Source organism: Streptomyces sp. NPDC101225, from assembly GCF_044767585.1.
Classification (GTDB): domain Bacteria; phylum Actinomycetota; class Actinomycetes; order Streptomycetales; family Streptomycetaceae; genus Streptomyces.
Map to the genome: position 1 here is coordinate 1 of NZ_JBIWOE010000021.1, position 57264 is coordinate 57264.

Annotated in this window: 50 protein-coding genes and 1 pseudogene (1 of these 51 only partly in view); 31 read left to right on the forward strand and 20 right to left on the reverse strand. The window is 71.9% G+C overall.

From position 1 onward, the window contains the following. Positions 1-828 precede the first annotated feature (828 nt). Complete coding sequence (locus ACIRPX_RS26620; protein ID WP_404199413.1) at positions 829-3111, reverse strand: (Fe-S)-binding protein; 2283 nt, start codon at positions 3109-3111, stop codon at positions 829-831. A gap of 216 nt (positions 3112-3327) precedes the next feature. Between ACIRPX_RS26620 and ACIRPX_RS26625 the strand changes: the two genes are divergently transcribed. The 7 genes from ACIRPX_RS26625 (at position 3328) to ACIRPX_RS26655 (ending at position 11469) form a co-directional block, all read left to right on the forward strand. Further along, complete coding sequence (locus ACIRPX_RS26625) at positions 3328-4488, forward strand: MraY family glycosyltransferase (RefSeq protein ID WP_404199416.1); 1161 nt, start codon at positions 3328-3330, stop codon at positions 4486-4488. Between the two features lie 95 nt (positions 4489-4583). Then, entirely contained in the window at positions 4584-6431 is a 1848-nt protein-coding gene (gene dnaK, locus ACIRPX_RS26630; protein WP_404199419.1) for a molecular chaperone DnaK, read from the forward strand. Further along, on the forward strand, positions 6428-7093 hold the full coding sequence (gene grpE / locus ACIRPX_RS26635) for a nucleotide exchange factor GrpE (protein WP_404199422.1): 666 nt from the start codon (positions 6428-6430) through the stop codon (positions 7091-7093). The genes dnaK and grpE overlap by 4 nt, the downstream gene beginning before the upstream one ends. Positions 7094-7126: 33 nt before the next feature. After that, positions 7127-8305, forward strand: a complete 1179-nt coding sequence (gene dnaJ, locus ACIRPX_RS26640; RefSeq protein WP_404199424.1) for a molecular chaperone DnaJ — start codon at positions 7127-7129, stop codon at positions 8303-8305. 5 nt (positions 8306-8310) lie between these two features. After that, positions 8311-8760 (forward strand): heat shock protein transcriptional repressor HspR, encoded by a 450-nt coding sequence (locus ACIRPX_RS26645; protein ID WP_123970539.1) that lies wholly within the window; start codon positions 8311-8313, stop codon positions 8758-8760. 218 nt (positions 8761-8978) lie between these two features. Then, entirely contained in the window at positions 8979-10097 is a 1119-nt protein-coding gene (locus ACIRPX_RS26650) for a sugar ABC transporter substrate-binding protein (RefSeq protein WP_404199427.1), read from the forward strand. Between the two features lie 322 nt (positions 10098-10419). Next, positions 10420-11469: a LuxR C-terminal-related transcriptional regulator gene (locus tag ACIRPX_RS26655; protein ID WP_404199430.1), complete on the forward strand. Its 1050-nt coding sequence runs from the start codon at positions 10420-10422 to the stop codon at positions 11467-11469. Here the strand turns inward: ACIRPX_RS26655 and ACIRPX_RS26660 are convergent. Then, positions 11432-12418 carry a LuxR C-terminal-related transcriptional regulator gene (locus tag ACIRPX_RS26660; RefSeq protein ID WP_404199433.1) on the reverse strand — a complete coding sequence of 329 codons (987 nt, stop codon included), beginning with the start codon at positions 12416-12418 and terminating at the stop codon, positions 11432-11434. The two genes, ACIRPX_RS26655 and ACIRPX_RS26660, sit on opposite strands and share 38 nt — an antisense overlap. Before the next feature lie 20 nt (positions 12419-12438). Continuing rightward, positions 12439-13383, reverse strand: a complete 945-nt coding sequence (locus ACIRPX_RS26665; protein WP_404199435.1) for a helix-turn-helix transcriptional regulator — start codon at positions 13381-13383, stop codon at positions 12439-12441. Positions 13384-13777: 394 nt separating this feature from the next. On the opposite strand from ACIRPX_RS26665, the gene ACIRPX_RS26670 reads away from it, so the two are divergent. Next, positions 13778-14113 (forward strand): hypothetical protein, encoded by a 336-nt coding sequence (locus tag ACIRPX_RS26670; RefSeq protein ID WP_016437222.1) that lies wholly within the window; start codon positions 13778-13780, stop codon positions 14111-14113. A gap of 148 nt (positions 14114-14261) precedes the next feature. Here the strand turns inward: ACIRPX_RS26670 and ACIRPX_RS26675 are convergent, their stop codons facing one another. After that, positions 14262-14675, reverse strand: a complete 414-nt coding sequence (locus ACIRPX_RS26675; RefSeq protein WP_404199438.1) for a pyridoxamine 5'-phosphate oxidase family protein — start codon at positions 14673-14675, stop codon at positions 14262-14264. Positions 14676-14805: 130 nt separating this feature from the next. Here ACIRPX_RS26675 and clpB point away from each other — a divergent pair, with 130 nt between their 5' ends. Both clpB and ACIRPX_RS26685 read left to right on the forward strand, forming a co-directional pair. Then, complete coding sequence (gene clpB, locus ACIRPX_RS26680; protein WP_404199441.1) at positions 14806-17403, forward strand: ATP-dependent chaperone ClpB; 2598 nt, start codon at positions 14806-14808, stop codon at positions 17401-17403. A 75-nt stretch (positions 17404-17478) separates the two neighbouring features. Beyond that, positions 17479-18009, forward strand: coding sequence for a YbjN domain-containing protein (locus ACIRPX_RS26685; protein ID WP_404199444.1), 531 nt, complete (start codon positions 17479-17481; stop codon positions 18007-18009). A gap of 8 nt (positions 18010-18017) precedes the next feature. Here the strand turns inward: ACIRPX_RS26685 and ACIRPX_RS26690 are convergent, their stop codons facing one another. The 4 genes from ACIRPX_RS26690 to ACIRPX_RS26705 all read right to left on the reverse strand — a co-directional run bounded on the left by ACIRPX_RS26690 (position 18018) and on the right by ACIRPX_RS26705 (position 23593). After that, positions 18018-19127 (reverse strand): hypothetical protein, encoded by a 1110-nt coding sequence (locus ACIRPX_RS26690; protein ID WP_404199746.1) that lies wholly within the window; start codon positions 19125-19127, stop codon positions 18018-18020. Between the two features lie 262 nt (positions 19128-19389). Next, complete coding sequence (madM, locus tag ACIRPX_RS26695; protein ID WP_404199447.1) at positions 19390-20154, reverse strand: malonate transporter subunit MadM; 765 nt, start codon at positions 20152-20154, stop codon at positions 19390-19392. A gap of 1 nt (position 20155) precedes the next feature. After that, positions 20156-20590, reverse strand: a complete 435-nt coding sequence (gene madL, locus ACIRPX_RS26700) for a malonate transporter subunit MadL (protein ID WP_404199449.1) — start codon at positions 20588-20590, stop codon at positions 20156-20158. 81 nt (positions 20591-20671) lie between these two features. Continuing rightward, positions 20672-23593 carry an AMP-binding protein gene (locus tag ACIRPX_RS26705; RefSeq protein WP_404199452.1) on the reverse strand — a complete coding sequence of 974 codons (2922 nt, stop codon included), beginning with the start codon at positions 23591-23593 and terminating at the stop codon, positions 20672-20674. Positions 23594-23727: 134 nt separating this feature from the next. Here ACIRPX_RS26705 and ACIRPX_RS26710 point away from each other — a divergent pair, with 134 nt between their 5' ends. Next, positions 23728-24402: a GntR family transcriptional regulator gene (locus ACIRPX_RS26710; protein WP_404199454.1), complete on the forward strand. Its 675-nt coding sequence runs from the start codon at positions 23728-23730 to the stop codon at positions 24400-24402. Between the two features lie 36 nt (positions 24403-24438). Here the strand turns inward: ACIRPX_RS26710 and ACIRPX_RS26715 are convergent, their stop codons facing one another. Next, positions 24439-27258 carry a LuxR C-terminal-related transcriptional regulator gene (locus tag ACIRPX_RS26715; protein WP_404199457.1) on the reverse strand — a complete coding sequence of 940 codons (2820 nt, stop codon included), beginning with the start codon at positions 27256-27258 and terminating at the stop codon, positions 24439-24441. 234 nt (positions 27259-27492) lie between these two features. Here ACIRPX_RS26715 and ACIRPX_RS26720 point away from each other — a divergent pair, with 234 nt between their 5' ends. Continuing rightward, positions 27493-29265: a hypothetical protein gene (locus ACIRPX_RS26720; protein ID WP_404199459.1), complete on the forward strand. Its 1773-nt coding sequence runs from the start codon at positions 27493-27495 to the stop codon at positions 29263-29265. Positions 29266-29341: 76 nt separating this feature from the next. Here ACIRPX_RS26720 and ACIRPX_RS26725 read toward each other — a convergent pair whose 3' ends face one another. The 4 genes and pseudogenes from ACIRPX_RS26725 to ACIRPX_RS26740 form a co-directional block, all read right to left on the reverse strand. After that, positions 29342-29584: a hypothetical protein gene (locus ACIRPX_RS26725; protein WP_404199462.1), complete on the reverse strand. Its 243-nt coding sequence runs from the start codon at positions 29582-29584 to the stop codon at positions 29342-29344. 215 nt (positions 29585-29799) lie between these two features. After that, positions 29800-30237, reverse strand: a pseudogene (locus ACIRPX_RS26730) (aminotransferase class I/II-fold pyridoxal phosphate-dependent enzyme); the annotation flags it as partial. A gap of 139 nt (positions 30238-30376) precedes the next feature. After that, on the reverse strand, positions 30377-30637 hold the full coding sequence (locus tag ACIRPX_RS26735; RefSeq protein WP_404199465.1) for a Txe/YoeB family addiction module toxin: 261 nt from the start codon (positions 30635-30637) through the stop codon (positions 30377-30379). A gap of 10 nt (positions 30638-30647) precedes the next feature. Beyond that, positions 30648-30905 (reverse strand): type II toxin-antitoxin system Phd/YefM family antitoxin, encoded by a 258-nt coding sequence (locus ACIRPX_RS26740; RefSeq protein ID WP_037676836.1) that lies wholly within the window; start codon positions 30903-30905, stop codon positions 30648-30650. Positions 30906-31410: 505 nt separating this feature from the next. On the opposite strand from ACIRPX_RS26740, the gene ACIRPX_RS26745 reads away from it, so the two are divergent. From ACIRPX_RS26745 to ACIRPX_RS26755, 3 genes are all read left to right on the forward strand, one after another. Continuing rightward, positions 31411-33498 (forward strand): hypothetical protein, encoded by a 2088-nt coding sequence (locus ACIRPX_RS26745; protein ID WP_404199468.1) that lies wholly within the window; start codon positions 31411-31413, stop codon positions 33496-33498. Between the two features lie 263 nt (positions 33499-33761). Then, entirely contained in the window at positions 33762-34247 is a 486-nt protein-coding gene (locus ACIRPX_RS26750) for a hypothetical protein (protein ID WP_061927666.1), read from the forward strand. After that, positions 34244-34594, forward strand: coding sequence for a hypothetical protein (locus ACIRPX_RS26755; RefSeq protein ID WP_404199471.1), 351 nt, complete (start codon positions 34244-34246; stop codon positions 34592-34594). Before ACIRPX_RS26750 ends, ACIRPX_RS26755 begins: the two co-directional genes overlap by 4 nt. Before the next feature lie 136 nt (positions 34595-34730). On the opposite strand, the gene ACIRPX_RS26760 is transcribed toward ACIRPX_RS26755, so the two are convergent. Together ACIRPX_RS26760 and ACIRPX_RS26765 are read right to left on the reverse strand one after the other, a co-directional pair. After that, entirely contained in the window at positions 34731-35921 is a 1191-nt protein-coding gene (locus ACIRPX_RS26760) for a pyridoxal phosphate-dependent aminotransferase (RefSeq protein WP_404199474.1), read from the reverse strand. Between the two features lie 24 nt (positions 35922-35945). Continuing rightward, positions 35946-36455 carry a hypothetical protein gene (locus ACIRPX_RS26765; protein ID WP_404199477.1) on the reverse strand — a complete coding sequence of 170 codons (510 nt, stop codon included), beginning with the start codon at positions 36453-36455 and terminating at the stop codon, positions 35946-35948. Between the two features lie 934 nt (positions 36456-37389). Here ACIRPX_RS26765 and ACIRPX_RS26770 point away from each other — a divergent pair. The 14 genes from ACIRPX_RS26770 (at position 37390) to ACIRPX_RS26835 (ending at position 52104) form a co-directional block, all read left to right on the forward strand. Beyond that, entirely contained in the window at positions 37390-37926 is a 537-nt protein-coding gene (locus ACIRPX_RS26770) for a DUF2617 family protein (RefSeq protein WP_404199480.1), read from the forward strand. 99 nt (positions 37927-38025) lie between these two features. After that, positions 38026-39657, forward strand: coding sequence for a polyamine aminopropyltransferase (locus ACIRPX_RS26775; RefSeq protein WP_404199482.1), 1632 nt, complete (start codon positions 38026-38028; stop codon positions 39655-39657). Between the two features lie 102 nt (positions 39658-39759). Further along, positions 39760-40722 (forward strand): SRPBCC domain-containing protein, encoded by a 963-nt coding sequence (locus ACIRPX_RS26780; RefSeq protein WP_404199485.1) that lies wholly within the window; start codon positions 39760-39762, stop codon positions 40720-40722. A gap of 62 nt (positions 40723-40784) precedes the next feature. Next, positions 40785-41591, forward strand: coding sequence for an aldose 1-epimerase (locus ACIRPX_RS26785; protein WP_404199488.1), 807 nt, complete (start codon positions 40785-40787; stop codon positions 41589-41591). A gap of 10 nt (positions 41592-41601) precedes the next feature. Beyond that, the gene (gene pyrE, locus ACIRPX_RS26790; RefSeq protein WP_404199491.1) at positions 41602-42174 is read left to right on the forward strand and encodes an orotate phosphoribosyltransferase; all 573 of its coding nucleotides are present in this window, start codon (positions 41602-41604) and stop codon (positions 42172-42174) included. A 173-nt stretch (positions 42175-42347) separates the two neighbouring features. Continuing rightward, positions 42348-43370: a class II fructose-bisphosphate aldolase gene (fbaA, locus tag ACIRPX_RS26795; RefSeq protein WP_404199494.1), complete on the forward strand. Its 1023-nt coding sequence runs from the start codon at positions 42348-42350 to the stop codon at positions 43368-43370. Positions 43371-43445: 75 nt separating this feature from the next. Next, positions 43446-44936 (forward strand): MFS transporter, encoded by a 1491-nt coding sequence (locus ACIRPX_RS26800; RefSeq protein WP_404199497.1) that lies wholly within the window; start codon positions 43446-43448, stop codon positions 44934-44936. Positions 44937-44954: 18 nt separating this feature from the next. Next, a complete protein-coding gene (locus tag ACIRPX_RS26805) occupies positions 44955-45368 on the forward strand; it encodes a DUF3151 domain-containing protein (protein ID WP_404199499.1) in 414 nt (137 codons plus the stop codon). A 153-nt stretch (positions 45369-45521) separates the two neighbouring features. Continuing rightward, a complete protein-coding gene (locus ACIRPX_RS26810) occupies positions 45522-46352 on the forward strand; it encodes a tryptophan 2,3-dioxygenase family protein (protein ID WP_404199502.1) in 831 nt (276 codons plus the stop codon). Continuing rightward, the gene (kynU, locus tag ACIRPX_RS26815; protein WP_404199505.1) at positions 46345-47586 is read left to right on the forward strand and encodes a kynureninase; all 1242 of its coding nucleotides are present in this window, start codon (positions 46345-46347) and stop codon (positions 47584-47586) included. The genes ACIRPX_RS26810 and kynU overlap by 8 nt, the downstream gene beginning before the upstream one ends. Before the next feature lie 189 nt (positions 47587-47775). Next, on the forward strand, positions 47776-48660 hold the full coding sequence (locus tag ACIRPX_RS26820; RefSeq protein ID WP_404199508.1) for an alpha/beta hydrolase family protein: 885 nt from the start codon (positions 47776-47778) through the stop codon (positions 48658-48660). A 106-nt stretch (positions 48661-48766) separates the two neighbouring features. Further along, positions 48767-50152, forward strand: coding sequence for a sensor histidine kinase (locus ACIRPX_RS26825; protein ID WP_404199511.1), 1386 nt, complete (start codon positions 48767-48769; stop codon positions 50150-50152). Beyond that, on the forward strand, positions 50149-50814 hold the full coding sequence (locus ACIRPX_RS26830) for a response regulator (RefSeq protein ID WP_404199514.1): 666 nt from the start codon (positions 50149-50151) through the stop codon (positions 50812-50814). The genes ACIRPX_RS26825 and ACIRPX_RS26830 overlap by 4 nt, the downstream gene beginning before the upstream one ends. An 87-nt stretch (positions 50815-50901) precedes the next feature. Next, complete coding sequence (locus ACIRPX_RS26835) at positions 50902-52104, forward strand: cytochrome P450 (RefSeq protein WP_404199517.1); 1203 nt, start codon at positions 50902-50904, stop codon at positions 52102-52104. 5 nt (positions 52105-52109) lie between these two features. On the opposite strand, the gene ACIRPX_RS26840 is transcribed toward ACIRPX_RS26835, so the two are convergent. The 4 genes from ACIRPX_RS26840 to ACIRPX_RS26855 all read right to left on the reverse strand — a co-directional run bounded on the left by ACIRPX_RS26840 (position 52110) and on the right by ACIRPX_RS26855 (position 55522). Next, positions 52110-52658 (reverse strand): hypothetical protein, encoded by a 549-nt coding sequence (locus ACIRPX_RS26840; RefSeq protein ID WP_404199519.1) that lies wholly within the window; start codon positions 52656-52658, stop codon positions 52110-52112. Between the two features lie 92 nt (positions 52659-52750). Next, positions 52751-52969 carry a hypothetical protein gene (locus ACIRPX_RS26845; protein ID WP_404199521.1) on the reverse strand — a complete coding sequence of 73 codons (219 nt, stop codon included), beginning with the start codon at positions 52967-52969 and terminating at the stop codon, positions 52751-52753. Between the two features lie 46 nt (positions 52970-53015). Continuing rightward, positions 53016-54620: an ABC transporter permease gene (locus tag ACIRPX_RS26850; protein WP_404199523.1), complete on the reverse strand. Its 1605-nt coding sequence runs from the start codon at positions 54618-54620 to the stop codon at positions 53016-53018. Continuing rightward, the gene (locus tag ACIRPX_RS26855; protein WP_404199525.1) at positions 54617-55522 is read right to left on the reverse strand and encodes an ATP-binding cassette domain-containing protein; all 906 of its coding nucleotides are present in this window, start codon (positions 55520-55522) and stop codon (positions 54617-54619) included. Before ACIRPX_RS26855 ends, ACIRPX_RS26850 begins: the two co-directional genes overlap by 4 nt. A gap of 74 nt (positions 55523-55596) precedes the next feature. On the opposite strand from ACIRPX_RS26855, the gene ACIRPX_RS26860 reads away from it, so the two are divergent. Then, a complete protein-coding gene (locus tag ACIRPX_RS26860) occupies positions 55597-56085 on the forward strand; it encodes a GbsR/MarR family transcriptional regulator (RefSeq protein ID WP_404199527.1) in 489 nt (162 codons plus the stop codon). A 32-nt stretch (positions 56086-56117) separates the two neighbouring features. On the opposite strand, the gene ACIRPX_RS26865 is transcribed toward ACIRPX_RS26860, so the two are convergent. Continuing rightward, the gene (locus ACIRPX_RS26865) at positions 56118-56948 is read right to left on the reverse strand and encodes a diacylglycerol kinase family protein (protein WP_404199529.1); all 831 of its coding nucleotides are present in this window, start codon (positions 56946-56948) and stop codon (positions 56118-56120) included. 195 nt (positions 56949-57143) lie between these two features. On the opposite strand from ACIRPX_RS26865, the gene ACIRPX_RS26870 reads away from it, so the two are divergent. Then, positions 57144-57264 carry the start of an adenylosuccinate synthase gene (locus ACIRPX_RS26870; RefSeq protein WP_404199531.1) on the forward strand. The gene runs 1163 nt beyond the window's last position, so 121 of the gene's 1284 nt are visible here — the first part of the coding sequence; it begins with the start codon at positions 57144-57146; its stop codon lies beyond the right edge, outside the window.

Sequence of the window (57264 nt, forward strand, 5' to 3'; positions counted from 1 at the left end):
CAGCTGGCAAATCACCCCGGCCACCGCATAGCGAACAGGGGCTGCCCGGCCTACGGCCGGACAGCCCCTCACCAAGATCTTCATGAGCCTTCTAGATCATGGTTCCGTCGACTGCGGCGTCATCTGTCGGCGTCTCCTCGTACGCCGCTGCCAAGCTCTGGAGGCGTTCCGAGGGTCGCCTCAGAGCTGATGTGGGTCCGACTGGGTCCGACCTTGTCCTCGGCCGAGGAGGGAGCGCGTGCGGCCGGGCCCCGTCCTCGTCGAGGGAGGGGCTCAGCCGCGTCGGGTCTGCAAGGCCGCAGGCTACGGCCGGTTTCCACGTCTTGAGGGCATGTCCGCGGGTGCCGTTCCCTGGTGGTACATGCGGGCCTCGGTCGCGGACAGCCTCCGCTCGATGTGCGGTCTGCGGCGCCGTACGGCCAGGAAGATCGCCCCGGCCAGGAAGAACAGGGACGGCCGAGCTTGAGGCCGCGGTGGGGCATCCGATGCCACCGCTCCTCAAGCGGATCTATCTCGAAGTCGCCGACGGTGGGTTCGGCCGCTGGGGGCAGGCTTTGTCCCGATTGCTGAGACTGCGGCACTGCCGTCGCCGAGAGTCGCCGCGTTCGAGGTGACGGCGACGTCCGTGTCGGAATGGTTGACCTTGATGGCGTAGGCGACACCGCCGATGGTCACCGGCGGTTGCACAGCCGTTGGTGCTCAGCCGAAGGGTGGGCCCCGCCGGGCAGGCGGGGCTTTTCGCAACAGGCCCCAGGGGCCTTGGCGGTGTTACGGCGGTGCCCCCGCCCGGAGCGGGCGGGGGCACCGTGTCGGGTGGGGCCGGGGTGGCTACTTCACCGGCTCCGGCTCGGGCTCGGTCTCCTGCTCGGCCTCGCCCGCGGGGTCGAGGGGCGTCCTGACCGATTCCAGGAGGAGCTGGGCGACGTCGACGACCTGGATGGACTCCTTGGCCTTGCCGTCGTTCTTCTTGCCGTTGACCGAGTCGGTCAGCATGACGAGGCAGAACGGGCAGGCGGTGGAGACGATGTCGGGGTTGAGCGACAGTGCCTCGTCGACGCGCTCGTTGTTGATGCGCTTGCCGATCCGCTCCTCCATCCACATGCGCGCGCCGCCGGCGCCGCAGCAGAAGCCGCGCTCCTTGTGGCGGTGCATCTCCTCGTTCCTGAGGCCCGGGACACCCGCGATGATCTCGCGCGGCGGCGTGTAGATCTTGTTGTGGCGGCCCAGGTAGCACGGGTCGTGGTAGGTGATGATGCCCTCGACCGGGGTGACCGGGGTGAGCCTGCCCTCGTCCACCAGGTGCTGGAGCAGCTGGGTGTGGTGGACGACCTCGTAGTCGCCGCCGAGCTGCGGGTACTCGTTGCCGATCGTGTTGAGGCAGTGCGGGCAGGTGGCGACGATCTTCTTGGCCGACTTCGGCTTGCGGGACTCCTCGGTCACCTTGCCGTCGTCGTCCAGTTCCTCGCCGAACGCCATGTTCAGCGCCATGACGTTCTCCATGCCGAGCTCCTGGAAGAGGGGCTCGTTGCCGAGGCGGCGGGCGGAGTCACCGGTGCACTTCTCGTCGCCGCCCATGATCGCGAACTTGACGCCCGCGATGTGGAGGAGTTCGGCGAAGGCCTTCGTCGTCTTCTTGGCGCGGTCTTCGAGGGAGCCGGCGCAGCCGACCCAGTACAGGTACTCGACCTCGGTGAGGTCCTCGATGTCCTGGCCGACGACCGGGACCTCGAAGTCGACCTCCTTGAGCCACTCCAGGCGCTGCTTCTTGGCCAGGCCCCAGGGGTTGCCCTTCTTCTCCAGGTTCTTGAGCATCGTGCCCGCCTCGGACGGGAACGCGGACTCGATCATCACCTGGTAGCGGCGCATGTCGACGATGTGGTCGATGTGCTCGATGTCGACCGGGCACTGCTCGACGCAGGCGCCGCAGGTGGTGCAGGACCACAGCACGTCCGGGTCGATGACACCCTGCTCCTCGGCGGTGCCGATCAGCGGGCGCTCGGCCTCGGCCAGCGCGGCGGCCGGCACCTGGGCGAGCTGCTCCTCGGAGGCCTTCTCCGTGCCCTCCATGTCCTTGCCGCCGCCCGCGAGCAGGTAGGGGGCCTTGGCGTGCGCGTGGTCGCGCAGCGACATGATCAGCAGCTTCGGGGACAGCGGCTTGCCGGTGTTCCAGGCGGGGCACTGGGACTGGCAGCGGCCGCACTCGGTGCAGGTGGAGAAGTCCAGCAGGCCCTTCCAGGAGAACTGCTCGACCTGGGAGACGCCGAAGACGTCGTCCTCGCCCGGGTCGGTGAAGTCGATCGGCTGCCCGCCGGAGGTCATCGGCTGCAGCGCGCCGAGCGCCGTGGCGCCTTCGGCGTTGCGCTTGAACCAGATGTTGGGGAAGGCCAGGAAGCGGTGCCAGGCCACGCCCATGTTGGTGTTCAGCGACACCACGATCATCCAGATGAACGACGTCCCGATCTTGACCATGGCGACCAGGTAGACGAGGTTCTGCAGCGTGCTGACGCTCAGGCCCTTGAATGCGACGACCAGGGGGTACGAGGCGAAGTAGCCGGCCTCGTAGCCCTCCACGTGGTGCAGCGCGCCCTCCAGGCCGCGCAGCAGGTAGATCGCCAGGCCGATGATGAGGATGACGTACTCGACGAAGTAGGCCTGGCCGGCCTTGGAGCCCGCGAAGCGGGACTTGCGGCCGGGCCGCGAGGGCAGGCTCAGCAGCCGGATCGTGATCAGCACGATGATGCCGATCGTGGTCATCACGCCGATGAACTCGGTGTACATCTCCAGCGGCAGCCAGTCGCCGACGATCGGCAGCGTCCAGTCGGCCTGGAAGAGCTGGCCGAAGGCCTGCGCCAGGGTCGGCGGCAGCGTCAGGAAGCCGATGGCCACGAACCAGTGGGCGAAGCCCACGATGCCCCAGCGGTTCATCCGGGTGTGGCCGAGGAACTCACGCACCAGCGTCACGCTGCGCGCATAGGGGTTGTCGGTCCTGCTGCCCGCGGGCACGGGCTGGCCCAGTCTGAAGTACCGGACGAACTGGCCGATGGCGCGTGCGAGCAGCGCAACACCGACCACGGTCAGGACCAGCGACACGATGATCGCGGCGAGTTGCATTTGGGGGCTCCTCGGGCCTGCGAGGTTTCGTTCGAGGGAGAGCCTCGACATTACTAAGCGGTAACTTATGCAGTCCGTCTGAGACTACCCCCATCTTCCGTCGCACTGTAGCCAGCGGCCCGGTGATCTGTGTCGCTGAGGGTCGCCTTAAAGGTCTGTGACGATGCGATCGTGTTATTCATGCCAAATTGGTACATTCGCGCCTAACTTAGATCCGTGCTCTACGGGATCGCCGCCGCCACGACCGCCCTGCTGCTCGCAGCCGTGCTCACCGCACTGCTGCGGGCGCCCGCGTTGCGCCTCGGAATCGTCGACCGGAGACGGCGGCAGCGACCGGTGCCGCCGGCCGGGGGCGTCGCCGTGGTGCTCGCCACCGTCGTCGTGGTGGTGGTCGGGGAGCGCACGGGCGTCGCGCCGCTCGGCTCCGGCGTGGGCCGGCTGCTGCTCGCCGGGGCCGCCGTCGCCCTGCTCGGGCTGGTCGCGGACCTGCGGCGGGTGCCGTCGCGGGTCGTCGTCGCCGGTACGGCCGTCGCGGCGGCCTGTGTCGTGCCGTACGAGGAGACGGGGGTGCCCGCGGGCCTGCTCGCCGTGGGCTGGATCGTCTTCGTCGCCGTCGCCTTCAAGGCGCTCGACCACGCCGACGCGCTGGCCGGGACCGTGGGGGTCGTGACCGCCTTCGGGGTGGGCGCCTGCGCCGCGGCCGAGGTGATGGACGGGCTCGCGGTGCTGCTGAGCGTGCTGGCCGCCGCGCTGACCGGCTTCCTCATGCACAACTGGCCCCCCGCGCGCGTGGGGCTCGGTGCGTGCGGGTCGCTGTTCACCGGGTTCGTGCTCGCCGCGGCGGCCGTGTGCACCAGGGCCGGCTACGGGCTCGCGGACAGCGCGGGCGTGCTCTTCCCGATCACCGCGGTGGCGACCGTGGACGTGGTCCTGGTGATCCTGTCGCGGCGGCTGGCCGGACGGCCGTTGCTGCGGGGCGGGCCCGACCATCTCGCCCACCGGCTGCGGCGGTTGGGGCTCACCCCGCAGGGGGCGACCGTCCTGCCGGGCATCGGGGCGTTCGCCGGCGTGCTCGACGGGGTGCTCACCCACATCGGCTGGACCGCCCGGTCCGGGGTGTTCTGGGTGGCGGCCGGCGCGCTCGTCGTCGTCCTGCTGCTGCTTCGGGTGCCGGTGTACGTGCGTCGGCCCGTGCCCACGCAGGCCGGCCGGTCGTTGTCCACGCAGGCCGGCCGGTCGTTGTCCACGCAGGCCGGCCGCTCGTTGTCCACGCAGGCCGGCGGGCCGGTCTCGCGTCAGGTCCGGTCGCCGTCCACTCAGGCCGGCAGATCTGCATCCTCCCAGGTCAGCAGTCACTTGCGTGTAAGGAACGGATAAGAGTTGAGTCCCCCGGACTCAGGTCTGTTGACCCATCGCCGGGTGTCGTGCACACTTGAGTCCGTTCCACTCAAGTCAGCTGGAGGAAGATCACCATGGCACGTGCGGTCGGCATCGACCTGGGCACGACTAACTCCGTCGTCAGCGTTCTGGAGGGCGGCGAGCCCACCGTCATCACCAACGCCGAGGGTGCCAGGACCACGCCGTCCGTCGTCGCCTTCGCGAAGAACGGTGAGGTGCTCGTCGGCGAGGTCGCCAAGCGCCAGGCGGTCACGAACGTGGACCGGACCATCCGCTCCGTGAAGCGCCACATGGGCACGGACTGGAAGATCGAGCTCGACGGGAAGCCCTTCAACCCGCAGCAGATCTCCGCCTTCATCCTGCAGAAGCTGAAGCGCGACGCCGAGTCCTACCTGGGCGAGAAGGTCACGGACGCGGTCATCACCGTGCCGGCCTACTTCAACGACTCCGAGCGCCAGGCGACGAAGGAGGCCGGCGAGATCGCCGGCCTGAACGTCCTGCGCATCGTCAACGAGCCCACCGCGGCCGCGCTCGCCTACGGCCTCGACAAGGACGACCAGACGATCCTCGTCTTCGACCTCGGTGGCGGCACCTTCGACGTGTCCCTCCTGGAGATCGGTGACGGCGTCGTCGAGGTGAAGGCCACCAACGGCGACAACCACCTCGGTGGTGACGACTGGGACCAGCGCATCGTCGACTACCTGGTCAAGCAGTTCCAGTCCGGTCACGGCGTGGACCTCAGCAAGGACAAGATGGCCCTGCAGCGTCTGCGCGAGGCCGCCGAGAAGGCCAAGATCGAGCTGTCCTCGTCCACCGAGACCTCGATCAACCTGCCCTACATCACGGCGTCCGCCGAGGGCCCGCTGCACCTGGACGAGAAGCTCACCCGGGCCCAGTTCCAGCAGCTGACCGCGGACCTGCTGGAGCGCTGCAAGACGCCGTTCCACAACGTCATCAAGGACGCGGGCATCTCCATCAACGAGATCGACCACGTCGTCCTCGTCGGCGGTTCCACCCGTATGCCCGCCGTCGCCGAGCTCGTCCGCGAGCTGACCGGCGGCAAGGACGCCAACAAGGGCGTCAACCCGGACGAGGTCGTCGCCATCGGCGCCGCCCTGCAGGCCGGTGTGCTCAAGGGTGAGGTCAAGGACGTCCTGCTCCTCGACGTGACCCCGCTGTCCCTCGGCATCGAGACCAAGGGCGGCATCATGACCAAGCTCATCGAGCGGAACACGACGATCCCGACCAAGCGGTCCGAGATCTTCACCACCGCCGAGGACAACCAGCCCTCCGTGCAGATCCAGGTCTACCAGGGCGAGCGCGAGATCGCGGCGTACAACAAGAAGCTCGGGATGTTCGAGCTGACCGGTCTGCCGCCGGCCCCGCGCGGTGTCCCCCAGATCGAGGTCGCCTTCGACATCGACGCCAACGGCATCATGCACGTGACCGCGAAGGACCTGGGCACGGGCAAGGAGCAGAAGATGACCGTCACCGGCGGCTCCTCGCTGCCGAAGGACGAGGTCGACCGGATGCGCCAGGAGGCCGAGAAGTACGCGGAGGAGGACCACGCCCGCCGCGAGGCCGCCGAGAGCCGCAACCAGGGCGAGCAGCTCGTCTACCAGACGGAGAAGTTCCTCAAGGACAACGAGGACAAGGTCCCGGGCGAGATCAAGACCGAGGTCGAGGCGTCCGTCGAGGAGCTGAAGTCCGCGCTCAAGGGCGAGGACACCGCCGAGATCCGCACCGCCACCGAGAAGGTCGCGGCCGTCTCGCAGAAGCTGGGCCAGGCCATGTACGCCGACGCCCAGGCCGCCCAGGCCGCCGGTGGCGGCGAGTCCGCCGGCGCCGAGGCCCCGAAGGCCGACGACGACGTCGTGGACGCCGAGATCGTGGACGACGAGCGCAAGGACGGTGCCGCGTGACGGAGGAGACCCCGGGCTTCGAAGAGAAGCCCGACGTCCCCTCCGGCGCCACACCTGACGACGCCGAGCCGAAGGCCGCCTCCCCCTCCACGGGGGAGGGGGCGGCCCCGGCCGGGGACGCAGCAGTACAGATCGCCGGTCTGACGGCCCAGCTGGACCAGGTACGTACGGCGCTCGGTGAGCGCACGGCGGACCTCCAGCGGCTCCAGGCCGAGTTCCAGAACTACCGCCGCCGTGTGGAGCGGGACCGGATCACGGTCAAGGAGATCGCCATCGCGAATCTTCTGACCGAGCTCCTGCCCGTGCTCGACGACATCGGCCGCGCGCGGGAACACGGCGAACTCGTCGGCGGATTCAAGTCCGTGGCGGAGTCGCTGGAGACCGTGGCGGCGAAGATGGGTCTGCAGCAGTTCGGCAAGGAGGGCGAGCCCTTCGACCCGACGATCCACGAGGCCCTGATGCACAGCTACGCACCGGACGTCACCGAGACGACGTGCGTGGCGATTCTGCAGCCCGGGTATCGCATCGGCGAGCGCACCATCCGCCCCGCGCGGGTGGCCGTGGCCGAGCCCCAGCCGGGGGCGCAGACCGTCAAGCCGGAGTCCCAGGACTCCGCCGAGGCGGCCGACGACAAGGAGAGCGGTGGCCCGGACGAGGGCTGAGCTTGAACCGATGAGAAAGGAGGGGCGTCGAGGATGAGCACCAAGGACTTCATCGAGAAGGACTACTACAAGGTCCTCGGCGTCCCCAAGGACGCCACCGAGGCCGAGATCAAGAAGGCGTACCGGAAGCTCGCCCGCGAGTTCCACCCGGACGCCAACAAGGGCAACGCCAAGGCCGAGGAGCGCTTCAAGGAGATCTCCGAGGCGAACGACGTTCTCGGCGATCCCAAGAAGCGCAAGGAGTACGACGAGGCGCGCGCCCTGTTCGGCAACGGCGGCTTCCGCCCGGGGCCGGGCGGCAGCAGCGGCTCGTTCAACTTCGACCTGGGCGACCTCTTCGGAGGCGGCACTCAGGGCGGGAGCGGCTCCGGAGGCTTCGGCGGCGGGATCGGTGACGTCTTCGGGGGCCTGTTCAACCGCGGCAGCTCCGGCACCACCCGGGTGCAGCCGCGGCGCGGCCAGGACATCGACACCGAGGTCAGCCTCAGCTTCACCGAGGCGATCGAGGGGGCGACGGTCCCGCTGCGCATGTCGTCGCAGGCGCCCTGCAAGGCCTGTTCCGGCACCGGCGACGCCAACGGCAACCCCCGGGTCTGCCCGACGTGCGTCGGCACCGGACAGGTGGCGCGGGGCTCCGGCGGCGGCTTCTCCCTCACCGACCCCTGCCCGGACTGCAAGGGCCGCGGTCTGATCGCGGAGAACCCCTGCGAGGTCTGCAAGGGCTCGGGCCGCGCCAAGTCGTCCCGGACCATGCAGGTCCGCATCCCGGCCGGGGTGCAGGACGGCCAGCGCATCCGGCTGCGCGGCAAGGGCGCACCGGGTGAACGGGGCGGACCGGCGGGCGACTTGTACGTCACGGTCCATGTGTCCGCGCACCCCGTGTTCGGCCGCAAGGGCGACAACCTGACCGTGACCGTCCCGGTGACGTTCGCCGAGGCGGGCCTCGGCGGCGAGGTCAGAGTGCCCACCCTGGGCGGCCCGCCCGTCACCCTGAAGCTGCCGCCGGGTACGCCCAACGGCCGCACCATGCGCGCCCGGGGCAAGGGCGCGGTCCGCAAGGACGGCACCCGCGGCGACCTCCTGGTCACCGTCGAGGTGAGTGTCCCGAAGGACGTGACGGGGAAGGCTCGTGACGCGCTCGAGGCGTATCGCGAGGCAACCGCGGGTGAGGACCCGCGGGCGGAGCTGTTCCAGGCCGCGAAGGGAGCTTGACACAGATGGACGGCCGTCGACGCAATCCGTACGAACTGACCGAGGAAACCCCGGTCTACGTCATCTCGGTGGCGGCCCAGCTCTCCGGCCTGCACCCGCAGACCCTGCGCCAGTACGACCGCCTCGGCCTGGTCTCGCCCGACCGCACACCGGGCCGCGGCCGTCGTTACTCGGCCCGCGACATCGAACTGCTGCGCACCGTCCAGCAGTTGTCGCAGGACGAGGGCATCAACCTGGCCGGCATCAAGCGGATCATCGAACTGGAGAACCAGGTCGCCGCGCTCCAGCAGCGTGTCGCCGAACTCCAGACGGCGGTCGAGGGCGCGGCGGCGGCCATGCAGCAGCGCGAGGCGGCGGTGCACGCGTCGTACCGCCGCGACCTGGTGCCGTACCAGGAGGTGCAGCAGACCAGCGCGCTGGTGGTCTGGCGGCCGAAGCGGCAGCAGTCCGACTGAGGCGTTCGGGCGGCGTTCCGTCACGTCGCGGCAGGGGCCCGGAGACATTCCGGGCCCCTGCCGCGTGTGCGGGCACCGGTCGCCTTGCGTCACAAGGCCGAGCGAACTCTAACGTTGACGTCTCATTACCTGGTTATTCCTTGACGATCGTGTGAAGAAAGCGTTGGCTTCCTTCACCTGGGACGCCATATGCACCCTTGTTCGGAAGGTCAACAGAAGTGAACACCCGCATCCGTCGTACCGCCCTCTGCGTGGCAGTAGCCGCGACAAGCCTGTCACTTGCCTCCTGCGGCGTGCTGAACGTCTCGGGCGACAGCAGTTCGGCGAGTCCCACCAAGGGCAACGACGTCACGATCGGGCTGCTGCTGCCGGAGACGGCCAACACCAGGTACGAGAACTTCGACTACCCCATCATCAAGAGGCAGGTCGCCGCCCTGACGAAGGACCAGGGCCGGGTCGCCTACGCCAACGCGGACCAGAAGGCGGACAAGCAGGCGGACCAGATGCAGAAGATGATCGACGACAAGGTCGACATCATCCTGCTGGACGCCGTGGACTCGCACGCCATCGCCGGCGAGGTGCAGAAGGCCAAGGACGCCGGTATCCCGGTCATCGCCTACGACCGGCTGGCCGAGGGCCCGATCGACGCGTACATCTCCTTCGACAACGAGCTCGTCGGCGAGGTGCAGGGCCGCTCGCTGCTGGAAGCGCTGGGCAGCGACGTCAGCACCTCCGACAAGATCGTGATGATGAACGGCTCGCCCACCGACCCGAACGCCAAGCAGTTCAAGGCGGGCGCGATGTCCGAGCTCAAGGGCAAGGTGACGATCGCCCAGTCCTTCGACACCAAGGACTGGGACCCGAAGAACGCCGAGTCCAACATGTCCGACGCGATCAAGGCGATCGGCAAGGACAACATCGCGGGCGTCTACTCCGCCAACGACGGCATGGCCGGAGGCATCGTCAAGGCCCTGGAGGACGCGGGCGTCTCCCACCTGCCGCCGATCACCGGGCAGGACGCGGAACTGACCGCCGTGCAGCGGATCGTCGCGGGCGAGCAGTACATGAGCATCTACAAGTCCTACCCGGACGAAGCCCAGGCGGCCGCGCAGATGGCCGTCGACAAGGTGCAGGGCAAGGACATCGAGTTCGACGCGCTGACCCAGGACACGGTCGACAGCCCGACGAACAAGGACATTCCCGCGCAGCTCGTCACCGTCACCGCCCTGACGAAGAAGAACATCAAGTCGACGGTGGTCGCCGACGGCATCCACAAGATCTCGGAGATCTGCACCTCGAAGTACGCCTCGGAGTGCGCGGCCATCGGGCTGAAGTAGGACGCCGGCACGAGACGTTCCGCCTTTGCGGACGCGACCGTTGCGGGGGCCGCCGTGAAGGATCACGGCGGCCCCCGGGCGCATCCCCGGCCCCTACGTGATCCGGCCGCCGTCCGGCCGCCGACCGTGCGCGGCCGCCGTCCGGACACCGCTCCGCCTCCCGGACCGTCAGCTTGTTGCAATGCGGCAGGAGGAGGACCGTACAAAGCGGGAGTTACGGGCGTTTAACGACCGTGACCCCGGGCCCAGCCGTGTTGCGGAGCCGGTCCCGTCCGCGCATAGTTGCGCTGCGAAGGCGGCGAAACCGGGGGTGGGATGGGCGATGGCCGGGCACGGGACGGAGGAGCATCCACACGGTGCCGACCGACTGTGCGAGGCCGGGGAGCGCGTGTACTCCCGGGCCGTACGGCGGGGCCGCGTGCCGCGCCGGGAGGCCGGGCCGGTGCCGTGCCTGCTGGACCTCGCCCTGCTGCACCCGGACCCCGACGACATGGACTGGCTGGTCCCCACGTCGCCGCAGGAGGTCATGACACGGCTGCTGCGCGGCGTCTACGACGATGTCAGCGCCAGTCAGCGGCGGGTGGGCGAGGCGGTCGCCGCGGTCGAGCGGTACGCCGGCCTGGGCCCCGAGACGGAGACGGCGCCGGGCTCCGGCTCCGCGGAGGGCGCCGCGATCCGGGTCCTGGACGGGCTGTCGCGCATCCAGGCCGCGATGGACGCGGCGACCGAGGCGTGCACGACGGAGGTCATCACCGTCCAGCCCGGCGGCATCCGGCCCGAGGACGAGCTGACGGAGGGCCTGCACCGCGCGCTCACCCTGCGCGGGCGGGGCGTGCAGATGCGCGACCTGTACACGCATGTGGCCCGGCACGGCCAGGGCCTGCTCAACTACCTGGAGCTGATGGGCGGTTCGGTCGAGGCGCGCACCCTGGACGAGGTGATCGACCGGCTGATCCTGTTCGACCGCACGGTGGCGTTCATCCCGGCCAACGCGGACCGCACGCTCGCGCTGGAGCTGCGCCACCCGGCCCTGGTCGGCTACCTGGTCACGGTCTTCGAGCGGATGTGGCGGCTCGCGATCCCGCTGACCGCGCCGCTGCCCGACACCGGCATCGAGGGCATCTCCCACCGCGAGCAGTCCATCGCGGCGCTGCTGGCCGAGGGGCACCAGGACGCGGTCATCGCGGAGCGGCTCGGCATAAGCGTCCGCACGTGCCGCGCCCACATCGCCCGGCTCTCCGAGACCCTCGGCGCGGCCAGCCGCACCCAGCTCGGCGTCCGTATCGCCCAGGTGGGCCTCGACGGCCACCGTCATCCCACCGGCACCGGTCCGATCACGCTTCCCGGTCAAGAATCCCCGACCGCCCGATGAGATAGCCCAGCTGCGCCCGGCTCTCACTGCCCAGCGTGGCCGCGAGCTTGGCGATGTGCACGCGGGCGGTCCGCACGTTCATCCCGAGCCGCTCCGCGATGGCGGTGTCGGTGTGGCCCTCGACGAGGAGGGCGGCGATGGCGTGCTGCCGGGAGCTGAAGCCCGCCTGGGCGGGCGGCTGGGCGGCGCGCGGGTACATGGGCGTGGCCAGGCGCCACAGGCGGTCGAAGGCGGTGGCGAGGAAGCCGGCGATGACCGGGTGCCGGATCTCCAGGGCGAGCGTGCGGTCCGTGTTGGCGGGGATGAAGGCGACCGCGCGGTCCACGACGAGCAGGCGGTCGGTGATCTCGTCCAGCGTGCGGGCCTCCGCGTCCCCGCTCAGCTGCTCGTAGCGGGCGAGGACCGAGGGCGCGTGCCGGAGCGTGTGCTGGTACAGCGTGCGGATACGGCCGCCGCGGGTGAGGAACTCCTGGTCGCGGGCGAGGGCGTCGGCGCGCGCCGTCAGCGGTGTGCGGGTGTGGCTGATGTGCGGCTGGATGGCGAGCAGTTCGTCGTGGCCGGCGGCCATGGCCTCGGTGATGGCCCGCCCGATGCGGTCGGACCCGCTCAGCACGGCGACGGCCGCCGGGGCGCCGGTCGCGGTGAGCGCGCCGCCGATCCGCATGAGGGGGTCGAACAGGTCGGCCAGCCGGGCCTCGCGGCGCCGCTCCCGCGCGATGCGCTCCTCGCACGTGCTCAGCAGGCGGTGCAGGGCGACGGCGGGCGCGACGGGCTCCAGACGGGCCTCCTCCTCGACCGAGGGGTGCAGCAGCCCGAAGTCGAGCAGACAGGGCGTCCCGTCGGCCTCGCGGACCGGCACGTGGCCCGCGCGCAGCGCGCGTTCGTACAGCGCGGCTCCCGCGGGGCACAGCTCGTCCGGCCCGTGGTCCGGATGCGCCGCCGAGTCCATCGTGTCCCTCCCCCGCGGACTCAGGCGTCCTGCTCCAGGATCCCGGACTGCGCTATGAGAAAGCCGAGTTGGGCCCGGCTGCCGCTGCCCAGGGCCAGCGCGAGCTTGGCGATGTGGGCGCGGCAGGTGCGCACGTTCATGCCCAGCCGCCGGGCGATCGCCTCGTCGACATGGCCCTCGACCAGGAGCTTGGCGATGGAGTGCTGGATCTCGGTGATCCCGTCGGGGGCGGTCTCGTAGGGGGCGCCGGCGCTCAGCGGGACCGCGCGGGTCCACATGAACTCGAAGACCTTGATCAGGTAGCGGACGAGTCCCGGATGCCGGAGTTCGAGCGCGATCTCGCCGTCGTCGCGGGTCGGGATGAAGGCCACGGTCTCGTCGCAGATGATGAGCCGCTCGACCAGCTCGTCGATGGTGCGGTACTCCACCTTGCCGTCGGTGAACTGGGCGACGTAGGCGAGGGTTTCGGGGCTGTAGCGGGCCGGGTGCTGGTAGAGCGTGCGGATGCGGCAGCCGCGCTCGATCAGCGGCCGGTCGCGTTCCAGGGCCTTGGTGAGGGTGTGTTCCAGACGGCGGCGGCTCGGCTGGACGGTGAGCATCTCGGTGTGGCACTGGGACGTGGCAAGATCGAGCGCCGCGTTGATCCGGTCCAGGCCCTCCAGCACGGTGATCGAGTGCGTGGTCGCCGTCGACTGGGCGCTGAGGGTCATGAACGGCTCGAAAGCGTCGGCGAGTTCGATGGACAGCCGCCTGCGCTGGGTGATCTCGTTCTCGATCGGTGTGAGCCTCTGGGCAAGCGCGACCGAAGGCGGTACGGGGCGCAGCCAGTTGGGGTCGTCGGGATCGGGATGAAGCAGGGCGAACTCCATCAGGCACGGCGCGGGCTCGACATCCGCACGGGCTACGCGTCCCGTCCGGAGAGCGTTGCCGTAGAGGCGGCGTCCGTCCTCGCACAGGTCGGTCAACCCATGGGGATGTGTCCGCTTAGTCTCATTTATCACCAGATCTCCACCCCCCAGGGTCCTGAACGTGCAGGAACATGATGCATCGTTTGTGTGGCCATGACGTGCCGGAATGGGCCATCGTCGTATTCGGACGGGGGAGAGGTGACCTTCAAATGAGGACGAAGCCGACTATGCATAAGAGAATGCTTCGCTCGGCGCTTGTCGCCGCCTTCTCCGCCGTGGTGGCCCTCGGAGCGCTGAGCGGCATCGCGGGGACGAAGAGTGACGTCGCGGGGGACAGCAGCTGGAGCACCACTGCAGCCGCCCCCGGTGACAGCAGTTGGATCGTGGCGGCAAGCGTCCCCGGGGACAGCTCATGGGTTGCCCCCGCTGACAGCAGCTGGGCCGTTTCGTCATGACCACTCCACCCGACGACCGCTCCTTCCGCCGCGAAATGGCCACGGCCTACCGCTCGGGCTGGCACTTCATCGACCTTGTCACCGCGATCCCCCACTCCGGTGACTCGCTGATGGTGACCGTCTTCGGTGAGCCGGTCGTCGTCACGCGCGACGAGGACGAGGACGTACGGGCGTACCGGTGTCTGCGGCGGCCTCGGGGGGCGCCGCAGCCCGTGCGATGTGCCATCCGGTACGGAATGATCTTTGTGAATCTGGACCAACGAGACCATCGGCTGGTGGAACCGGAAACCCCCGATGTTCGGACCATCTCAGCCACCCCCCGCAGTGCCTGACGCGATTCCCCCGTCGTAACAGATCGCTCAGGTGCTTCCCCCCGCAGCGGCGTCACCGTGACCTGAACACGGTGACGCCGCTGCAGCTTTGGCGGACATTTCCCGCTATCGACCGGTTGGCTCCGTGCGCGTCCATGGCTGAAAATCATCAGGTGTTGCCCATGGCGCGGGTGAGCTCGATCTCGATCACGACGCGTGACGGGTTCGGCGACGGCGTCCGGTCGTAGCGCTCGGCGTAGCGCCGCTCGGCCTCCGCGACCCGCTCCGGCTCGGTCCGTACGACCGCCCGGCCCTCCAGGGTGGCCCACCGCCGCCCCGCCACCTGGCACACCGCGACCCGGGCGCCCTCGGGCCCCGTGGCCAGCACATGGGCCACCTTCCGGCTCGACTTGTTCGCGATCACCCGGGCGAGGCCGGCCTCCGGGTCGTAGGTGACCCCGACGGGTACGACGTGCGGGCTGCCGTCCGGGCGCGGAGTCGTCAGTGTGCACAGGTGCCGCTCCCGCCAGAAGCCGAGATACGAGGCGCCGGGGGCACCGGGGTCCTGGGTGTACGTAGCCATGTCCTGGAAGGTAGCCGGAAGTCGCCGATCTCGCCCTTGAGTGGAATAGACTCAACTTTGTGTACGCTGGTCAAGTCAGGTGAATGACTGCAGACGTGATGACCGCAGACGTCAGGAGGAGAACGCGAACGTGGACGCCGAGCTGACCAACCGGAGCCGGGACGCCATCAACGCCGCCGGCAGCCGGGCCGTGACCGGGGGACACCCCGACCTCACACCCGCACACCTGCTCCTCGCTCTGCTCCAGGGGCAGGACAACGAGAACATCGTCGACCTTCTGTCCTCGGTGAACGCCGACCAGGCCGCCGTCCGCGCCGGCGCGGAGAAGGCGCTGGCCGCGCTGCCCAGCGTGACCGGCTCGACGGTGGCGCCCCCGCAGCCCAACCGGGACCTCCTCGCCGTCATCGCGGACGCGCAGGCGCGCGCCAAGGACCTCGGGGACGAGTTCCTCTCCACCGAGCACCTGCTCATCGGGATCGCCGCCAAGGGCGGCGCCGCCGGTGACGTACTGTCCGGACAGGGGGCCACGGCGAAGAAGCTGCAGGAGGCCTTCCAGCAGGCGAGGGGAGGACGCCGGGTGACCACACCCGACCCGGAGGGCCAGTACAAGGCCCTGGAGAAGTTCGGCACGGACTTCACGGCCGCGGCCCGCGAGGGCCGGCTCGACCCGGTGATCGGCCGGGACCAGGAGATCCGCCGCGTCGTGCAGGTGCTCTCGCGCCGCACGAAGAACAACCCGGTCCTCATCGGCGAGCCCGGCGTCGGCAAGACCGCCGTCGTCGAGGGGCTCGCCCAGCGGATCGTCAAGGGTGACGTGCCCGAGTCCCTGCGGGACAAGCGGCTGGTCGCGCTGGACCTCGGCGCGATGGTCGCGGGTGCGAAGTACCGCGGCGAGTTCGAGGAGCGGCTGAAGACGGTGCTGGCGGAGATCAAGGACTCCGACGGCCAGATCATCACGTTCATCGACGAGCTGCACACGGTCGTGGGCGCGGGCGCCGGCGGCGACTCGGCCATGGACGCCGGCAACATGCTGAAGCCGATGCTGGCCCGCGGCGAACTGCGCATGGTCGGCGCGACGACGCTGGACGAGTACCGCGAGCGGATCGAGAAGGACCCGGCGCTGGAGCGCCGCTTCCAGCAGGTGCTGGTGGCGGAGCCGTCGGTGGAGGACACGATCGCGATCCTGCGCGGCCTCAAGGGCCGGTACGAGGCGCACCACAAGGTGCAGATCGCGGACGCGGCGCTGGTGGCCGCGGCGACCCTCTCCGACCGGTACATCACCTCCCGCTTCCTGCCCGACAAGGCCATCGACCTGGTCGACGAGGCGGCCTCCCGCCTCCGTATGGAGATCGACTCCTCGCCCGTGGAGATCGACGAACTCCAGCGCGCCGTCGACCGGTTCAGGATGGAGGAGCTGGCGCTGGAGAAGGAGACCGACCCGGCCTCCCGCGAGCGCCTGGAGAAGCTGCGCCGCGACCGCGCCGACAAGGAGGAGGAGCTGCGCGGCCTGACCGCACGCTGGGAGAAGGAGAAGCAGTCCCTCAACCGCGTCGGTGAACTGAAGGAGAAGCTCGACGAGTTGCGCGGGACGGCCGAACGGGCCCAGCGCGAGGGCGACTTCGACACCGCCTCCAAGCTGCTCTACGGCGAGATCCCCACCCTGGAAAGGGACTTGGAGGAGGCCAGCGAGGCCGAGGAGGAGGCCGCCAAGGACACCATGGTCAAGGAGGAGGTCGGCTCCGACGACATCGCGGACGTCGTCGCCGCCTGGACCGGCATCCCCGCCGGACGCCTGATGGAGGGCGAGACGCAGAAGCTGCTGCGCATGGAGGAGGAGCTGGGCAGGCGCCTGATCGGCCAGGCCGAGGCCGTGCGGGCGGTCTCCGACGCGGTGCGGCGCACCCGGGCCGGCATCGCCGACCCCGACCGCCCGACCGGCTCCTTCCTCTTCCTCGGCCCGACCGGTGTCGGCAAGACCGAACTGGCCAAGGCGCTCGCCGACTTCCTCTTCGACGACGAGCGGGCGATGGTCCGCATCGACATGTCGGAGTACGGCGAGAAGCACAGCGTGGCCCGCCTGGTCGGTGCCCCGCCCGGCTACGTCGGCTACGAGGAGGGCGGCCAGCTCACCGAGGCGGTGCGCCGGCGCCCGTACAGCGTCGTGCTGCTCGACGAGGTGGAGAAGGCCCACCCCGAGGTCTTCGACGTGCTGCTCCAGGTGCTGGACGACGGCCGCCTGACGGACGGTCAGGGCCGTACGGTCGACTTCCGCAACACCATCCTGGTGCTGACGTCCAACCTGGGCAGCCAGTTCCTCGTGGACCCGCTGACCGGCGAGGAGGAGAAGAAGGAGCAGGTCCTGGAGGTCGTCCGGACGTCCTTCAAGCCGGAGTTCCTCAACCGCCTCGACGACCTGGTGGTCTTCTCGGCGCTGAACAAGGACGAGCTCGGCCGTATCGCCCGTCTCCAGCTCGACCGGCTGGCCGCGCGCCTCGCCGACCGCCGCCTGACCCTGGAGGTCACCGACGGTGCCCTGGCCTGGCTCGCCGACGAGGGGAACGACCCGGCCTACGGTGCCCGGCCGCTGCGCCGGCTGGTCCAGACGGCCATCGGCGACCGCCTCGCCAAGGAGATCCTCGCGGGTGAGGTCAAGGACGGCGACACGGTCCGGGTGGACGCGTTCGGCGATGGCCTGATCGTGGGTCCCGCCACCGGAAAGACGTTGTGACGGAGGGTGCCGGGGTTGCCACCACCCTCCCCGCATGGGGGAGGATGGCGGCATCCGTACGAAGGGAAAATCACGGTGAGCATCGACCCGTCCTCGATTCCGAACTTCGGGGGCCAGCCCGAGCCGCAGCAAGGACCGGCGGGCCCCGTCGTCCCGGATCAGGACCTCGTGAAGCAGCTCCTCGATCAGATGGAGCTCAAGTACGTCGTCGACGAAGAGGGTGACCTCGCGGCGCCGTGGGAGCAGTTCCGTACGTACTTCATGTTCCGTGGTGAGGACGACCAGCAGGTCTTCTCGGTGCGGACGTTCTACGACCGGCCCCACCAGATCGACGAGAAGCCCCAGCTGCTGGAGTCCATCGACGACTGGAACCGGCGGACCCTGTGGCCCAAGGTCTACAGCCACACCCACGACGACGGCACCGTCCGCCTGATCGGCGAGGCGCAGATGCTGATCGGCACCGGCGTCAGCCTGGAGCACTTCGTCTCCTCGACGGTCAGCTGGGTGCGCGCCGCCATCGAGTTCGACCGGTGGCTCGTCGAGCAGCTCGGCCTCGAGCAGGAGATCAACGAAGCGGACGAGAAGCCCGAGGGTGACGAGGAGTAGCCCTCCCCCTACAGCGGCATATGGGCGAGTACGACCAGATACGCCCCGTAGCCGAACGAGAGCCCGGCCAGGGCACCGACCACCACGGTCGCGTGCCGGGGCCGGGCTCTCGCCGTACGGACCAGGGCCCGGGCGAGCGGCAGCAGCAGCGGGAAGGCGGGCAGCAGGAAGCGGGGCTTGGACTCGAAGTACCCGGACCCGCCGAGGACGATCAGCATCAGGACGCCGCTGTGCACGAGCAGCGGCAGCGGGGCGCGGTCGGCGATCAGCAGCGCGAACAGCACGACGGCCGCCGCGACGATCACCATGGCCATCGGGAAGACCAGCCGGTCGCCCTGGAGCAGCAGATGGCGGACGAACGTCAGCGCACCCGCGCCGAGGTCGAACCGTGAGCCCCACAGCCGCTGGACCTGGAAGTATCCGCCGAGCAGGTCGCCGGTGCGCTGGCCGACCCACAGCACGTACGCCGCCCAGCCGGCGGGCGCGAGCAGGGCGCCCGTCCACAGCCTGTGGGAAACCCGGCGGCGCTCCCGAAGACACCGCCACATCTCGTACGCCGCCGTCGCGAGCACCGCCGCGGCCACCGCGAGGCCGTTGGGGCGCGACAGCCCCGCGAGGGCCGCCAGCGCGCCCGCCCACAGCCAGCGGCCGGTGAGCACCGCGTACAGCGACCAGGCGGCGAAGGCGGTGAGCACCGGTTCCGTGTACGCCATCGACAGCACCACGGAGTGCGGCAGCAGACCCCAGAGCAGGACCAGGGCGACCGCGACGGCCCGCCCGTGCAGCCGGGCGCCGACCGCGTAGATCCCGCAGGCCGCGACGGCCGCCGCGGTCCAGGACACGAGCAGTCCCGCGGCGCCCCCGCCCAGCGGCGTGACGGCGTACACGGCCCGCACGAGCGCCGGGTACAGCGGGAAGAACGCCAGGTCGCTGTAGACGCCGGGCCGTAGGTGCGGGGTCGGGACGTATCCGTGGGCGGCGATCCCCAGGTACCACAGCGAGTCCCAGGAGAGCCCGAGCAGGCCGAGGGGGCCGCGTCCGGTCGCGCGGGCGGCCGCCGCGAGGGCGGCGAAGCCGAGCAGCCGGGCGGCGAGGAACAGCCCCAGGGCGGCGGCCATCCCGGCCGCCGGAGCGGACCGCCCCCGGTCCTGGCAGGCGGGGTCCGGCTCCGTGGCGGTGGACGGGCGGGCGAGGGTACTGGCGTGTGTCACACGGGCACAGTGCGTGCCCGACCGGCGGCGCGCGAGTGCTGGGGGCCCGAGCGGGTGCGGTCACGGGCGCCCGGGCGTGTCCGCGTGACAGCGGGGCCGCCGCCCCTTCGGCGGTCCGGGGCCGATGCACACCGGCGAGGGGAGGCGGCGCACCGCGCCGGTGGCCGGCTCATCCGCCGACGATCGCCTGCAGCACCACGTACAGCAGTGACGGGCCCAGCAGGCAACCGACGCCCGTGTAGAAGGTGGCCGTCATGGCCCCGTAGGGGACCAGGCGCTTGTCGGTGGCCGCGAGGCCGCCGGCCACACCGGAGGTGGTGCCCAGCAGACCGCCGAAGGCCATGGCGGATTTCGGGTTGTTCAGGCCGATCAGTGGGGCGATGAGCGGGGTCCCCACCATGACCACCACGGATTTGACCAGCCCGGCCGCCACGGACAGCGCTATCACGTCCGAGCTCGCGCCCACCGCCGTGCCGGTCACCGGCCCGACGATGTACGTGGCCGCACCCGCGCCGATGGTCGCGAGCGACTTGGCGTCCGTGTAGCCGAAGGCGGCCGCGATGACGACTCCCACCACGAACGAGACGAGCACACCCAGCAGGATGGACAGGCCGCCGGACAGCCCGGCACGCTTGATCACCTTCAGGTCGACGCCGTAGGCGGTGGAGACGATCGCGAAGTCCCGCAGCATGGCGCCGCCCATCAGGCCCACCCCGGAGAGCGCCGCGACGTCGGCGAGTCCGTGCGCGCCTCCGGTCGCCTTGCCGCCCCAGTAGGCCAGGACCAGGCCGAGGAGGATGGCGATCGCGGAGCCCTGCAGCCGGCCGCGGGTCAGCGTCCTGGACAGCCACCCGCCGACCAGCATGAGGGCGCCGACCAGCGCGAAGGCCACGAGCAGGCCGTTGTCTTCGAGAATGGAGGTGAACCGGTCCATCTCAGGCCTCCTGCTTCTCGTCCGCGGTCAGCGACCCCAGCGGTTCCATGGGTTCGCCCGGCTCGCCGATCCGCGCCAGCGCGGGCACCAGGGCGAACCCCGCGGCCACGGCGCCGAGGCCCGCGAGGATCGCCATCGGACCGCCGGTGACGGCCTTGGCCACGTTCTGGATCGAGGCCATGGCGATGACGATCGGTATGTACATCGCGCTCCAGAACAGCACGCCCTGCTCGGAGGCCTCGGGGAACTTGCCCTTCTTGCGGAGCTGGTGGGTGACCAGCACCAGCATGATCATGGCGAAGCCGACTCCGCCGACATTGGCGTCGACGCCGAGCGCCTCGCCGAGCAGTTCGCCGACGAGCGTGCCCGCGAGCATGCACACCGCCAATGCTGCAACTCCATAAATGACCATCGTCTTCTCCACACTGAGAGACATCGGGGACGGTTGGGAAACAGGGGTCGTGCAGGGGGGCACAGGCGGGGCGGGCCGACGCGGTCGTGCGCGGCCGGCGACGGATCAGGCGCCGGCGTCGGCGAACAGGTCGGCGTAGCGCTTGCGCAGCTCGGCCTTCTGCACCTTCCCCATGACGTTGCGGGGCAGGGTGTCGACGACACGTACCGCGCGCGGGTGCTTGAAGCGGGCGAGGTCCCTGGCGACGAAGTCCAGCAGTTCCGCCTCCCGGGGCCGCAGGTCCGGGGCCGGGACGACGACGGCCACCACCGTCTCGCCGAAGTCGGGGTGGGGGACACCGATCACGGCGGACTCCAGCACCGTGGGATGGGCGTCGAGGACTTCCTCGATCTCCTTCGGGTAGATGTTGTAGCCCCCGGAGATCACCAGGTCCTTGCCCCGGCCGACGATGCAGAGATAGCCGTCCTCGTCGATGCGGCCCAGGTCGCCGGTGATGAAGAAACCGTCCTCACGGAACTCCGCGGCGGTCTTCTCCGGCAACTGCCAGTACCCGGTGAAGACGTTCGGACCGCGGACCTCGATGCTGCCGACCTCGCCGTCGGGCACCGGCCGGCCGGTGTGGCCGTCCACCACCCGGATCTCGGTGCCGGGAAGCGGCATGCCGACCGTGCCGGGCTTGCGCGGTCCGCCGTCGTAGGGGTTGGTGGTGTTCATACCGGTCTCGGTCATCCCGTAACGCTCCAGGATGGCGTGGCCGGTACGGGCCTCGAAGGCCGCGTGGTCACTCGCGAGCAGCGGAGCCGAGCCGGAGACGAACAGCCGCATCGAGGCGCAGGCCTCGGGGGTGAGCCGGTCGTTCTTCAGCAGCCGCGTGTAGAAGGTGGGCACGCCCATGAGCACGGTGGCGCGGGGGAGCAGATCGGTGATCGTCCCGGCGTCGAACCTGGGCAGGTAGTACATGGAGGCGCCTGCGGTCAGGGTCATGTTCACCGCGACGAACAACCCGTGGATGTGGAAGACCGGCAGGGCGTGGATCAGCCGGTCCTCGGCGGTGTACCGCCAGGCGTCCAGCAGCGCCTGGCAGTTGGCGGCGAGGTTGCCGTGGGAGAGCACGGCGCCCTTGGAACGCCCGGTGGTACCGGACGTGTAGAGGATCGCCGCCGGGTCGTCGGCCGAGGCGTCGAAGACCTCCTCGTGCCGGTCGTCGCCGTCGAGGACGGTCCCGTCCCCGGCGGTGCCGAGGGTCTCGACGACCAGGCCCCGCTCCGCGTGACGGGCGTGATCGGCCAGGCGATCCGGGGAACAGACCAGCACGCGAGGCCTGGCGTCGCCGAGGAAGTACTCCATCTCCGCACCGGTGTACGCGGTGTTGAGCGGCATGAACACGCCGCCGATCTGCAGGGTCGCCAGGTACAGCGCGACGGCCTCCGGGGACTTCTCCACCTGCATGGCGACCCGGTCACCGGGGGTGACCCCGTCGGAGACGAGACGGGCGGCGATCCGCCGCACGGTCCGCGCGGTCTCGCGGTAGGTGATGGTCCGCCCGTCGGGCATCTCGAAGAGCGCCTTGTCCGGCCGCCGCTCGGCCTGCTCGATGAAGGACCGGTGGATGGTCGTGCTGGGCGCCATGGGGGGTGTTCCTCTCTCCTCGTCCGGGGTGGTGGACGTGTCTTGCCGGTGGGAAGCCGCCGGGGTGTGCGGGAGGACGTCCCGCAGCGGCCCGCCCAGCGCCACGGTCCGGCGGCGGACGAAGTCCTCGTGCCGGCGTTCGAGTTCCGCCGGCTCGTAGCGGTAGTTGATCATCGCGCCGTAGGACTGCCGCCAGGCCTCCGGCGAGTCGTCCGCCGGCCAGTTCAGCCGCCAGGCGGCTGCCCCGTTGCCGAGGTGGAACCGGGCGACCGGGTCCAGGGGGCGCCCGTCGTCACGCCGTTCGACCGCGATGTACCGGGCCAGGGCGGGAAGGAGCCGGGGACGTATCCGCTCGGCCTCCTCCGCGCCGAGGCCGGCCGGCGACCGCACCGCGTCCAGCTCCCGGACGAGCTGCCGCAGACCGGGGTCCTGCTCGGCCTGCCCGTCGAGCCAGCGCCGGAATCCGGGGACGGGCGAGAGCGTGACGAACTGCGTCAGGTGCGGCAGCTGCTCGCCCACCTGCTCGATGACCTGCTTGATGAGGAAGCTGCCGAAGGAGACTCCGGCCAGGCCGTCCAGGGCGTTGTTGATCGAGTAGAGCGCCGCGGTGTCCGCTTCCGGCGGGCTCAGCGCAGGGCCGGGCTCCAGCAGGGGGGCGATGCGGTCCGGCATGCCGCGCACCAGGGCGACCTCCACGAAGATCAGCGGCACGTCACCGGTGGCCGGGTGGAAGAAGGCGTGGACACGGCGGTCCTCGGGCCGCAGGCGGCGGCGGAGTTCGGTCCTGTCCGCCATCGGGTGGACCTTCTCGTAACGCACCAGGTGGTGGTGCAGCTCCTCCGGCGCATCCCAGGTGATCTCCTCCATGCGGAGGAAGCCGCGGTTGAACCAGGAGGTGAGCAGGTGGTGGAAATCATGGTCGAGAGGCCGCAGTCCGGGGTGCCGGCGCGTCAGCCGCCGCAGGTCCGCGCGCATCCGGACCAGGGCGAGCGTGGCATCCGGTGCGTGGTTCATCCGGCGGAGCAACTGCTGGCGGGCCGGCTCGACCACGTCGAAGAGCCGCACCAGCTCCTCCTCGCCCCGGGACCCGGAGTTCCTGGCGTCGTCCCATCCGCGGAAGGCGGCGCGGACCTGTTCGGCGTCGACGTCGTAGGTCTTGATGATGTGGGTGAAGAAGGCGAGCCTGCCCGTCTCGTCGAGTGCGTCGTAGGCGGTCAGGGCCCGGCTCGCCACCGCGCGCATCGAGGCCTCGCCCACGTCGCTCATCAGGACTTCGCAGGCGGCCAGCAGCTGCTCCAGGGGGGAGCCGTACGGTTCTGCGGTCGGCCGGTCGGTCCCCCGTCGGCGCCCGAGCACGCGGAACAGGTCGGTCAGCAGCCAGCCGTCCTGACGCGCCATCAGTGCTTCCCTCCCGCACCCCTGGCATGCGGGCGCGTTTCGTATTCATGAAGTGGCCTGATGTATATAACAGCGCGGAACTGGGATGCACTACCCCTTGGACAGGGTCGGATAATCTGGGTGGGGAGGTGTCCATGGCTCAGGTCCCGGAATCCCAGCGCGTACGGGACGCGCTCGAGACCGCCGTCATCGACGGCCGCTACCGGCCCGGCGAACGCCTCGATCCGGCCCGGCTCGAGCAGGAGTTCGGTTGCTCTCGCACGCCGATCCGGGAAGCCCTGCAGGCCCTGGAGCGCTCGGGGCTGGTGCGGATCCGGCCCAAGCGGGGCACGTATGTCACCGAGCTGAGCATCTCCGAGCTGGCCGAACGCTTCGAGGTCATGGCCGAGCTCGAAGGAATGGCGGCACGGCTCGCCGCCCGCCGCATCGAGCGGGAGTCGCTGGCCGAGCTCGAACAGGCCCTGGCGGAATGCGAGAAGCACGCCACGACCGGCGACGCCGACAGCTACTACTACGCCAACGCCTGGTTCCACGGAATCGTCTACGACTCCTGCGGCAACGAGTACCTCCGGCAGCAGGCCCACGCGCTCAAGCGAGCCCTGCAGCCGTACCGGCGGCTGCAGTTGCGCGTGCCGGACCGCATGCGGCGCTCGCTCGCCGAGCACCGCGAGATCGCCGACGCGATCGCCGGCGGGGACGTCGAGACCGCGGAGAACGCCGCCCGTGACCACGTGCTGGTCCAGGTCAAGGAGTTCAGCCAGCTGGTGCGCACCTGGAGACATCTGACGAAGCCGGACGGAAGCCGGTGAAACCCGCCTGAAGCCGGGATGCCGTAGGCCGCGTCGTCACCGCGCCCGACGGTCGGGGCCGGTGTCGGGGCGGGGGACCGTTTCCTCCCGTTCCTGTCGAACGGCACCGGCCAGTTCGCCGCGTCCCCGGACACCGAGTTTGCGGTAGACCCGTCCCAGATGCGTCTCCACGGTCTTCACGGTGACGAACAGCGCCTGGGCCACTTCCCGGTTGCTGCCGCCGGCTGCCGCGAGGAGGGCGACCCGGTGCTCCGCGGGGGTCAGCGCGTGGATGCCGAAGAGCGCGGTGCGGCGTGGGCGCAGTCCGAGTGCGTGCAGTTCTCGGCGGGCCCGCTCGGCCAGGGGCCGGGCGCCGAGCCGGGTGCACAGCGCGAGGCCCTCGCGCAGGGGCGGCTCACTCGCCCTGCGCCGCCCCGTCCGCCGCAGTGCCGTGCCCCACTCGACCAGTGCGTGGGCGCAGGCCAGTCGCGCCTGGGAGTCACGCAGGACGCGGGCCGCCTCCTCCAGCGGGCCGGGGTCCGGGCGTGGGTTCCCCACCAGGCCGGTGACGGTCAGCGCGTCGCCGACCGCCTCGGGTACGCCGAGCTCCTGCGCCCGGTCAAGGCCCCGGAGGGCGAGGGCGGTGGCCTGGTCGCGGTCTCCGAGGCGGTGCGCGGCGAGCGCCGCCGTCGTGCGCCACGGCATCAGGACGGGATGGTCGATGGCGTACACCCGGGCCAGGCTCTCGCCCGCCTCGCGGGAGGAGGCCAGCGCGGTCGCCGGGTCCCCGTCGGCGAGTGCCAGGCGGGCGCGGGCGTGCAGCAGCATGGCCGCGCCCATGGGATCGGCCGCCGTCGGGCGGGCGTCCCGCAGCACCCGGCGGGCGGCGTCCGTGGCCCCCTGCTCCAGCTGGACCTGTGCGATCAGCGCCGCGTTCCAGTCCGCGGCGCCGTCCCAGGCGTCGACGCCGGCCCGCGGTGTCAGATCGGTGCGGGCGTCGGCCAGCAGCCCCTGGTGGTAGCGGCAGAGCGCCCGGTGGTAGGCGGCCGTGGCGTGCGCCAGCGGACCCTCGCGGCGGGCGGCGGCCGCCAGGGCCGCGTCCGCCACCGCGTGCCCCGTGTCGATCTCCCCGACGAGGACCAGCGAACGCACCACGAAGGACAGCAGGGTGCCGAGCGTGCCGGCGTCCGTGGTGTCCACCAGCGGGTCCTCGGCCACCGCCCGCTCGGCCAGCGAGCGCACCAGCGACGGCCGGTCGCCCGCCAGCGCGAGCCGGAGCGCGGCGTGCGCCAGCAGGCCGGGCCGCCTCGGCGGCCGGCCCTGCCGCGCGGCCTCCAGCACCGGCATCAGACGCAGGTCCGCGGGGGTCCGCAGCGGCGGATGGAACAGCGCGAAGGTGAGGTAGTCCGCGAGCAGGTCCTCGTGGCTCGCGGACGCCGCGCCCGGCAGCGCCAGCGCCTCCTCGATCCGGGCCGCGGCCTGTGCGAGGTCGCCGCGTGCCTGGCAGATCCGGGCGAGCGTCCGCAGCGCCTCGGCCCGCTCCGTGACCTGGTCCCCGCCGAGCAGGGACAGGCTCTGCACCGCCGATCCGTACGCCGCCGGGTCGCCGCAGTCCAGCTGTGCCCTGGCCAGGTCCAGCAGCAGGATCGCGCGCCGGTCGGCCGGTGGCGGCTCCGCCAGGGCACGGCGCAGCAGGCGGGTGGCCGAGGGGGCGTCGCCGAGCCCACGCGCCCGCGTGGCCGCCTCGTGCAGGTGGGCCACGGCTTCCGGGTCCCCCTCCGGCTCGGCGGCCAGCAGGTGCCGGGCGATCGGCTCCGCACTCCCTCGCCGGGAACGCAGCAGGCCGGCGGCGGTGCGGTGGGCCCGGGACCGGGCGAAGGCGGGCAGCTGCGCGTAGACCGCGGCACCTGTCAGCGGCTCGGCGAAGGCCAGTGGACCGCCGCGCCGCAGCAGCCGGGCCTCGGCCAGCGTGTCGGCGGCGTAGGCGGCCACCGCGGGGTCGAGGCCCGCCAGCGCCGCCGCGTCGTGCAGCGGCGCGCCGTCGCCGAGCACCGCGACCGCCTCCGCCAGCCGGCGTGCCGCCCGCGGCAGCACCGCCGTCCGCAGGGCGACCGCCCGGCGCACCGCGTCCGGAACCACCCCGTCGGCCTCGGCACCTGCCGTGGAACAGGGGCGCACGGCGAGCGCCGACAGCAGCTCACGCACGAGAAAGGGATTGCCCGCGGTCCTTCGGGCCACGGCCGCGGCCGTCCTTTCCCCGGCACGCGGCAGCGTGTCCACGACCAGCTGTGCCACGGCGTCGGCGGACAGCGGGTGAAGGCGTAAGGGGAGGAGCCGCGGATGATGCGTCAGCCGGACGACCAGCGGGGCGGCGACGCTCCGTTCTCCCTCACGCACCGCCGCGACCAGCCCCACCTCGGCCGGTCCGGCATCCAGCAGGGCCAGCAGCCGCCGCAGCGAGGCCGGGTCCGACCACTGCACGTCGTCGACCACGAGCAGGGTGCGTGTGCCCGGCCGGTCCTCCGGCGGCCGGGGCGCCGCGCGCGGCCACGGGGTGTCGGACATCTGCGACATCAGCCCCAGCCGCGTTCCGCGCTCCAGCTCCCGTCCCTGGGCGGTCCGTACGGTCAGACCGGCCGCACGGGCGCGTCGGGCCGCCTCCGCGAGCAGTTCCGTCCGGCCGGCGCCGGGTGGACCGAGCACCAGGACGCCACGCCCGCCGTGCGCCGCTCGTTCCCCGTCGGTCCCGTGTGTCCGGTGTGCTCCGAGGGCCACGGCCTGCACCGTCGCCAGGACCGCCGCACGCTCCAGGAGTCTGCTCCGCGCACCTCGGCCCGGCCCGGCCGGTACCCGCTGACGCTCGTTCAGGATGTCCACGAAAGCCCCCCGACTCCCCTGGTTCCGCCGCAGGCACTCCCGCGACCGGACCGGTCCGTCCGGCGGCCGGGAAAACGTCAGGGTGCCGTCCCTGACGCCGTTGCCCCCACAGTCGAACAGGCTAGCGCCGACGGGCGCCACCGGTCCCTTTCGCGCGGGTTCGGTGACAGCCCGAAGGATTCCGAGCCGGCCCCCTCCGAGGCGGCGGGGCGGCCTGAGCAGAAGGGGGGCGGCATGACGAGCGAACTGCGCATCGTCGCCGCGCGGAACGAGGCGAAGCAGGGCGAGGCCGAGGAGTCCGCGGTGGCCGGGGCCGCGGACGCACCGGTGTACGTGCAGGACGGCCAGACCAAGAACGTCACCTACTACTACGACGACCGACTGGGCGACACCGGCAAGGCCCTGGCCGAAGCGCTCAAGGCCACGTCGGAGGCGGACTACGCGCGGCTGGTGAACCTCTTCGGCGTCACACTGCCCGACAACATGGGCCAGACCCCCCTGTACCTCTACGTCATCCCCGGAGACGGCGGCGCGCACCATGCCGCCTGCCGCAACCCGCAGCTCTACCTCTCCGCCTACCAGGGCGACAACCCCGACCTGGTGCGCTTCCTCGCCGTCGCCGAGTCCAGCGAGGTCTTCATGGCGGTGCAGGACGCCGGCTGGAACTGCGCCTGGAGCAACGGGGAAGCGCTCTCCCGCGCCCTCGCCACGGAGTTCTACCCGGCGCAGCTCAACCCGCCCGGCGTGGCGTACGGGTTCAAGACCGCGCACTACTGGCTGGACGGTGCCCGGCCCGACTACGTCACCCGGAACGCGGAGACCGACACCGACAACATCTCCCTGGGCTGTGCCGTCCTGTTCATCAACTACCTGCGCTTCCAGCTCGGTTACGACCTGGAGCGGATCATCCGCGCCGGCGGCGCGACCCTGGCCGACACCTATCGGACCCTGACCGGCCGTACCGACGCGTTCGCCGCCTTCAAGCAGCTGATGGACCGCTGGTTCCCGCCGGGCACCCCCTGCGGGCTGAACACCGACAACCCCTTCCCGCTCGGGCGGTTCGAGTCGATCGGCGGCACGTTCGCGTACCCGCCCGCCGTGCTCCCCACCGGCGCCACCACCGCGAGCGACACCGTCGAGGTCTACGCCGTCGACACCGCGCGCCAGCTGTGCCGCAACACCTGGAACAGCGGGTGGCGGGGCTGGGAGAAGATCGGCGGCACGCTGGTCGGCTCCCCGACGGTGATCTCCCGTGCGCCCGGCACCACCGACGTCTTCGGCGTCGGCACCGACGGCGAGGTGTACCACCTGTCCCAGGCCGCCGGAGGCTGGGGCGCCTGGGAGTCACTGGGCGCGGCGGCGTTCTCCGACATCACCGCGGTCAGCTCCGGGCCCGACAGCATGGACATCCTCTTCCTGGGCCAGGACAGCACCATCTGGCACCGCTCCTGGAAGGGCGGCAGGTGGGCCGACTGGGACCGCAGCAAGGGCCCCATCCTCTCCCGGCCCTCGGCGGTCGTGTGGAACGGCGGACTGCAGATCGTCGCGACCGGCCCGAACAGCGACCTCATGCACCTGGTCTACCGCGAGGGCGACGGCTTCTTCACCAGCGAGTCGCTCGGCGACGCGCTCAGCTCGCCCCCGGTGATCGTCGCGCCGGACTCCGAACGGCTCAACGTCTTCTTCCGGGGCACCGACCTGACGCTCCATCACCGGTTCTGGTTCAACGGCTGGGGCGGTGTCTCGTCCTCGCTCGGCGGCGTCCTGCTCTCCCCGCCGCACGCCACCGTCCTGACCCCGACCCGTATCGCCGTCACGGCCGCCTACGGCCCCGACCACTCGGTACGGCACTGCTCCGTCACCCTCGACGGGACAGCGTGGAGCGGCAGCTGGGCGGACGACGGCGGCACGGTCGCCTCGCCGCCCCTGCCCCTCGGGGTGCTGCCGGGCCGGCTGGACGAGTACGTACTGGGTCTGGACCACGCGGTGTGGCACCAGCGGCTCTGATCCGAACAGCGTCAGGCGCTTCGTGCCTTCCCTGCCACGACAACCTCCTCCTGCCCGGCGACGGGTCGGTGGTGAGTCAGCGGAGCCAGGGGGCGAGTACCTGCGCGAGTACGGCATAGGCCGGGTCGGTGGGGAGCCAGAGAAGTTTGTGCTGGGCCCCGTCATGCATGCGCACGGTGAGTCGGTCGGCGGAGAAGCCGTGGCGCAGATGGGCGGAGGCGATGCCGGCCAGAGGGATCACCGTGTTGGTCCGGTGCTCCGCCCGGATCCGCGCGGTGGCGGCCGCGGTGACGTCGGTCTCCGGCAACGGCACGACCACCGTCGGCCCCTTCCTGTGCGCCAGGGTGGCAGTTAACCCGAGCCGTCGGCGGACCAACGAGGACGGGAGCAGCCACAGCTCCCCGTGAATCCAGTCGCCCCACCCGGTCGTGCAGCTCCGCGTCAGCAGTCGCGCTCGTCCATCCATCGGGTCACCGTAGGGCGCGGCGGGTCGGAGCAGCCAGGCCGGTACCTTTGCCGGCAGCCTGTCGGCCGTTACGCGGCCGGCGTCTTGAGGCGGGAGGCGGCCTCCTGGAGTACCGCCGTCTGCTTGCAGAAGGCGAAGCGGACGAAGGGCGCGCCCTGGTCGCGGTGGTCGTAGAAGACGGCGTTCGGGATGGCGACGACGCCCGCGCGTTCGGGCAGGGCGCGGCAGAAGGCGAAGCCGTCGCTCTCGCCGAGGGGGCGGATGTCCGTGGTGACGAAGTACGTGCCGGCCGGGCGGAAGACCTTGAAGCCCGCCCGCTCCAGGCCGCCCGCAGGCAGCTCCCGTTTGGCCAGCATGTCCGCGCGGAAGTCCGCGAAGTAGGAGTCGGGCAGGCGCAGGGCCTCGGCCACGGCGTATTGGAAGGGCCCGGAGGCGACATACGTCAGGAACTGTTTGGCCGAGCGGACGGCGGCGACGAGACCGGGGGCGCCAGTAACCCAGCCCACTCCGTGTTCGTACGCCTAATTGTTTGTCACCGGTGAGGGAATCCCTCTCCGCCTCAAGGAACCCCTTCGCTGTGACCGCCGAGCCCGCGCCGTGTGATGCCTGCGGCAGGCAGTGACTGTGCTCGATCCTTGGGTCCGGTCAGTTCTCGTAGTGGTAGCGGCACTGTGCGATGAGGACGCTGTCCTCGGTGACCTTGTAGATCAGTCGGTGCTCGTCGCTGATGCGGCGCGACCAGTAACCCTGGAATCCGTGCTTGAGCGGTTCCGGTTTACCGATCCCTTCGTTGCCGTTCCGGGCGATGTCCGCGACGAGCGTGTTGATGCGCTTCAGGATCTTCCGGTCCTGAAGCTGCCACCACAGGTAGTCCTCCCAGGCGCGGGAGGAAAAGGTGATCTTCAACTCGGGGCCCTCATTCGTCGGTCGCCAGCTCGCGTACGGTGCCGCCGCCGTTCTCCAGTTCGTCGATGGACGCGAGCAGGCGCCGGGCGTTGGCCGGGCTTCGCAGCAGGTACGCCGTCTCCTTCAGGGACTCGTAGTCCTCAAGGGAGACGATGACGACCGGCTCGTGTCCGGCCCGGGTGATGACGACCTCTTCACGGTCGTCGGTGACTGAGTTGAGTACCTCGGCGTAGCGCGCGCGGGACTCGGAATATGTCATGGTCTTCACAATCACCCTCCTTTGACGTACAAGAAATTGTACGTATCGGCCTGTGGTGGGGCAAGCGCCGGCACGACGGCCGGGAGCATGTGGCTTCCGGTGCGGACGTTCCGGGCGGGTGAGGCAGGGCGGGCGACGGGGAAGGTGAAGCCGTCGGTCTCGCTTAGGGGGGGGGCGGATGCCGGTCATGATGAAGCAAGCGTCGGTGGCGCCGTGGACCTTGAAGCCCGCTTCGGCGTCACCCTCCACCTCGACGAACTCCCGCGCCTGGAGCCCGAGGTGGACGCCTGCTGACGAGGACTCCCGGTGCGGTCGGTCCGCTGCCGTGGGTCCGTGCGGCGAATCCCGGTCCGCCGCACGGAGGTTCGACGCCGGGGTCGCTGTAGGTGACAACCACTGTGTACGGCCCTTGCGGTAGCCGGCCGCTCGCCCTCAGCCCAGTTGCCGGCCCCGGACGGGCGATAGCGTGGAGCGGCAAGGACTGCTGCTGACGAGGTGGACGATTTTCGTGCGGATGCGGTTCGAACCCGAGGACGAGGAAGAGTTCGAGGCGGCGTGCGGGCTGCTGGTCGACCGCCTCGTCCGGTGGGCCGGGGAGCAGGCGCTGCCGGTGGACGGGTTCACGGCCGAGAGGGCACTGGACTACCGGCACCGGGCGACCGCCGACGGCCGACTGGGACTGTGGGAGCCGCGCCATGTGGAGGAGCTGCTTCTCTCCTGGCTTCCCGAGCAGGTCACCGAGGGCCCGGGGGAGGAACGCGCCGACGCTCCGGGCACACTGCGCACGCTGCTGCGCTATCTGCACGCCACGCGGTTGGCGGACCCGCGCGGCCCCGCCCTTGAGGACTCCCTCGCGGCGGTCGACGCGACGGCGGGGCGGTATCCGGCGGCGATGGCGGACCGCGCGCGCTGGGGGATGGCGAAGTTCTGGGCCATGACAGCCGCCGAACAGGGCGTGGACGTCCTGGACGGGGCGGCGTTGCAGCGGTTCGCGGAGCGGGCGCAGCGTGGTGAGGTCGTCTACGACCGGCAGGTTCTCGATGTGATCATGGAGCGGCGGCTGACCGGCAACACACTGTCCGGTGTCGCGAGGGCCGAGCCGCAGCTGCCCGTGGCGCTCCCCCCGGACGGCGAACTGCGCCGACGGGCCGAGGCGTCGGCGATTCCTGCGCAGTTGCGTGGACTCGCCGAGTGGGCGGGGCGCGACGGCCGCGCGGTGACGGCGGCGGGGCGGCTGCGGATGGCAGATGCCCGCGAGCTGGTGGACGTACTGGACACCGGGGACAAGGCCGACGGGGTGCGCTCTTCGGCCGACCTGCCGCGACTGGGCCTGCTGATGGAGTGGGCGAAGAAGGCGCGGCTGGTCCGGGTGGCCAAGGGGCGTCTGTACGCGGTGGCCAAGGCCCGGCCGGTGCTGGCCGACCCGCTTCAGCTGTGGCAGCGTGCCTTTGACGCGTGCTTCCAGCTGCGGCAGGCCCTGATCGGCCCGCGGAGCGGCTGGCACGTCGAGTCGATGCTCTTCGACGTCTACGAGGACATCCTGGAAGATGTGCTGAACACGCTCTACAGCCTGCCTTACCCGATGCCCTGGCCGCGGCTGCGCGACTCCGTACACCTGGCCTATCGGGGCCGCTTCCAGCTGGACGGCGGGTCGGATCTCCGGCACCGGATGTGGTTCGAGCACGCCGACCGGGACCTGCGCACGGTACTCGACCTGCTGGACGACCTGGGCGCGATCGAGCGTGCCTGCGGGATGGCTGCCCCGGTGTTCCTGGACGTCGACCTCTCCGATACCGGACCCGAGCTGCCCCCGGACATGCCGCCGGAGCTCGCGGAGCTGCTGGGCGTCGCGGGGACGGCGACGGACCCGGCGGCGCGGGAGCGTGCCGATGCCCGGCGGGAGGAGCTGACCGCCGGGCCGGTCGAACTCATCCGTCTCACCGAGCTCGGTACCCGGGCCGTACGACAGCGGTTGCTGGCGGCCGGCCGGGACGCACCGCTGGTCGGTGAACTGGCCCAGGCGCCGGCGGCCGGCCTGCTGGGGGTGCTGGCCGAGGACTACGACCCGGACGCCGCCCGCACGGAGCTGGCCGGCTGGATCACGGCACGCGGCGAGCGGGAAGGCGCCCTGCGGCAACTGACCGATGCCGTAAGGATCATGACCTTCCGCACGCGAGCGCAGGCGATGCTCGACGTGTTGCCGGCGGCGCTGCCGGACGGTGAGGGTGAGGGGCTGCTGCGCACGCTGCGGCGAGACGCACAGCTGGCGCCGCTGGCGCTGAACGAGCTGGCGCACCGTGAATCGCTGTCCCCGGAGGACATGACCGATGCCGAGCATCTGCTGGTGCTCGCCGAGAGCCTGCTTCAGCTTGTGGAGTTGGCGGGCGGTGGGGACGGCGCCGAGGAGATGCTGCGCGCTCAGGGCCCCCAGGCCAGGGACGCGGTGGCCGCCGCGTTGGACTCCGCGCACCCGGACCGGGCCGGACTCGACGAGCTCAGGCAGCTGGCGGCCCGGGCACTGGGTACCCGCGGCGCCCGCATCGGCCGCGCCCGGACGGCTCGGCGCCCCTCAGTCAAGACCGGCCGCAAGCGGCGCCGCTGACCGGGCGACTCCCCCGGGCCTCCGACCCACGGACGCCGGGCGCGCCGGCACTGGCACGGAGCCGTGCGGAGGGAAACCGATGGGTCCCGGCGTCGTACGTCCTCGGTCGCGCGTACCGTCGGAGTCGTGGCTGAGGGATGGGGCGAGGACGGGCTGCGGGCCGTGCGTGGCGCGCTCGCGGATCCTGTCGCAGGAGTGGGGCTTTCAGCTGCTGTCCACGTCGCGCGATAGAAATCAGAGTGCAATCAGAGTACAGTCTGAGTATGAGCATCGCGCCCTTGGCATTCGAATCGGAGTCCGTCTCGTTCACCGATCTGTCGCGGAACCCGAAGGCTGTCGCCGCCAGGGCCGCCGCCCTGGGATGTCTGCGTGTTACGCACCGAGACGCGCCCGACATGGTGTTGACCACGGCCATATACGCGGAGCGTGCCGAGGAGAACCTGACCACGGCGTCTCGGCTGTTCCTTGCGCTGTTGAAGCAGGACGACGGTGCCAAGTCGCTTTTGCTCGCTCTGCCCGAGGTGTTCCCGTGGGTGCGCCACCTGGACGCTGAGGAAGTCCGGGAATTCACTGTCGAGCTTCTGGAGGCGCTGTCCGACGCCGCTGAACTGGGCGCCAGGGAGGCTGTGCACCGAGCGATCGTCTCGTGGCGGGCCACCGCCCGCATCAACGCCGATCCTGACCAGCTCAGGGAAGCGCTCCGTCCGCTCGGTGACGTCGATCTCGGCCCCGTCGAGGTGCACGAGTGAGTCCGAAGAAAGGCGATTGGGTCAGTGTTCCTCCGCTGAGCGGCTGGCACGTCATCTACGGCACGACGGAGGCCGCGACCGGTTGGGAGGAGCTGTGCCGGGTGGCGTTGCCGAACGCGCATCGCTGTCTGGAAGCCCTTCGCGCAGACCCGCTGTCGCGGGCCAACTGGAATCGCCAGCACCGGCTCCGAGGCAGACACGCCACCAGGGAATGGAAGGGCTCCGAGCTGGAGCAGTGGGAGTACGAAATCACCAGCGGCGGCAGGGTCCGCTATCTGGTCAGCCCGGACACCTCGACTGTGATCCTTGTGTACGCCTCCCCGCGACACCCGAAGGACACCGAATAGCCTCCGGTGTTTCGCCCGCGCGGAAGGCCAGGCGAACCGGGGCGCGGGTTGCGATGGGCTCTTGCGGTGCAGGTCGCTGGCCGACCGGAGTCGGCGGACGGCCGCGCCAAGGACGACTGGCCCCATGGAGCGGCGGTCAGTGCGCGAACGCCTTGCGGAGCCGTTCCACCGCGTCCGCCAGTACCTCGACGCGTTTGCAGAAGGCGAAGCGGACGAAGGGCGCGCCCTGGTCGCGGTGGTCGTAGAAGACGGCGTTCGGGATGGCGACGACGCCCGCGCGTTCGGGCAGGGCGCGGCAGAAGGCGAAGCCGTCGCTCTCGCCGAGGGGGCGGATGTCCGTGGTGATGAAGTACGTGCCGGCCGGGCGGAACACCCCGAAGCCGGCCTCGGCCAGTCCCGACGCCAGCAGGTCGCGCTTGGCCCGCATGTCCTCGCGGAAGGCGGTGAAGTAGGTGTCGGGCAGCGCCAGCGCCTCGGCGACGGCGTACTGGAACGGCCCGGCCGAGACGTAGGTCAGGAACTGCTTCGCCGAGCGGACGGCGCCGACCAGCGGCGCCGCGGCGGTCACCCAGCCCACCTTCCAGCCGGTGAAGGAGAAGGTCTTGCCCGCGGAGCCGATCGTCACCGTGCGCTCCCGCATCCCGGGGAAGGCCGCGAGCGGCACGTGCTCGCCGTCGAAGGCCAGGTGCTCGTAGACCTCGTCGGTGACGACGAGCAGGTCCCGCTCGACGGCCAGCTCGGCGATCGCGGCGAGCTCGGCGCGGGTGAGGACCGTGCCGGTGGGGTTGTGCGGGGTGTTGAGCAGCAGCAGCCGGGTGCGGCCGGTCACCGCGGCGCGCAGCTCGCCGAGGTCCAGGCGGAAGCTGCCCTCGTGCGGGCGCAGGGTGACGGGCACGCGCCTGCCGCCCGCCATCGCGATGCCGGCGGCGTAGGAGTCGTAGTACGGCTCCAGCGCGATCACCTCGTCGCCGGGCTCCAGCAGGGCCAGCAGGGACGCGGCGATGGCCTCCGTGGCGCCGGCGGTGACGAGCACCTCCGTGCCGGGGTCGTACGACAGCCCGTACCACCGCTCCTGGTGCGCGGCGATCGCGGTGCGCAGCTCGGGGACGCCGGGGCCCGGCGGGTACTGGTTGCCGCGTCCGTCGCGCAGCGCCCGCACCGCCGCCTCCCGGACCTCCTCGGGGCCGTCCGTGTCGGGAAAGCCCTGGCCCAGATTGATCGCACCGGTCCGCACGGCCAGCGCCGACATCTCGGCGAAGATCGTGGTCCCGAACTCGGCGAGGCGGCTGTTGAGGAGCGGGCGGCTGCTGGAGGTCATGCCGGCCATCCTGCGTCGAAGGCCCGGAGTTCCTCAACTCATGTCCGCGTCGCCGTCCTGATCGGCGACCGGTTCGGCGGTACGCAGAGCGGCCGCCGTCCGGCGCGCCCGCTCGGCGCGTCCGCGGTGCTCGGCGGCCTGCTCCGGCTCTTCCAGGGCGAGCCGCTCGTACTCCTCGGCCAGCGCGCTCTCGGTGGCGCCCAGCGCGAACGCCACCGCCGCGTACCGCTGGTGGAGGCGGCGCGCCCTGGCTTCCAGGACGCCCCGCAGTGCACGGCCGGCCCCGTCGTCCCCGTCGTCCCGGTCGTCCCGGTCGTCCCGGTCGTCGTGGTGCCGGAAGCCGGACGCCCCGCCGTCGGTGAGGCGCTCGTCCCGGGCGTCGTGTGCGTCCGCACGGCGCAGCGTGGCCTCACTGCGGTCCAGCCGGTCCAGGCTGGAGGCCACCCGCTCCCGTGCCCGCTCGATCGCCTCGTACGAACGCTGCCTGCTGCTGGGGAGCGGCTGGCCCTGCGGGAGCGCCTGGCCCTGCGGATCCGGGTCCATGCCTGTCAGTATGCCCAGGCGCGCCGATCTCACGACCGCTGCCCCGCCGCGGCCCCGGGCCGGGCGTGCGGGAGTCCCTCAGAAGTTGCTCAACTCTGCTTTGGCCCACGAAGCGGCCGGGCATCCCTCGTGCACGCAGGAAACAGAGGCGCCCACGGGGGGCTGCTTCGGTTCTACCGAAAGGACGGTGGCGCCATGACCGGCTTCATCGTGGCGGCGGTCGTGATCGTGTTCGTGGCGGTCGTCGTGTCGGCAGTGCGCAGGGGCGGGTCGAAGCGGTACGGCTCGGCGGGCCGGCGCGGGTCCTACGCCGCGGGCGGCGGCGGCAGCTGGTGGGCCGGTGACGCCGGCAGCTCGTCGGGCGGGCTCGGGAGCCACCACGGAGGACACCACGGAGGACACCACGGAGGCAGCGATGGGGGCCACCACGGGAGTCATCACTCCTGCGGGGGCGGTCACTCCTCGTGCGGCGGGGGGTCCTCCTGTGGTGGCGGCTCCTCCTGCGGCGGCGGGGGCGGATGCGGCGGAGGCAGCTGACACGGGGCGGCCGGGCTCGGTCGGGGGGAGCCGTATCCCCCGCACGTGATGTCCTGTCACTCCCGTCGAACACCCGCCGGCGCCCACGCCCCGGTGGGTGTTCTCGCGCTCCGGCGTACGCGGCGCCACCCTGGCGCACGCCATGGTTGAACAGTTGAGCAGGGGAGCCCTCTGAGGGATGGAAACCCAACGAAGTTGGGTAAAAAGGCTGTGACGGCGCCACTGTTCATGATTCCCTCTAAAACACCGACGCAGCCCCCCTCGGACGTCCCGCGTAGACCTTCTGACCTCCTGACTGGGCTGACCGGGCCGATTCCCGGGAGTCGCCGGGGTGTGCCGGACCCCCACACCTTTCCCTTCCCCCCTTTTTCTTTGCGTGCCAGCGGAGAGCCGATCCATGCTCACGACCCTGAACACCTCATACACCGACACGCGCGCTGCCGACCTCGCCTGGGCCCTCGGGCGTGAGCCGCTCGACGCGCTGGCCACGCTCGACCTCGAACTGGCGGACTCGAAGCTTCAGTTGAGACTGCTGGGGGCCTCCCACCAGGTACTCCTGGAGGAAGAGCGGGGCAGATGTTCGGAGACGGTGGCGTGCATCGCCGGCAGCAGCACCCCGCTGCCGCTGGGCGTCGCCAAGCGGGTGGGCGACTGGGAGTACGAGTTCGCGGCCCGCGTGGAGATGCTGTCCCCGGGGTCGTTCGCGGGCCGCGCACAGGAGTTGCTCGCGCTGGTCGCCGACCATCCGCACGGACTGGCGGGCGTCTTCCCCGGCAGCCCGCACGCCTTCACCGCCCTGCTGGCCCAGCGGCACGGGGGCCAGATCCACTGGCGGACCTGGCACGCGTACCCGCAGGACGGGCAGTTGGTGGCGACGCGGACCCGCGTGGGAGTCCGGGTGCCGGCGGCGCGGCTCAGTCCGGCGGACGCCTGAACCGGACCCGTTGGCTCAAACACCGGACACCCGACCGACCGGCAGTTCCACACGTGTGGGTGACGAAGCGTGACTCGGCCGTGACGTAACGTCGCAGTCGTGATCGAACCGCACGCCCCGGCACCGCCGGGCTCCCCGCCCGACTGGGCGGGTCCGGCGCGGCTGCCCGTGCAGCCGGACACCGGGCGGCTCCTCGTGCTGGCGTGCGTGTTCGTCTGCGCGGCCTGCGGACTCGTGTACGAACTCGAACTGGTCGCCCTGGCCTCGTACTTGATCGGCGACTCGGTCACCCAGGCCTCGGTGGTGCTGTCCCTCATGGTCTTCGCCATGGGCGTCGGCTCGCTGGGCGCGAAGCGCCTGCGCTGGCGGGCCGCGGCCGGCTTCGGCGCGATCGAGGCGATCCTCGCGCTCGTCGGCGGCTCCAGCGCGATGGCCCTGTACGCCGTCTTCGCGTGGACCGGCGGCTGGGGCGGACTGTGGGGCCCGCGCTGGCTGCTGGTCGGCTTCTCGCTGACGATCGGTCTGCTGATCGGCGCCGAGGTGCCGCTGCTGATGGAGCTGATCCAGCGCATCCGGCGCCAGGACGCGGGCGGCGTGGTGGCCGACCTGTTCGCGGCGGACTACGTCGGCGCCCTGGTCGGCGGGCTCGCCTTCCCGTTCCTTCTCCTGCCGCTGCTCGGGCAGTTGACGGGCGCCCTGATCACCGGCACGGTCAACGCGATCGCGGGCGGCGCCCTCGTCCTCGGCCTGTTCCGCCGCGATCTGACGCCCCGCGCGCGCCGCCTGCTGCTGCTCGCCAACCTCACCGTGCTCGGCATCCTCGCCTGCGCGGCCGTCCTGGTCGACGACTTCGAACGGGCCGCGCGGCACGCGGTGTACGGCAAGGACGTCCGTGTCGCGCTGCAGACCGGCGTCCAGGAGGTCGTCCTCACCGGCGGCACCCACGGCCGCCCCCTCGACCTCTTCCTCGACGGCCGCCTCAGGGTCAGCGGCCGTGACGAACTCTGGTACCACGAGGCCCTGGTGCAGCCCGCGATGGACGGCCCGCACGCGCGCGTGCTGATCCTCGGCGGCGGTGACGGCCTGGCCGCGCGCGAGGTGCTGCGCCACGCCGGGGTGCGCCGTGTGGACGTCGTCGAACTCGACCCGGAGGTCGTCCGGCTGGCCCGGGACGACCCGGCCCTGTCGCGGCTCAACGGCCACGCCTTCGACGACCCGCGCGTGCACGAGACGACGGCCGACGCCTTCCGCTGGCTGCGCACGGCGCCGGTCTCGACGTACGACGTGGTCGTCGCCGATCTCCCCGACCCGGGCATCACCGCCAGCACGAAGCTCTACTCCGAGGAGTTCTACGGCCTCGCCCGGCGCGCCCTCGCGCCCGGTGGCCGTCTCGTGGTGCACGCGGGACCGGTCGCCACCCGGTCGCGCGCGTTCTGGACGGTGGACGCGACCCTGCGCTCCGCCGGCCTGCACACCGTGCCCTACCGCGTGAGCGGCAGGGACGCGGGCTTCGCCGCGGGGCCCGACCGCTCCGTCGGCGCCTCCCGCGCCCCGCGCGACTGGGGATTCCTCCTGGCGTCCGCGGACAGCCGCCCGCGCCTGGGCCTGGACCCGAACCAGCCACCGCCGCGCACCCTCACCGAGTCGGCCCTGCGGGCCGACGCCAGGGCCGCGGCGGCCACCCGCATCGGCGGTCTGCCCGCCTCGACACTGGTGCATCCGCGGTACTGACCACGCGCGCGGCCGTGGCCGCGGCACCGCGGCGACCCGCCACGCGCCCTGTTTCGACCAACGGGGGTGCAGGATCCGGCCTCCTGGGTAGGCTCGCGTGACATGGAGCATGAGGTGTTCGTTCCGGTTCCGGTCCGGCGGCTGCGGGAGACCCTCGCCGACCCGGCAAGCGTCGCCCGCGCGGTTCCCGGCCTGCAGCAGGACGCGGGCGCGGAGCCCGTCACGGGGCGGCTGAAGGTGCGCGTCGGCAGCCATTCGGTCACCTACCGGGGCGCCGTCCGCGTCACCCCGCGCGACGACGGTTCCTGCACCGCCGAGGGCGACGGCACCGAGGCCCGCGGCACCGGCTCCGTGAAGCTCGCGCTGACGCTCCGCGTCGAGGAGGCCGAGGGCGGCTCCCGGCTGGTCTTCGGCGGCACCGCCTCCGCGCGGGGCCGCCTCACCGAGCTCCCGGCCGAGCAGGTCGCGTCGGCCGCCACCCGGCTGCTGAACCGTTTCGCGGAGAACCTCGCCGCGCAGGCCGCGCGGCCGCCCGCCGGTCCCGGGGCGTCCGAGGAGCCCGAGGAGCCCGAACCGCTCGTCACCCAGGACTTCGAGCCCAAGGCGACCAGCGACTTCGAGACGACCCCCGACGCCGACGACGCGCCCGCTCCCGGTGCCGGGACCGGCTCGGTCTTCGACACCGAGGTCCCCCCGCCGTCCCTGGACCCCCGCGCGCAGCAGGAGGACGGGGGCGAAGCGCAGGACGAGGACGACACGCAGGACGAGGACGACACGCAGGACGGGACCGCGCCGGACGACTCCGCCGCCCCGGTCTCCGGCGCGGCTCCCGACGACTTCACGGACGCCTCCCGGCCTCCCGCCGAAGCGGCCCACGCCCGGCGCACGATGATCGGCCGCAGCGCGGAGGAGGTCGACCACGCGCCGCCCCGCGGCCGGTACGCCCCCGTCCCGGCCCCGCAGACGGTCGCCGGCGGTTCCCCGCTGCGCTGGGCGGCCCCGGCGGCGGCCGTCGTGCTCGCGTCGGCGATCGTCGTGGGCCGGGTGCTGCGCAAGCGGCGCTGAACGGGCGGCGGCAGAGCGCCTGCCTGCGGCGGCGGTCTTGATCGCCCCAGTAGGGTCGTCCCGTGAGTGACGAAGACATCACGCTGACCGCGGGCGACGCGGAGGTGACCGTGCGGCCGGGCAACGGCGGCCGGGTTGCGGGAGTGCGCGTCGGGGGCACCGAACTGCTGCGCCAGGGCGAGCGGTTCGGCTGCTTCCCGATGGCTCCCTGGTGCGGGCGGCTCAGGGAAGGCCGCTTCCGGGACGGCGCGACCGTCCACCAGATGCCCCTCAACTCCCCGCCGCACGCCATCCACGGCACCGCCCGCGACGGAGCCTGGAGCGTGGTGCGCGCGCACGGCGACGAGGCGGTCATCTCCTACGAGCTGGTCGAGCCCTGGCCCTGGCCCGGCCTGGTCACACAGCAGTTCGCCCTCACGCCCGAGTCCCTGACGCTGACGATGTCCGTGGAGGCGCATGGCTCCTCCTTCCCGGCCCAGGTCGGCTGGCACCCCTGGTTCAACCGCACCCTGGTGCGTGAGGACGGCGCCGCCGGCGAGGGCGTCCGCCTCGGCTTCAGCCCGGCCTGGCAGGAGGAGCGCGGCGCGGACCACCTGCCCACCGGCAACCGCGTCGAGCCGGCGCCCGGCCCCTGGGACGACTGCTTCGGCACACCCGGCGGCGTCGACGTCACGCTGACCTGGCCCGGGCAGCTGGAGCTGAAGGTGACCAGCCGCGAGGAGTGGGTCGTCGTCTACGACGAGCAGCGGGAGGCGGTGTGCGTGGAACCGCAGACCGGCCCGCCCGACGGCCTGAACACCCTGCCCCGCCAGGTCACGCTGCTGGAGCCGCTGGAAGCCACGATGACCTGGGCCTGGCGGCGGCTCTAAGCTGACTGGCATGACGGACGCCAACGAAGCAACGCCGCCGGGCACACGTGGTGAGCTGCTGCAGCAGATCAAGGACAAGGCCGTGGTGCACGGCAAGGTGACCCTGTCGTCGGGGCTGGAGGCGGACTACTACGTCGACCTGCGCCGGATCACTCTTGACGGTGAGGCCGCCCCGCTGGTCGGCCAGGTGCTGCTGGATCTGACCGCCGACCTCGACTTCGACGCGGTGGGCGGCCTGACCATGGGCGCCGACCCGGTCGCCGCCGCCATGCTGCACGCGGCGGCCGCGCGCGGGCAGCGGCTCGACGCCTTCGTGGTGCGCAAGGCCGCCAAGGCGCACGGGCTGCAGCGCCGTGTCGAGGGCCCGGACATCGCCGGCCGCCGTGTGCTGGTGGTCGAGGACACCTCCACCACCGGCGGCTCCCCGCTGGCGGCCGTCGAGGCGGTGCGCGAGGCGGGCGCGGAGGTGGCCGGCGTGGCGACCATCGTGGACCGCGCGACCGGTGCCGCCGAGAAGATCGAGGACGGCGCGGGGGTGCCGTACCTGTTCGCCTTCTCGAAGGACGAGCTCGGCCTGGACTGACCGGGCCGCCCGCCCGGGAGTCGTCCACAGGGCGGTATCCACAAGCTGGACAGTACGGGCAGAGCACCCGGCCGAGTCTGGAAAGATGGGGCCGACGATGACGTCATCCCCAAGGTCTAGGTCAGGGCCGTAGGACGCAGAACGCCAACCCGCACATACCAAGGAGCGGACAGATGCCCATCGCAACTCCCGAGGTCTACAACGAGATGCTGGACCGGGCGAAGGCAGGCAAGTTCGCCTACCCGGCCATCAACGTGACCTCGAGCCAGACCCTGCACGCGGCGCTGCGCGGTTTCGCCGAGGCGGAGAGCGACGGCATCGTCCAGATCTCCACGGGTGGCGCCGAGTTCCTGGGCGGCCAGTACAGCAAGGAGATGGTCACCGGCGCGGTGGCCCTCGCCGAGTACGCGCACATCGTCGCCGAGAAGTACCCGGTCACGGTCGCCCTGCACACGGACCACTGCCCGAAGGACAAGCTGGACGGGTACGTACGCCCGCTGCTGGCGGTCTCCGAGGAGCGCGTGAAGGCCGGCGGCAACCCGCTCTTCCAGTCGCACATGTGGGACGGCTCGGCGGAGACCCTCGCCGACAACCTGGCCATCGCGCAGGAGCTGCTGGAGCGCGCCCGCGCCGCCAGGATCATCCTCGAGGTCGAGATCACCCCGACCGGCGGCGAGGAGGACGGCGTCTCGCACGAGATCAACGACTCGCTGTACACCACGGTCGACGACGCGATCCGCACCGCCGAGGCCCTGGGCCTGGGCGAGAAGGGCCGCTACCTGCTGGCCGCGTCCTTCGGCAACGTCCACGGCGTCTACAAGCCGGGCAACGTCGTGCTGCGCCCCGAGCTCCTGAAGGAGCTGAACGAGGGCGTGGGCGCGAAGTACGGCAAGCAGTCCCCGTTCGACTTCGTCTTCCACGGCGGCTCCGGCTCCACCGAGCAGGAGATCCGCACCGCGCTGGAGAACGGCGTGGTCAAGATGAACATCGACACGGACACGCAGTACGCCTTCACGCGTCCCGTCGCCGACCACATGTTCCGGAACTACGACGGCGTCCTGAAGGTCGACGGCGAGGTCGGCTCCAAGAAGACCTACGACCCGCGCACCTGGGGCAAGCTGGCCGAGGCGAGCATGGCCGCGCGCGTGACGGAGGCCTGCGGCAACCTGCGCTCGACCGGCACGAAGATCAAGTAGACGGAGGCGGTCCCCGGGCCGACTTCTTCCGCGAGCCCGGTGCTACGGCACCGGGCTCGCTGTATACCTGGGGTCATGCCCGACGTCCGGATCGCCTCCCCCCAGGGCAGGTGGATCCTGCTCACCACCGTCCTCGGCTCCAGCATGGCCATGCTGGACTCCACCGTCGTCAACGTCGCCCTGCCGCGCATCGGCCGCGACCTGCACACCAACCTCGCCGCCCTGCAGTGGACGGTCAACGCGTACATGCTGACGCTGGCCGGCCTGATCCTGCTCGGCGGCTCCCTCGGCGACCACTACGGCCGCCGCAAGGTCTTCGTCATCGGCGTCGTCTGGTTCGCCGCGGCGTCCCTGCTGTGCGGCCTCGCGCCGAGCTCCGGCGTCCTCATCGCCGCCCGCGCCCTCCAGGGGGTCGGCGGCGCGCTCCTCACACCGGGCTCCCTGGCCCTGATCCAGGCGTCGTTCCACCCCGACGACCGCGGCCGGGCCGTCGGCCTGTGGTCCGGCTTCGGCGGCATCGGCGCGGCCGTCGGCCCGTTCCTGGGCGGCTGGCTGGTCGACGGCCCCGGCTGGCGCTGGGTGTTCCTGCTCAACGTCCCGCTGGCCGTGGTGTGCGCCCCGATCGCCCTGCGCCACGTCCCCGAGTCGTCGGACGGCCGCTCCCACGGCCGCTTCGACGTGCTCGGCGCGTTCCTCGCCGCCCTCGCCCTCGGCCTGGTCACCTACGCCCTCATCGAGGCCCACCAGGGCTCGCTGGTCGTCGCCGTCACCGCCCTGGCGGGAGTGGCCGCGGCCGTCGCCTTCGTGCAGGTCGAGCGGCGCAGCCCGGACCCGATGATGCCGCCGTCCATCTTCGCCTCCCGCCAGTTCACGGCCGTCAACCTGGTCACCCTGTGCGTGTACGCGGCGTTCGGCGGCTTCTTCTTCCTGACCGCCCTCCAGCTCCAGGTCGCCGTCGGCTGGACGCCCCTCGCCGCCGGTACGGCCCTGCTGCCGACCACCGCCCTGATGCTGCTGTTCTCGGCCCGCTCCGGCGCCCTGGCCGACCGCATCGGCCCCCGCATCCCGCTCACCGCCGGACCCCTGCTGTGCGCCGCCGGGATGCTGCTGATGCTGCGGGTCGGGCCCGGTGCCTCGTACGTGCGCGACGTCCTGCCCGCCGTCCTGGTGCTGGGTGTCGGCATGGTGACGCTGGTCGCCCCGCTGACCTCGACCGTCCTGGGCTCGGTGGACACCGCGCGGGCGGGCCTGGCCAGCGGGATCAACAACGCCGCCGCCCGCGCGGCCGGTCTGATCGCGGTGGCCGCGCTGCCGCTGCTCGCCGGGATGGGCCCGGAGGCCTACCGCTCGGCCACCGCCTTCGACGACGCCTTCCACCGGGCGATGCTGATCTGCGCCGGTGTGCTGGTGGCCGGGTCGGCGGTGGCCTTCGCGACGGTGCGCCCCCTGCCCCCGGACTGCCGCCGCCCGGAGTGCCGTACGCACGGGTCGGTCACGGCGCCGCCCCTGGAGGGGCAGCGGGCCGCGAAGCTGCCGACGGCGGAGCGGACGCCCCGCACCGAGTGATGGCGCAGACTTGGACGCATGTCGATTCACGAGAACCTCCTCGGGGGCCCGCCCCCGACCCACCTCCCCGACGACCCCGCGCCCCGCGAGCTGCTGGCCGGCGGCACCGCGCCCGCGGACGTCGCCGCCAAGTACCCGACGTCCTCGCTGGCCTGGGCCCAGCTGGCCGACGAGGCGTTCGAGCGGGGCAGCGTCGTGGAGTCGTACGCCTACGCCCGTACGGGCTACCACCGCGGCCTGGACGCCCTGCGCCGCAGCGGCTGGAAGGGCCACGGCCCGGTGCCCTGGGAGCACGAGCCCAACCGCGGCTTCCTGCGCGCCCTGCACGCCCTCGCCCGCGCGGCGCAGTCGATCGGCGAGCAGGACGAGTACGAGCGCTGCTCGCAGTTCCTGAAGGACTCCTCGCCGACGGCGGCCCAGACGCTGGGCTAGCGCGCCGGTGACGTCCGTGAGGTCCGCCCGGTGTGACCGGGCGGACCTTGCGGCGGTCGGGGTGATTGCGGAGGATGCCCGTGGGGACCGGGGCCCCCGTGCCGGTAACGGCAGGGGCGGACCGCTACCCGTAGCACACATCAGGAGACAGCGATGTCCCACGAGGCTTCCGAGCCCGAGACCCCGCATCTCGATTTCCAGGGCACGACACCGTACGAGGACTACGTCCAGGCGGACGTGCTCACCCACCTCCAGCACACCCTCTCCGACGATCCCGGAGAGATGGTCTTCCTGGTCACGACCCAGGTGATGGAGCTGTGGTTCACCGTGATCGTCCACGAGTGGGAGACCGCCGCGCGGTCCCTTCGTGAGGACCGGGTACCGGTGGCCATCGACGCGCTGAAGCGCTCGGTGCGCGAGCTGGAGGCGCTGAACGCCTCCTGGAGGCCCCTCGGGCAGCTCACCCCGGCCCAGTTCAACTCCTACCGCTCCGCGCTCGGCGAGGGCTCCGGCTTCCAGTCGGCGATGTACCGGCGGATGGAGTTCCTGCTCGGCGAGAAGTCCGCGTCCATGCTCGTCCCGCACCGCGGCGCCCCGCGCGTCCACGCCGAGCTGGAGAAGGCCCTGCACGAGCCGAGCCTGTACGACGAGGTGCTGCGCCTGCTCGCGCGGCGCGGCCACCCGGTGCCCGGCTCCGTCCTGCGGCGCGACGTCTCGCTGCGCCACGAGCCGTCGGAGGCGGTGGAGGCCGTCTGGGCCGCCGTCTACTCCGGTGACGAGCACGCCGAACTGGCCCGTCTGGGCGAGGCGTTGACGGACGTCGCCGAACTGGTGTGGCGATGGCGCAACGACCATCTCGTGGCCACCCGCCGGGCGATGGGCGCCAAGGCGGGCACGGGCGGCTCCGCGGGCGTCGCCTGGCTGGAGAAGCGGGCGCAGAAGAACGTGTTCCCCGAGCTGTGGACGGCGAGGTCCCATGTCTGAGACGACCGAACTCGCCGCCAGGGCCGCCAAGCTGGACGCCGTCGACGAACTCGCCGCGGTGCGGGCGAGATTCGTCCTCGACGAGGCGGTCTACCTCGACGGCAACTCCCTCGGCGCGCTGCCGGCGGCGGTCCCGGGCCGGATGGAGGACGTCGTACGGCGTCAGTGGGGCGAGTTGCGCATCCGCTCCTGGGACGAGAGCGGCTGGTGGACGGCGCCCGAGCGGATCGGCGACCGGATCGCGCCGCTGGTCGGCGCGGCGCCCGGGCAGATCGTGGTGGGCGACTCGACCAGCGTCAACGTCTTCAAGGCACTCGTGGGCGCGGTCCGGCTCGCGCGGCTCGACGGCGACGGCCGGGACGAGATCCTCTTCGACGCGACGACCTTCCCCACGGACGGCTACATCGCCGAGTCGGCGGCCCGGATGACGGGGTGCACCCCGCGTCCGCTGGAGCCGGCCGAGGTGCCGGGCGCGCTGTCCGGCCGTACGGCCGCGGTCCTGCTGAACCACGTCGACTACCGCACCGGCCGGCTGCACGACCTGCCCGCTCTGACGGCCGCGGTGCACGCGGTGGGGGCGCCGGTCGTCTGGGACCTGTGCCACAGCGCGGGCGCGCTGCCGGTCGGGCTGGACGAGCACGGCGTCGACCTCGCGGTCGGCTGCACCTACAAGTACCTCAACGGCGGCCCCGGTTCACCGGCGTACCTCTACGTCCGCGCCGGCCTCCAGGACCGCTTCGACTCCCCGCTGCCCGGCTGGAACTCCCATGCGGAGCCCTTCGGGATGCGGTCCGCCTACGAGCCCGCGCCCGGCGCGCTGCGCGGCCGGGTCGGCACCCCGGACATCCTCTCCATGCTGGCCCTGGAGGCGGCGCTCGACGTCTGGGACGGCGTCACGGTCGAGGCGGTACGGGCCAAGTCGCTGGCGCTGACGGACTTCTTCCTGGAGTGCGTGCGCGCGTACGTGCCCGCGGGGCGGGTGGAGTCGCTGACCCCGGTGGCCCACGCGGAGCGCGGCAGCCAGGTGGCGCTGCGGTGTCCCCCCGCTCCCGGCCTCGCCGGTGCGGGAGGCGCCCCCGTCGCCGGGGACGTCATGAAGCGGCTGATCGAGCAGGGTGTGGTCGGCGACTTCCGGTACCCGGACGTCCTCCGGTTCGGCTTCACTCCGCTCTACGTCGGGTTCGGCGACGTCGAGCGGGCGGCCCGGGTGCTGGCGGAGACGCTCGCCGGATAGCCCCGGCGCCCGCCGCGCGGCCGGGCAGTCCCCCGGGACTGCCCGGCTTGCGCGGGTACAGAACCGTTTCCCCCTCACCGAGCGTGACATCCCCGTGTCCGCGCACGTCACCGGCCTGATACCGTCCCCGCCAACGGCCTGCATCGCACCTGGTCGGCCAAACTGGTTACGTCGCTGAGAGGTTGGAGCATGCCGGACGACGCCGCAGCAGCCCGGGCCGCCGCCGAAGAGGAGTCGGCGTTCTCGCACCCGGCGGTCGACCCCGACTCCACCGCTGCCTACGGTGACCATCCCGACCAGCTGATCGACTTCTACGCACCGCGCGTGGAGGCGGTCCCGGGCGGCCTGGCCCCGCTGGTCGCCGTGCTGCACGGAGGCGCCTGGCGGGCGGCGTACGACCGCCGGCACATCTCCCCGTTCGCGGACTTCCTCGCCCGGCGCGGTTTCGCCGTGGCCAGCGTGGAGTACCGGCGCGGGAGCGCGATCCCGGCGCAGGGCGGGAGCGGACCCGTCGCGGGCCGGTGGCCGGAGACCTTCGACGACGTCGCGGCCGCGCTGCGGGCGCTGCCCGGCCTGGTGCGCGAGCACCTGGTGCAGGCCGATCCGCGCCGCACCGTGATCACCGGGCACTCGGCCGGCGGCCATCTCGCCCTGTGGGCGGCGGCCCGCCATCTGCTGCCCGGCGACGCCCCCTGGCGCATCGAGGGGCCCGCGCCGCTGCGCGGGGTCGTCGCCCTGGCCCCGATCGCCGACTTCGAGGTGGCCGACAAGCTCGACGTGTGCTCCGGGGCCACGCGTCAACTCCTGGGCGGCGACGAGAGGTTCGCCGAGCGGCGGCCGTACGCCGATCCCTCCCTGCTGCTTCCCACCGGCATCGCGACCGCCCTGGTCCAGGGCCGGGACGACCTCACCGTCCCGCAGGCGGTCGCCGAGTCCTACGCGGAGGCGGCGGCGAAGGCCGGCGAGGTCGTCGGCCTCACCCTGCTCGAGGAGGTCGGCCACTTCCCCCTGATCGACCCGGCGGCGGACGCGTGCGCGGTGGTCGCGGAGGAGATCGCCCAGCTGGCCTGGTGAGGCCGCGCGCCGCCCGTCCCGGCCGCCGTAGTACCTGAGGGGGAGGGCGCAGGACCCTTCTCACTGGTGACGCCCGCGAGGCCGGGCGGCGCCTACCGTCGTACCCGTGACCGAGACGCCCCGTACGCAGCCGGCCCCGTCGGAGCCCACCAGGCAGACGGACCCGCCGGACAGCGTGTTCGACCCGTACAAGCCGCGCAGCCCGGAGTTCCGGGCCGCCATGGACGCCCTGCGGGGGCTGCGGCAGGACCTGTTCCACGACGCCTTCGCCTACCGCCCGCTGCGCCGCGCGAGCACCGACGGGCGGCTCGCCCGCCGGCTCCCCGGCCCGATACGCGTGTACGCGGCGTGGGCGCCGCACGCCGTGATCACGGCGTGCGGCTTCGTCGCGATGCTCATCGCCTCGGACAGCCCGATGGACGGCGCGGCCACCAATCTGGTCCTCGGCCTGCTCGCCCTGGCGCCGGTGCTGCTGACCATGGTGCGGCCGGTCGGCGCGTTCTGGCTGTCGATGCTCGCGACCCCGATCGCCGCCGCCGTCGGCAGCGACTGGGACAGCGAGTGGCCGTGGCTGTCCGGCAGTTTCGCCTGTCAGCTGCTGGTGCTCACGATCGTGGCCGTCCGCACCAGGCCGCGCACGGCGGCCTGGACATGGGTCCTGACGGCGGTGTACGGCGCCGTGGCGGGGAGCGTCGGCGGCCGTGGCCGCTTCGGCTCGAACACCATGGAGCTGCTGTTCCTCTCCGCCGTGGCCATCCTCGTCGTCACCGTCTGGCACATCCGCCGGGACGCGAAGCAGGAGGTGACCGCCCAGCAGACCGTCACCGCGCACGAGCGGTCCCGGCGCACCCTCCTGGAGGAGCGCACGACGATCGCCCGCGAGCTGCACGACGTGGTGGCGCACCACATGTCGGTCGTCGCCATCCAGGCGGAGGCCGCCCCCTACCGGGTGCAGAACCCGCCGCCGGAGCTGGAGCGCGCCTTCGCCACCATCCGGGAGAACGCGGTGGCCGCGCTCACCGAGCTGCGCCGCGTCCTCGGCGTCGTCCGCGCCGAGGACTACGAGGCCCCGGACGCCCCGCAGCCCACCCTCGCCGACCTGGACGCGCTGCTGGCGAACGTGCGCGAGGCGGGCCTGAGCGTCGGCAAGACGGTGACCGGGGCGGTGCGCGAACTGCCGCAGGGCGTCGAGCTGTCGGCGTACCGCATCGTCCAGGAGGCGCTGAGCAACAGCCTGCGGCACGCGCCGGGCGCGGACGCGCGCGTCGAGATCGGCTACGTCATCGGCGGCCTGGGACTGCGCGTGGTCAACGACCCGCCGCCCGAGCCGAGCCTGGTGAAACCCTCCCCGGGCGCCGGGCACGGCATCACCGGCATGCGCGAGCGGGTGTCGATGCTGAACGGCGAGATGACGGCGGGCGGCACGGAGGCGGGTGGCTACGAGGTGACGGTCTTCCTGCCGGTCGCCGCCACCGGGGACGGTGAGGCATGACCATCCGCGTCCTGATCGCGGACGATCAGATGATGGTGCGCGAGGGCTTCTCGGTCCTGCTGAACGCGATGCCGGACATCGAGGTGGTCGGCGAGGCGGTCAACGGCCGCGAGGCGGTGGCCCGTGTGCGCGAACTCGCCCCCGACGTGGTCCTGATGGACATCCGCATGCCCGAGCTGAACGGCATCGAGGCGACGAGGGAGATCGTCGCCTCCGACACCACGGCCAAGGTGCTGGTCCTCACGACCTTCGACCTCGACGAGTACGTGTACCAGGCGCTGCGCGCGGGTGCCTCCGGCTTCCTGCTCAAGGACGCCTCGGCCCGCCAACTGGCGGACGGCGTGCGGGTGGTGGCGTCCGGCGAGGCCCTTCTCGCCCCCACCGTCACCAAGCGCCTGATCACCGAGTTCTCGAAGCTCTCGGCGGCTCCCCGCCCGTTGTCCTCCGCCCACGCGGCCTACGGCGACCTGACCGAACGCGAGACGGAGGTGCTGGTCCTGATCGCCCAGGGGCTGTCGAACGCGGAGATCGCCGGACGGCTGGTGGTCGCCGAGTCCACCATCAAGACCCACGTCAGCCGCATCCTGGTGAAGCTCGGGCTGCGGGACCGCACCCAGGCGGCGGTGTTCGCGTACGAGGCACGGCTGGTGACGCCGGGCTGACCGCGGCGGCCACGGGCTCGCTCCGCCGACCGGCCGCAGCACCGGGGGCCCTGGTCAGAGCCGGGGACGCCGGGTTAGCGTCCCGCCATGGCTGCCTTCGACCCATGGGACCCGGCGTTCGTCGCGGACCCCTACCCCGCCTACGCCGAGCTGCGCGCCAAGGGCCGGGTGCACTACTTCGAGCCCACGGACCAGTGGCTGGTGCCGCACCACGCGGACGTCTCGGCGCTGCTGCGCGACCGGCGTCTGGGGCGGACGTATCAGCACCGGTTCACGCACGAGGAGTTCGGGCGGACCGCGCCGCCGGCGGAGCACGAGCCGTTCCACACCCTCAACGACCACGGGATGCTCGACCTGGAACCGCCGGACCACACGAGGATCCGGCGGCTGGTGTCGAAGGCGTTCACGCCGCGTACGGTCGAGCGGCTCAAGCCGTACGTGGACCGGCTCGCCGGTGAGCTGGTGGACCGGCTCGTCGCGGCCGGCGGCGGGGATCTGCTCACCGACGTCGCCGAGCCGCTGCCCGTGGCGGTCATCGCCGAGATGCTGGGCATCCCCGAGTCCGACAGGGCCCCGCTGCGGCCCTGGTCCGCCGACATCTGCGGGATGTACGAGCTGAATCCCCCCACGGAGACGGCGCGCAGGGCCGTGCGCGCCTCGGTCGCGTTCTCGGAGTACCTCCGCGACCTGATCGCCGAGCGCCGCAAGGAGCCCGGCGAGGACCTGATCTCGGGCCTGATCGCCGCGCACGACGAGGGCGACCGGCTCACCGAGCAGGAGATGATCTCGACCTGTGTGCTGCTGCTGAACGCGGGTCACGAGGCGACGGTGAACGCGACCGTCAACGGCTGGTGGGCCCTGTTCCGCAACCCCGGCATGCTCGCGGCCCTGCGCGGCGACCACTCCCTGGTCCCGTCGGCCGTCGAGGAGCTGATGCGCTACGACACCCCGCTCCAGCTCTTCGAGCGCTGGGTGCTGGAGGAGATCGAGATCGACGGCACGACGATCCCGAGGGGCGCGGAGATCGCGATGCTCTTCGGCTCCGCCAACCACGACCCCGAGGTGTTCCCGGAGCCGGCGAAGCTCGACCTCACCCGCGCCGACAACCCCCACATCTCCTTCAGTGCCGGCATCCACTACTGCATCGGCGCCCCCCTGGCCCGGATCGAGCTGGCGGCGTCGATGCGGGCCCTGCTGGAGAAGGCGCCCGCCCTGAGCCTGGCCGCCGAGCCCGAGCGCAGACCCAACTTCGTCATCAGGGGGCTGGACGGGCTGCGGGTGTCGGTCTAGAGCCGTCAGGAGGCGCCGAGGCGGCGGGCGGCGAGCTGGACCTCCAGGGGTGTGCCCGGGGGTTCGAGGACCATGAAGCCCGCCTCCTCGCCGCGGTGGTAGATCTTCAGGCGCGGCCCGTCGACGGCCAGCCGCAGCTCGGGCCAGGGGCGGGCCCACAGCAGGTTGGAGCGTTCCCACAGCTGCAGGTGCCGGGAGGTCAGCAGCAGCTGGTAGGGCGGGTTCTCGTACGGGGTCGGGGCCCGCCCGGGCGTGAACGGCGGCCGCACGGCGTAGGAGCCGATCAGCCGCTCGCCGGGGCCGAGCGTCTGCGCGCGGACGGCGTTCTCGCGTCCGGTCCTCGCCCCCGCCCAGCCTGCGAAGGCGCTGCACACCAGGATGAACGGCACGACGACCGGCCAGGGGATGCCGTGCGCGACCCCGGCGGCGCTCTCGACGGCGAGGGACGCCGCGCCGACGCAGGCGGCCGTGGTGCCACCGGCGACGGCGGCCCGGCGTCTGCGCCGCTGTCCTTCGGCCTCCGCGGTTCCGCGCTCGGCGGGCTGTCGTGCCATGGGGCGTCTCCCTCCGCGTCGGCCCGTTCGTCCGCGACGTGGTGGAGGACTCGGCAGCGGCCCGGACGGTTGTATGGCCCACGGACATGCCGTCACCGTCCGGCGCGCCGGACCAGCGCCCAGACGGCGAGGGCCGCGGCCGTTCCCCCGAGGACCGCGAGCGGCAGTTCGGCGTAGAGCACGCTCCAGTCCGGGCTCCGTTCGAACCGCCGGAACCGGGCCCGCACGCCGACGGCCCACACCGCGAGCCCCGCTCCCGCGCCCGCCGCCATGGTCAGGCATCCCGCCGCGGCCTGCATACGTTGTCCCATGCCCGGGAGGGACGTGTGCGGAGCGCGAGCGGGTTCCCCGCGCCCGTCAGGTCGTCATGTCCCGCCGTCGCAGCCCCGCCAGCCCCGCGGCCACCAGCGCCGCCGACAGCGCGAGCAGGACCAGCACCGGGCCCCACTCCATCGACCCGCCCGGCAGTTTCGGCAGATGACCGAACGGCGACAGGTCCAGCACCGCCTGCGGCGCGTCCAGCGCGGGACCGACCCAGCCGATCAGCAGTACGGCGGCCGCGACACCCCAGGCCGCCGTCGCCGCCCGGGGCAGCACCCCGTACAGCAGCACCGCCAGTCCGCCGACCACCCAGATCGCGGGGAGCTGGAGCAGGCACGCCCCCAGAATGGGGCCGGCCTCCCTGCCGTGTCCGACGACGAAGCCGGCTCCGGTCAGCAGCATGATCAGGACCGTGCCGCCGAACGCGATGACCAGGTGGCCCGCGGTCCAGCGCAGCCGGCCCACCGCGTTCGCGAGGACCGGTTCCGCGCGGCCGGACGTCTCCTCGCCGTTCAGCCGCAGCACCGAGCCGACCACGTACAGGGCCGCGACCAGGCCCATCATGCCGATCATCGAGGCGAGGAAGGCGTCCGTCAGGCCGCTTCGGCCGCCCATCCGCTCGAAGATCCGCCGGGCGTTGTCGTTGTCGCCGACCAGATCGCTCACCCCGTCCGTGAGGCCGCCGTAGACGACGCCGACGACGAAGAAGGCGGTGCCCCAGCCGAGGACGCTGCCCCGCTGCAGCCGCCAGGCCAGGGCGCCCGCGGTGCCGAGGCGGCCGGTGGCCGGTCCGGGGCGGGTGGGCAGGAAGCTCATGCCGACGTCCCGGCGGCCCGCCAGCGCGTAGGCCGCCACGGCCTGGACCGCCACGGCCGCCGCGCACAGCAGCAGCACCCACCAGCGTTCGCCGGCGTACGGCCGCAGGTTCTCCAGCCAGCCCAGCGGCGACAGCCAGGTCAGGACGGACGATCCGTCGTCCCTCGCCGAGTCGCCCGCCGCGCGCAGCACGAAGGCCGCACCGAGCGCCGCGGAGGTCAGCCCCCGGGCCAGGCGCGCGCTCTCCGTGAGCTGGGCGACGATCGCCGCCGCTGTCGCGAAGACCATGCCCACGGCCGCGACGCCCAGGCCCAGGGCGAGGGCTCCGGCGCCTCCCTGGCCCGCCAGGCCGACCGTGACCAGCACCGCCAGCGCGGCGTTGGCGACCCCTGCCGCCAGCAGCGCCGCCGTCAGGGAGGCCCTGCGGCCCACCATCCCGGAGGCCACCAGTTCCTGGCGGCCGCTCTCCTCCTCGTCCCGGGTGTGCCGGACGACGACGAGGAGGCCGGTCACCGCGGCGAGCAGGCCGGCGTAGACGCCGGCGCGCCAGGCGGTGAGCGCGCCGATCGAGGTGTCGAAGACGGGTCCGATCAGGGCGCGGAAGGAGGCGTTGGCCGCCACCTGGTGGATCAGGTCGGTGCGCTCGGCCGGGGTGCCGTACAGGCTCTTGAGCGTGTTCGGCATGGACAGGACCATGAGTGCGTTGACCGCGACCCAGACCGGGATCAGCACCCGGTCGCGGCGCAGCGCGAACCGCAGCAGGGTCGCGGTGCCCGCCAGTTGGCGCGTGCCCCCGCCCCGTACGGCGAACGACGCGGCGGTCATCGGGACGCCACCTCCGCCCCGTCTCCCTGGTAGTGCCGCAGGAACAGCTCCTCCAGGGTCGGCGGCGTCGAGGTCAGCGACCGTACGCCGGACTCGCTCAGCTGGCGCAGCACCGCGTCGAGTTTGTCCGTGTCGACCTGGAGCCGCACCCGCCTGCCCCGGACGTCGAGGTCGTGCACGCCCGGCAGATGCGCCAACCCGTTGGGCGCTCCCGCGAGTTCGGCGGTCACGCTGGTGCGGGTCAGATGGCGCAGATCGGCCAGCGAGCCGCTCTCCACGGTGCGGCCCCTGCGGATGATGCTCACCCGGTCGCAGAGCTCCTCGACCTCGCTGAGGAGGTGCGAGGAGAGCAGGACCGTCCGGCCGCGCTCGCGCTCCTCCTCCACGCAGCGCTGGAAGACCTCCTCCATCAGCGGGTCCAGGCCCGACGTCGGCTCGTCCAGGATCAGCAGGTCCACGTCCGAGGCGAACGCGGCGACCAGCGCCACCTTCTGCCGGTTGCCCTTGGAGTAGGTGCGGCCCTTCTTGGTGGGGTCCAGCTCGAAGCGCTCGACCAGCTCGGCGCGGCGGCCCGCGTCGAGGCCGCCGCGCAGCCGGCCGTAGAGGTCGATGACCTCGCCGCCGGAGAGGTTGCGCCACAGGGTCACGTCGCCGGGGACGTAGGCAATCCGGCGGTGCACCTCCACGGCGTCCTGCCAGGGGTCGCGGCCGAGCACCTGCGCGGCGCCGGAGTCGGCGCGCAGCAGGCCCAGCAGGACGCGGATGGTGGTGGACTTGCCGGCGCCGTTCGGGCCGAGGAATCCGTGCACCTCGCCGGTCTCCACCTCGAGGTCGAGGCCGTCCAGGGCATGGGTCCTGCCGAACGACTTGTGGAGTCCGGAGACCGTGATTGCCTTCGTCATGGTTCAGAACGTACGCTTCCTTCAGAAATTTGTGAAGTTAAGGAAGCATATGAAGCCCGGTTAGGGTGGTGAGCATGACGGATGAGGCGGGCAGGGACCAGGAGGCGGTCTCGAAGTTCGTGGAGAGTTTCGCGGCCCAGCTCGTCGAGGCCGGCATGCAGCGGATGCCCTCCCGGGTGTTCGCCGCGCTGCTCTCCTCCGACGAGGGCGTGCTGACCTCCGCCGAGCTGGGCGAGCAGCTGCGGATCAGCCCGGCCGCCGTGTCCGGGGCGGTGCGCTACCTGACCATGACGCACATGGTCTCGCGCGAGCGGGAGCCGGGCTCGCGCCGGGAGCGCTACCGGGTGCACGGCGACCAGTGGTACGAGGCCCTGACCAACCGCGAGGCCATCATCAAACGCTGGGAGGGCGCCCTGCGCGAGGGCGTCGACAGCCTCGGCCCCGGCACGCCGGCGGGCCGCCGCATGGCCGAGACGCTCGCCTTCTTCGAGTTCGTCGAGACGGAGGTGGCCGCCATGATGGAGCGCTGGCGGGTGCACCGCCGCGAGGTCTTCGGCGACTAGTAAGGCGTGTTGCGGAGCAGCGTCGTGCGTCCTCACCCCGGATCCGGCACCGTGAGCCCCCACGCCCCTTCCAGTACCGTCCACGTCCGCCGTCGTACCGGCCCGCACACGCCCGCGTCCGCCCGGTAGCGGAAGTCCGCCCCGGACACGCTGACGGTCCGGCCCTTCGCCCGCAGGGTCGCGGCCTCGGCCCCCACCGAGGCCGGCTGCACCTCCACCTCGGCCAGCCCCGTGGCGCCCGGCGTCAGCGACACCGCCTCCACCGGCTGGTCCAGGTCCACCAGCGTCACCCCGTCCACCTCCACCCTGAGCCGGGCCGGCCGGGGCGGGGGGACCGCGGCCTCGCGCGCGGGCACCAGGGTGCGGACCAGGGACTGGGCCGTACGCAGCCACGGCCGGCCCGGGTCCGGTGCCGGGGCCCGCCGGATCGGCACCGGGATGCGCAGCGCGCCGAGCACCACGCCGTCGCTGTCGTCCACCAGCAGGTCCAGGCGCCGCTCGACCCCGTCGAGGACCGCCCGCGCCGCCGCCACCGCTCCGGTGGGCACCCCGAGGGCTTGCGCCACGGAGAGCACGCTGCCCACCGGCACCACCGACAGGGCACATCCGGCCAGCTCCCGCTGCCGGTGCAGCAGGGACACGGCGCGCACCAGCGCGCGGTCGTCGCCCACCACCACCGGACGCCGCGAGCCGCGCCGGGCCAGCGCCCGGGCGAACTCCTCGGGCCCCTCCGGCAGGCAGACCTTGGCGTGCGCACCCGCGCTGAGCACGTCTTTCGCGATGCGTACCGACTCCCCGTCCGTCCTTCGGGCCACCGGATCGATGACCACCAGCAGCTGTTCGGAAGTCGGAGAAGTCGCCACCTCGGTCCTGCCTCGCTTCCTCGGGTAGCATCTTTGTGCAAGAGCCCCTTGCGCTATTGCGCCAGGGGCTTCGTCTATTCCGGGGCATCCGGTCCGACGGTTTGCGGCCAACGACGGCCGCGGTGCACGCGGCGGTGAACCCTACGCGTACGCCCCTGACCTTGGACATGCCCCGCCCGGAAGGGGTGTACGCGCGTGCCCGCACTTGTGCTGCTCGGTGCTCAGTGGGGTGACGAAGGCAAGGGAAAGGCGACGGACCTGCTAGGCGGATCCGTCGACTACGTGGTGCGCTACCAGGGCGGCAACAACGCCGGCC

Bases quoted from the DNA above. Each gene is read 5' to 3' on its own strand.
- ACIRPX_RS26745 (WP_404199468.1), top strand. From the start codon at position 31,411: ATGCGGTTCGAACCCGAGGACGAGGAAGAGTTCGAGGCGGCGTGCGGG.
- ACIRPX_RS26840 (WP_404199519.1), bottom strand. From the start codon at position 52,658: ATGGCACGACAGCCCGCCGAGCGCGGAACCGCGGAGGCCGAAGGACAG.
- ACIRPX_RS26720 (WP_404199459.1), top strand. From the start codon at position 27,493: ATGACGAGCGAACTGCGCATCGTCGCCGCGCGGAACGAGGCGAAGCAG.
- ACIRPX_RS26710 (WP_404199454.1), top strand. From the start codon at position 23,728: ATGGCTCAGGTCCCGGAATCCCAGCGCGTACGGGACGCGCTCGAGACC.
- ACIRPX_RS26845 (WP_404199521.1), bottom strand. From the start codon at position 52,969: ATGGGACAACGTATGCAGGCCGCGGCGGGATGCCTGACCATGGCGGCG.
- ACIRPX_RS26620 (WP_404199413.1), bottom strand. From the start codon at position 3,111: ATGCAACTCGCCGCGATCATCGTGTCGCTGGTCCTGACCGTGGTCGGT.
- ACIRPX_RS26655 (WP_404199430.1), top strand. From the start codon at position 10,420: ATGGCCGGGCACGGGACGGAGGAGCATCCACACGGTGCCGACCGACTG.
- ACIRPX_RS26805 (WP_404199499.1), top strand. From the start codon at position 44,955: ATGTCGATTCACGAGAACCTCCTCGGGGGCCCGCCCCCGACCCACCTC.
- ACIRPX_RS26800 (WP_404199497.1), top strand. From the start codon at position 43,446: ATGCCCGACGTCCGGATCGCCTCCCCCCAGGGCAGGTGGATCCTGCTC.
- ACIRPX_RS26660 (WP_404199433.1), bottom strand. From the start codon at position 12,418: ATGGACTCGGCGGCGCATCCGGACCACGGGCCGGACGAGCTGTGCCCC.
- ACIRPX_RS26860 (WP_404199527.1), top strand. From the start codon at position 55,597: ATGACGGATGAGGCGGGCAGGGACCAGGAGGCGGTCTCGAAGTTCGTG.
- ACIRPX_RS26705 (WP_404199452.1), bottom strand. From the start codon at position 23,593: ATGGCGCGTCAGGACGGCTGGCTGCTGACCGACCTGTTCCGCGTGCTC.
- fbaA (WP_404199494.1), top strand. From the start codon at position 42,348: ATGCCCATCGCAACTCCCGAGGTCTACAACGAGATGCTGGACCGGGCG.
- pyrE (WP_404199491.1), top strand. From the start codon at position 41,602: ATGACGGACGCCAACGAAGCAACGCCGCCGGGCACACGTGGTGAGCTG.
- ACIRPX_RS26675 (WP_404199438.1), bottom strand. From the start codon at position 14,675: ATGGCTACGTACACCCAGGACCCCGGTGCCCCCGGCGCCTCGTATCTC.
- madM (WP_404199447.1), bottom strand. From the start codon at position 20,154: ATGGACCGGTTCACCTCCATTCTCGAAGACAACGGCCTGCTCGTGGCC.
- dnaK (WP_404199419.1), top strand. From the start codon at position 4,584: ATGGCACGTGCGGTCGGCATCGACCTGGGCACGACTAACTCCGTCGTC.
- ACIRPX_RS26820 (WP_404199508.1), top strand. From the start codon at position 47,776: ATGCCGGACGACGCCGCAGCAGCCCGGGCCGCCGCCGAAGAGGAGTCG.
- ACIRPX_RS26670 (WP_016437222.1), top strand. From the start codon at position 13,778: ATGACCACTCCACCCGACGACCGCTCCTTCCGCCGCGAAATGGCCACG.
- ACIRPX_RS26830 (WP_404199514.1), top strand. From the start codon at position 50,149: ATGACCATCCGCGTCCTGATCGCGGACGATCAGATGATGGTGCGCGAG.
- ACIRPX_RS26770 (WP_404199480.1), top strand. From the start codon at position 37,390: ATGCTCACGACCCTGAACACCTCATACACCGACACGCGCGCTGCCGAC.
- ACIRPX_RS26760 (WP_404199474.1), bottom strand. From the start codon at position 35,921: ATGGCCGGCATGACCTCCAGCAGCCGCCCGCTCCTCAACAGCCGCCTC.
- ACIRPX_RS26835 (WP_404199517.1), top strand. From the start codon at position 50,902: ATGGCTGCCTTCGACCCATGGGACCCGGCGTTCGTCGCGGACCCCTAC.
- dnaJ (WP_404199424.1), top strand. From the start codon at position 7,127: ATGAGCACCAAGGACTTCATCGAGAAGGACTACTACAAGGTCCTCGGC.
- kynU (WP_404199505.1), top strand. From the start codon at position 46,345: ATGTCTGAGACGACCGAACTCGCCGCCAGGGCCGCCAAGCTGGACGCC.
- ACIRPX_RS26645 (WP_123970539.1), top strand. From the start codon at position 8,311: ATGGACGGCCGTCGACGCAATCCGTACGAACTGACCGAGGAAACCCCG.
- ACIRPX_RS26850 (WP_404199523.1), bottom strand. From the start codon at position 54,620: ATGACCGCCGCGTCGTTCGCCGTACGGGGCGGGGGCACGCGCCAACTG.
- ACIRPX_RS26855 (WP_404199525.1), bottom strand. From the start codon at position 55,522: ATGACGAAGGCAATCACGGTCTCCGGACTCCACAAGTCGTTCGGCAGG.
- ACIRPX_RS26690 (WP_404199746.1), bottom strand. From the start codon at position 19,127: ATGGCCGCCGCCCTGGGGCTGTTCCTCGCCGCCCGGCTGCTCGGCTTC.
- ACIRPX_RS26750 (WP_061927666.1), top strand. From the start codon at position 33,762: ATGAGCATCGCGCCCTTGGCATTCGAATCGGAGTCCGTCTCGTTCACC.
- ACIRPX_RS26765 (WP_404199477.1), bottom strand. From the start codon at position 36,455: ATGGACCCGGATCCGCAGGGCCAGGCGCTCCCGCAGGGCCAGCCGCTC.
- ACIRPX_RS26810 (WP_404199502.1), top strand. From the start codon at position 45,522: ATGTCCCACGAGGCTTCCGAGCCCGAGACCCCGCATCTCGATTTCCAG.
- ACIRPX_RS26780 (WP_404199485.1), top strand. From the start codon at position 39,760: ATGGAGCATGAGGTGTTCGTTCCGGTTCCGGTCCGGCGGCTGCGGGAG.
- madL (WP_404199449.1), bottom strand. From the start codon at position 20,590: ATGTCTCTCAGTGTGGAGAAGACGATGGTCATTTATGGAGTTGCAGCA.